This window comes from Citricoccus sp., assembly GCF_035445025.1.
Classification (GTDB): domain Bacteria; phylum Actinomycetota; class Actinomycetes; order Actinomycetales; family Micrococcaceae; genus Citricoccus.
The window spans coordinates 1-57,671 of record NZ_DAOMPX010000011.1 but is presented as its reverse complement, the minus strand read 5'-3'; the positions used below and the strand labels follow the sequence as shown (position 1 = coordinate 57,671).

Here is a 57,671-nt window from a genome sequence, read left to right as displayed (position 1 = left end):
CAGGAACAGCGAGCGCGCCGTCTCCTTGTTGGTGGCCCCGTGCGCCACGAGCTCCACCACGGCCTGTTCCTGCGCCGTGAGGTCGACGTCGGCCCGGCCCGCGGCCACGAGCACGGGGTCCGCGGGGGCGTCGACGGGGCCGACGTCCATCCCGGTGGCCTTGAGCTCGCGGTCACAGCGCTCGACGTAGGTCACGGCGCCCAGGGAGTCGTAGAGGTCCTTCGCCACCTGGAGCACCGAGGAGGCCAGCCGGCGCTTCCCCGCCCGGCGCATGCTCTGGCCGAAGGCGAAGCTGATCCTGGCCTGCAGGTAGGGCCGGTGCAGTCCCCGCAGCTGCCCCAGCGCGGACTCGAAGTGGTCGCGTGCGGCGTCCGGGTCGCCCTGCGCGGCGAGCAGCCGGCCCCGGGACCAGGACATCCGGGCCTGGTCGGAGGGGATCGCCCGTTCCCGGCACAGTCCCTCGAACGCGGTGAGGAACTCCTCGGCGCGCTCCAGCCGGTTCGTCATCACCAGGGCGTTGACATAGGTGTCCTGCCACGGCCAGAAGGAGACGCGACCGGCCGTCCAGGGGTCGATCTCCGTCAACGGCTCGAGCGCCTCCAGGGCGCTCTCGTAGTCGGACCGGGCCTCGTGGAACCGTGCCCTGGCCAGGTGTGCGGGCACTAGCATGGCCCGGTAGGTGCCCGGGTGGACGGCGGCCCTGGAGACGTAGTGACGCGCCCGTTCCCAGTCCCCCCGCATGGACCACAGCTCGGCGGCCGTCCAGTACAGCAGGGGCCCGATCAGGGGCATCCGGGCCGATTCCAGCCGGACCGAGGCCCGGGACACCGTGGCCGCGGCGGCGTCCCAGTCCCCCAGCACCAGTTGGGTCCGCGCCAGCCAGGCCTCCGCCCACAGGGAGATGCGCAGCGAACCGCCGCGATGTTCCGTGGGGGTGGCCGCCTCGAAGCCCACCAGCGCCGACTCGACCTGGTCGGCCCGCAGGGCCAGCCAGGCGGCACCCATCTGGATCCGCTGCTTCTGGGCGTTCTCCCCGGCGCGGGCGGTGGCCCGCTCGTAGGCGGCCTCGGCCTCCTGCAGGCGCCCGCGGGCATACAGGCCGAGCCCGTAGATGGCCTCCGACTCGATGTGTGCCGGGCTGCCCGCCTCGGTCAGGGACATCGCCGTCTCGCCCCACTCGGTCATCAGCGGCCCGTCCCACGACGCCAGGCCGTGCAGGACGAAACGCTGGGCCGCCTGGGCGGCCGCCGCCGGGTCCCGGTCGGCGTCACTGGTCCGCCACGCCTCCTCGAGATGGTGCCGGGCGCTGCGGCTCTGGCCCGAGACGGTCGAGAGGTAGCCCAGGACCGAGGAGCGCAGGGAGGAGGACGGCATGGCCTCCACGGCCGAGGTCCAGGTCTGGGCCCGGGCGATGTCCCCGGCGCCGACCGAGGCGTCCACCGCCCGCAGCAACCGGTCGTCGTGGCGTTGCGGGTCCGTGGTGAGACGGGCCGCGGAGAACAGGGCGGACGAGACGTCCTGCCACGCGCCCCGTTCGCCCTGCCGGGCGGCGAAGTCCTCGAGCTCGGCGGCCAGGGCCGCGTCCGGTCCGGCCGCGGCGGCCACCCGGTGGGCCAGCCGGTCGGCCTCCAGGGGCACGACGGCGGCCGCGCGCCGGTGCCGGGCCAGTCGCCTGCTCGGCAGGGCCTGTTCGTAGATCGCCTCGGCGGCCCCCGGCTCGACGAAGGAGACCGCCGAGCCGTCGTGGTCCACGGTCCACCGCAGCAGTCCGGTGCGATGGCCCTCGTCCAGGGCCTCGATCACGGCCTCCGGCCCGCTGAGACCGCTGACCTCCTGGATCTCGGCGAGCCCGGCCGGGGAGCCCAGCACGGCCAGGGCCTCGGCGACCTCGATCAGTCCCGGCGTGGCATCGGCCATCAGGCCCCGCACCCGGGACTGCATCCGGGCACTCGCCGGCAGCGACGGGAACCAGCTCTGCCAGGTCTCCGGCGGCATCTCCTGCAGCAGTTCCAGGACCGGTCGCGGCAGCCCCCGGGTGTGCCGGACGAGGCCCTGCGCCGCCGTGTCCCCCAGGTCCAGGCCGAAGCGGGACCGGGCGAGCCGGCGGACATCCTCGGCGTCCAGGGGATCCAGGCGCAGTTGGCGGACCCGGTACTGGCCGAGGAGGTCGCGCAGGCCGGGGGGCAGGGCGTGGGAGCGGGAGGGGTCGAGGGTGAACAGGAAGAGCACCTTCGAGGACTTCAGCCGCCGCATCACGAACACCAGGATGCGCACGCTGGCCTCGTCGAGATGGTGGACGTCGTCCACGGCGACCACCACGGGCCCCCGCAGCTGCAGTGTCTCCAGGTGGGTGGTCAGGGTGGCGGCGTAGTTCGCCGCCTGGGCGACGCTCAGTTCGGGCACCGGCATGGCCGGTGGCATGGGCGTGGCGTCGTAGCCCTTGGCCGACCGCAACGGTGCGGTGTCCATGAGCTGGGAGTACCCGGCCAGGGCCAGTTGGGACTCCCAGGCGTCCCCCACGGCGTTCAGGACCCTGACGCCGCGACCGGCAGAACGGCAGTGCTCGAGGAAGGACTCGAGCACCGCCGTCCGGCCCGATCCGGAGGGGCCGCTGAGCACCACGGTGCCCACCGTCCCGCGACGTGCCTGGCGCAGGGCCTCGTCCAGCTCGGCCAGGACCCCCGCGCGGCCGACCAGCACCCGGTCCGGTGCTGTCTCGCCGTCGGGCACCGTGTACTGCATGCGGACGAGACTAGCCGACGTGGGGGTGGCGCCCGTCACGGGGCGGACGCCACCGGCAGCCGCGCTCAGCCCAGGTCCCCCCCGGCGACCGGCAGCACGCTCCCGGTCAGGTACGAGGCCTCGGCGGAGGCGAGGAACACGATGGGCGCCGCCTGCTCGTCCAGCGTCCCGTAGCGCTTCATGAACGAGGACTCCACCGTCTGGTCGACGATGGCCTGGTACCACTGCCTCTCCTGCTCGGACTCCGCCTCGGGCCCCCGCTTCACCTTCCGCGGCGGCGCCTCCGTGCCGCCGGGAGCGGTGGCGACGACCCGGATCCCCCGTCCGGCGACCTCCATGGCCAGGGACTGGGTGAGCGCGTTGACACCACCCTTGGCCGCCGCGTAGGGCACCCGGTTCATGCCGCGCGTGGCGACCGAGGAGACGTTGACGATCACGCCCGAACCCTGCGACAGCATCGTGGGCAGCACGGCGCGGCAGCTCCACAGCGTGGGGAACAGGGACCGGCGGATCTCGCGCTCGATCCGCTCCTCGTCGTACTCCTCGTAGGGCCGGGCCCAGATGGTGCCGCCGACGTTGTTCACCAGCACGTCCACGCGGCCGTGGGCCGCCACCGCGGCCTCCACGGCCTCGGCGGCGCCCGCGAACGTCTCCAGGTCCGCCGTGACCGAGGTGGCCGAACCGCCGGAACCGGTGCGGCCGGCGTCGTCGTTGATCCCCCGGGCCACCTCGTGGACGAGGTCGGCACGGTCCACGAGCACGACAGCGCCGCCCTCGGCCGCGATGCGCTCGGCCACCTTCTGACCGATCCCCTGGGCGGAGCCGGTCACGACGGCGACCTGGTCCGCGAACCGCCCCGGGGTCAGGAACTGGCCGGCATGGCTCCGCCCCATCAGGCCCCGGCCACCTTCGCGTCGATCGCGGTGTCCATGGTGCCCTTGGCGTCGCGGGCGTGGTTCATGATGACCTCCCGTGCCCGCTCCCGGTCCTGCGCCTCGAAGGCCGAGACGACGTCGAGGTGGTCCTGGGCCACGCGCGAGAAGATCTCCGTGCCCTTCTCGAAGGTCGCGGCCATCTGGGCGTGGATGTCCAGGCGACGGTAGGACTCCAGCAGGGTGGGGTTGCCGGAGATGGTGAAGAGGTACTCGTGGAACTCCTCGTTGGTCCGGACGTACTCCTCCGGGTCGCCCACCCGGTCGCCGTCGACGAAGTCGACCGTGGCCTCGGCCAGGCGGCGGAACTGGGCCATCTGCTCCTCGCTGAGCCGGCCCATCATGAGCTCGGTGATCGCCAGCTCCAGGCCCATGCGGGCGTCGAGGTGGGCGAAGCTGTCCTCCTTGCGGAAGTCCAGCCGGCCGGTCTCCAGCGAGGAGATCGCCTCGGCGGCGGTGAGGGTGTCACCCTCGGCGGCCACCTGCTCGGGCGGGACGGGGGCACCGGTCTCGGCGTCGCCGCCCGTGGTCTCCTTCGGGGCGAAGCGCTCGAAGTAGAGGTTGGCCGGCTCGATGCCCTCGGAGTCCAGCCACTTCGAGACGGCGTTGACCATGGGCGGCGGGCCGCACAGGTAGATGTCCACGTCGCCCTCGTTGACATGGGTGGGTTCGATGACCTGGGTGACGTAACCGGTGTGCGGGGCGGAGGTGCCCGGCTCGGAGGCGATGTAGTCCCAGGTGAAGTTCGGCAGTCGCTCCTCGTAGGCGCGCAGCCAGTCCAGGCCCACGATGTCGGCCTCGCGGGTGACGCCGTAGACGAGGTGGACGGGGTACTGCGTGGGGCCCTCGCACAGCTTCTCCAGGATGGACAGCAGCGGGGCCAGGCCGGTGCCGCCGGCCAGCAGCAGCAGCGGCCGCTTGGGCTCGCGCAGGAAGAACGAGCCGTAGGGCCCGGTGAACTCCACGGTGTCCCCGACCTGGGCGCGGTCGCGCAGGTACTCGGACATGGCCCCCTGCGGGGAGATGCGCACCATGAAGGAGGTCTCGTCCACCTCGGGACCGGTGCTGAAGGAGTAGGACCGCTCGGCGTCGGTGCCCGGCACCTTGATGTTGACGTACTGGCCCGGCAGGAAGGCGAGGTCCCCGCGGTTCTCCGGGGTCAGCGTGAAGGAGATGGTGGACTCGGAGTGCTTGTCCAGCTGGGTCAGCGTGGAGGTGAACGCGGCCGCCGAGGTCTTGGCCGACTCGGCGGTGGCCGGCACCTGGATGCTCATGTCCGACTCGGGCACGGCCTGGCAGGTGAGCAGGTAGCCCTTCTCCAGCTCCTCCTCGGTCAGCGCGTCGTCGATGAAGTCGCCCGGGTCGAACGAGCCGGAGTCGCAGAACGACTTGCACGTGCCACAGGCACCGTCGCGGCAGTCGGCCGGGATGTTGATGCGCGCCTTGTAGGCGGCGTCCATGATGGTCTCGAAGTCGCCGACCTTGACGACCTTCGTCACGCCGTCCTCGAAGCTCAGGGCTACCTTGTGTCCCATGGGTCCTCCTTGGTCCGGGCCGCATCCCGCGGCCCGCTGAATCGTGGGTGGTGGCCGGCCGCGCGCGTCGGCGGCCGGAAGGTCCCGGGGGACCTCAGATCATGTAGATGTCCACCACGTGGTGGATGTAGTCGTTCTTCAGGACGACCTTCTTGCTGCGGATGACCGGCTCGGCCCCCGAGAGGTCGATCGTGTAGAAGCTGGTGCCGAAGTACGTGTCCGTGGACTGGTACCGGTAGTACAGGGTGAACCAGTTGAAACGGACCTTGACCTGGTCGCCGTCGCGCTCGAGCACCTCGACGTCGGTGATGTTGTGCCCGGTGCGCGGGTCCGGCAGGGAGGTCGCGGAGGACCGGTCGGTCTTGATGCGGAAGACGCGGTCCTCGATCCCGCCCCGGTTGTCGTAGTAGATCAGGGAGATCTCGGACTGCGGGTCCTCGGTCAGCTCGTCGTTGTCGTCCCACGCCGGCATCCAGAACTCGGAGTCCGGGTGGTAGCACTCGAGCCACTCGTCGAAGTCGCGGTCGTCGAGCAGTCGGGCCTCCTTGTACAGGAAGGCGCGGACGGTCTCGAGGGTCAGGATGTCCTCGGTGGTCTTGACGGTGGGCACCGCGGTGGCAGTGGTGGTCATGGGAGCAGCTCCTCGCAGTTCGTGTCGGTCTCGGTCAGGCCAGGGCCGGCTCGGCGGCGGATTCCTCGGCGGCGACCGCCTGTTCCATGACCTCGTGCCAGTACATGTGCTGGATCGGGTACAGGCCCTCGTCCTCGGTGCGCGCACCGGAGGCGATGACGCCGTTCATGCCCAGGGCGGCGGCCTGCTCGTCCGGGCCGTCGACCTGGTGGGCGGAACCGCGGGACATGTCGTTCCACTGGGCGGTCTTGGCCCAGTAGGTCTTGTTGCAGGAGCGGAACTCCTCCAGGTCGTCCGGGGTGGCCATGCCGGTGGCGTTGAAGAAGTCCTCGTACTGGCGGATGCGCTTGGCGCGGTTCTCGGCCGACTCGCCCTTGGGGGCGATGCAGTAGATGGTCACCTCGGTCTGGTCCGCGGAGATCGGCCGGAAGTGGCGGATCTGCGAGGAGAACTGGTCCATGATGTAGACGTTCGGGTAGAGACACAGGTTGCGCGAGATGTTGATCATGAAGTTGGCCATCTCCTCCCCGTACTTCAACACCAGTTCGTCGCGGCGGTCCCACAGCGGGCGGTCCTGGGGGTTGGTCCACTCCTGCCACAGCAGCAGGTGGCCGTGCGGGTACGAGTAGAACCCGCCCTTGACCTTGCCCCACTTGCCGGCGTCCATGGCCTTGGTGGTGTTGGCGGAGTCGCCGGCGGTCCGGCGGGCGGTGGTGGCCGCGTAGTTCCAGTGCACCGAGGTGACGTGGTAGCCGTCGGCGCCGTTCTCGGCCTGGACCTTCCAGTTGCCGTCGTACGTGTAGGTGGAGGCGCCGCGCAGGACCTCGAGGCCCTCCGGGGACTGGTCCACGATCGAGTCGATGACCTTGGTGGCGTCCCCCAGGTGCTCCTCGAGCGGCAGCACGTCCGCGTTGAGGGAGCCGAAGAGGAAACCGCGGTAGGAGTCGAAGCGGGCGACCTTGGTCAGGTCGTGGGAGCCGTTGGTGTTGAAGCCCTCGGGGTAGCCGCCGTTGCGGCCGTCCTTGACCTTGAGCAGCTCACCGGAGTTCTTGAACGTCCAGCCGTGGAACGGGCAGGTGAAGGTGGTGCGGTTGTCGGTCTTGCGACGGCACAGCATCGCGCCGCGGTGGGAGCACGCGTTGACGATGCAGTTGAGCTTCTCCTCCTTGTCCCGGGTGATGACCACCGGGGTGCGGCCGATGTGGGTGGTGAAGTAGTCCCCGACGTTGGGGATCTGGGACTCGTGCGCCAGGTAGACCCAGTTGCCCTCGAAGATGTGCTTCATCTCGAGCTCGAAGATCTCCTCGTCGGTGAAGATCTCCCGCTTGGCCCGGATGATGCCCTTCTCACGGTCGTCGACCACGGCGTCGGTGAGGACTTCCCGGACATGGGACAGGTTCTCGGTCATGGCGTTCTCCTTCTGGCAGTGACACCGCGCTTCCAGGCCGGCAGGCCCGTTTCCGGCGCGATGGCGGAAAGTACGCCTGCCAGTCTGCCGAACGGTGACTGCGCTCACATCAGGGGAACCCCTAGGGCTGACCAAGGGGGTGATCCATATGCTCCTGCTACCCAATCCGTGGCGACAGGCTCTTGGATATCCGCAGGCCACGGGGCCTATGCTGGCCCGCGGGACCGGGAGTCGTTGCCCTCGTCACACCCTGATGCGGCCGGGCCGGGGGCCCGCCCCCCGGGTTCTGCCGAGGGCCGCCCGGTCCGTCAGTCCGCACCAGCGCCTGGCGCGCACCCCCAGGACGGAGGCGCCGATGCCCGAGCAGCGCCGCACCGCGCCGACGTGCCCTGCCCGCCCCCGGCCCGGCTCATGCCCGGGCCGCCGGGACCGCGTCGGGGGCGTCGGGCCCGGCCTCCGCCCCTGCCCGCAGTGCGGCGTGGTCCCCGCGTTCGAGCAGCCGGGAGACCGCGAAGCCGATCACGATGCCCCAGAACGCCGAGTGGAGGGTGAACAGGTCCAGTCCGGAGATCGTCACCACGAAGGTCACGAGGGCACCCATCGTGAACGTGGTCGAGAAGGCGGTGACGAACGCCTGGAGCAGCGCCCGCAGCATGGCGATCCCGCCGAGGGCGAGCACGAACGCCTCCGGCGTGGCCAGCATGAACCGCACCAGTCCGGGGGCGAGCAGGGCACAGGCCAGGGAGAGCACCGCGTAGACGAGGGCGGCGGTGTACTGGCGGTGCCGCTGCCCGGAGGCGGTCAGCAGGGCGTTCGTGGGACCGGTGACGCAGGCGGACACCGCCCCGAAGACCGCGTTGACGAGCGAGAACACCCCCGAGGCGACCGCGAACGAGGTGATCGGCGGACGGTGCCCGGCGGCCCGCAGGACGGCGATGCCCTGGCCGTTCTGCACGAACAGCACCGTGATGGCCAGCGGCACCACGAGCTCGAGCTGGGCGGCCCACGTGAACTCCGGGACGGTGATCACCGGGGCGGCCAGCACGGGGCCGTCGCCCCGCAGGTCGAACTGGCCGCTGAGCACCACGGCCGCCACACCCACGAGGAGCGTGCCCAGGACCGGCGGCAGGACCCGCCCGAGCACCGGCACCGCGGCCAGGACGAGGTACGCGATGACCATGGGCGCGGCCACGGCCGCGTTGTCCCGCGTGGCGTCCACGATGTCCGTGCCGAAGCGCAGGAAGACCGCCGCGACCATGGCCATGATGATCGGCATGGGGATGGCCGTCATGACGCGGCGCACGAGCCCGGTCATGCCGAGCGCGAGCACGAGCACCCCGCAGCCGAAGAACGCCCCCACCACCTCCGCGAAGGACAGGTGCTGCAGCGAGGGCCCCAGCAGCACGGTGCCGGGGATCGACCAGGCGAAGCCCAGCGGCTGGCGGTACACGAGGGACATGACGATCGTGGCCAGCCCCGCGGAGAGGAAGATGCCGAAGACCCACGAGGCCAGTTCGGCCTGGGTCAGTCCCCCGGCCAGGCCCACCGCGAGCGTGACGGCGATCGGCCCGGAGGCGGAGAACACCACGCCGACGAGTCCGTTGGCCGCATACTCGGGGCCGAGGTCGCGCCACGCGCGGCGCGGTCCCACGGGTCTTCCGCCGGGGCGTTCGAACAACGGTTCGCGTCCCGGCGCCGCCGCCTGCGGCGGGTCCTCCGTGGTCGTCATCTCCGCTCCTCCTCGTCGTCGGCCGTGCCAGTCCATCATGACCGGGACCGCCGGGGACGCCACCAGGGGTGCCCAGCCCAACCTGGGTATGGCATGCCCAGGCTGGGCCGGAGTGACCTCGGCCCCGGCGGCGACGACCCTGGGCAACCCGTCCACGACGGGACGACACGACGACAGGACGACCACGGGATGACGACAGCGGGACCGCGAGGCGGCAGGGACGGGAGGCCGGGATGACGGCAGGATCGGACAGGCGAGCGGACGCGGAGGGCGTCGAACCGGGGGCCCGGCTCGGGGACTTCCTCCGGGCGCGCCGCGCGCTGGTGGACCCGCCCCGGCACGGCGGAGGCCGGCGTCGGGTCCCGGGGTTGCGCCGGGAGGAGGTCGCGGCGCTGGCCCGGGTCAGCACGGACTACTACACCCGGCTGGAGCAGGGCCGGCACCGCCGCCCCTCGGACTCCGTGCTGGCCGCGCTCGCCGGGGCGCTCGAGCTCGACGACCTGGCCACCCGGCACCTCTTCGACCTGGCCCGGGCCGTGCCCGCCCGGGGAACGGCACCGGAACCGGTCCAGCGGGTCCGGCCCTCGCTGCACCTGCTGCTCGAGTCGTTCACGGAGCATCCCGCCTTCATCCGCGGGCGCCGCACGGAGGTGCTCGCGATGAACCGGCTCGCCGCCGCACTGCTCGCGGACCTGCCGGCCCGGCCCGCGCGGGAGCGCGCCCTGGTCCGCTGGGCCTTCCTGGACCCGCAGGCCCGGCAACGGTACGTCGACTGGGAGGCGGTCGCCTCCTCCATGGTGGGCACCCTGAGGCTCGACGCCGGCCGGCACCCGGGCGATCCCCTCCTGGACCGCCTCGTGGCGGAGCTCACCGCCGGCAGCGACGAGTTCCGCGCCTGGTGGGCGGACCACCGCATCGCGGAGCGGCGCGACGGGATCAAGCGACTGGTCCACCCGGTGGTGGGCCGGGTGGACGTCCGCTACGAGGCGCTGGAGGTCACGGGCGTGGAGGACCAGACGATGTTCGTGTACACGACGGAGCCCGGCAGCGACTCCCGCGCCGCCCTGCACCGGCTGGCGGGGCTGGTCGCCGCGGACCGGGACCCCGTCGTGTCACCGCGCGCCGGTCAGGCGGAGACGTAGTCCGGGAAGGCGGCGGGCTCCGCCAGCGGCTTCTTCACCGGGGCCATGTCGATGCCCAGGTCCCGGGCGAACACGGTGTGACTGCCGGTGTAGACGTTCTCCGCGTTCTCGTCGAGGGTGAACACCCGGGCCCCGCGCAGGGTGTGCGTGTCCGCGGTCCCGTCGTTCAGGCCGTAGGTGCCGAATCCGGTGCCCGGGCCGTAGCCGAGCTCGATGCCGAAGTAGTCACCGATGAACGTGTTGATGTGGTCGTGGCCGCAGTACATGCCCAGCACGTCCCCGCGTTCCAGGGCGGCCGCGTACATGCCCGAGTTCACCAGGCCGGTGTAGATGCCCTCGTTCTTGACCCCCTCGATGCCGTGGCGTTCCACGGCCGCCGCGTGGCCGGCGTCGTCCGAGGTGAACTGCTGGCCGTGCCACATGTGGTGGAACTCCCAGACGGGGATGTGGAAGAACATCAGCGACGGGACCCTGCCGTACCGCTTCTCGGTGTCCCGGGAGAGCCGCTGGTACCAGTCGATCTGCTCCGGGCGGATCCAGTCGTAGGCCATCAGCCCGTCGTGCCCCTGACCGCCGACGGTCTCCGGCGCGTAGCGGCCGGAGTCCAGCAGCCACAGGCCGAAGGCCGCGCGGTTGCCCTTCGAGGAGCGGATGAGCAGGTGTGCGTTCGACTCACCGGGGACGCCCCTCCCGCCCTCGTCCACGGCCGGGTTGAGGTTGTGCTCGTACTGGCGCAGGAAGTCGACGATCTTCGCCTCGACCATGGAGGTGCCGTTCTCCTCGACCGAGTCCTCGTCGTGGTTGCCGAAGGTGATGGCCCACGGGATGCCCCGCGACTCCATCGGCATGACGACGTTGTTGTAGGCCTGCTTGACCTCGCGGTCCGTGCGCGGCGAGCCGTTGATGACATCCCCGTTGATCACCACGAAACCCGGCTTCTCCCGCTCGAGCACGCCCTCCATGAGCTCGATGGTGCGGCGGTCGGTGAGGGGGCCGTCCTGGGTGTCATTGAACTGCACCACCGTGAACGTCCCGTCCCGCCCGAAGGACAGCGGCATCCGCCCGGCCGCGGTGGAGCGGCGTCCGGGTGCGGCGTGGGCCGCGGAGGGCAACGCGGACAGCAGTCCGGCGGCGGCCAGGGCGCCACCGCCGGCGAGCAGGCCGCGGCGGTGGAAGGACGGGGTCTGTGCGGTCATGAATGGGCTCCTCGAGGTCGATGGTGCCCGCCCCGGCGGGCGGGCCCAGCGACCGTAGGAGACCCACGGGACGGGCCGGAGACCGTCAACCGGCCGTCAGGTGTCCTGCGGATGACGCCAGGGGAAACACCCCGTCCCCACGGGGGCGGGCCCCTCCATCGCCGGGCCCGGTCAGACCAGCGTGTCCTGCTGCCCGGCCCGGCCGATCGGCTCGATCAGCTCGGGACCGTTGTTGCGCACGTTGCCCACCGCCGGGCCGACCTCGTCGAGCGCCCAGGCCGCGGCGGTCCGGTAGGCCTGCTCGCGCACCCGGTCCACCAACCGGCCGGCGGCCTCGGCGCTGGGCAGCCTCTCCGGCTCGAGCCACGCGTCCATCGTCTCCGCGTCCATCGGCAGCGGGAGCCGGTCGTGCAGGTCGTGCAGCCGCTCGAGGGTCTCGTCCCCGGTCCCGGCCTCCGGCGAGGGGCCGGTGAGGATGGTGCAGCTGAGCAGCCATCGGTGCGGGTCGTCCTCCGGCAGCGCCTCGTCCTTCCACCACTCGTAGAGACCGGCGAAGTAGATCAGCGAACCGTCGGCGGGGTGCACGTAGAACGGTCTCTTGCCGGCCCCCTTCGCGGCCCCCGCGGCGGGCTTGAGCCACTCGTAGTACCCCTCCACCGGGACAGCGCAGCGCCGGGCGCGCACCGCGGCACGGAACGTGGGCTTCTCCGTCACGGTCTCGGACCGCGCGTTGAACGCCCGCGCGCCCACCGAGACGTCCTTCGCCCAGGGCGGGACGAGGCCCCAGCGGGCCACGTGGACCTCCCGGCGCGTCCCGCCCTCCTCCTCCTCGCCCGATGCCGGCACCGCGCGTTCCAGCACCACGGCCACGTCCGTGGTGGGCGCGACGTTCCAGTTCGGGCGCAGCGCGAGGTCCTCCTCGGGCTCGACCGCGCCGGATTCGGCCACCAGGTCACCGATGGCCCGGGCCATCACATACCGTCCGCACATGGGACAAGTCTGCCGCACGGGCAGGACGACGCAATGGGTCACCGGAGGGGATGCCAGGTGAACTGTCCCGGCGTTTGTGGTGGGATGGTGCCGAACCCTGTCGCCAGAGAAGGAGCACCATGCCGCAGAAGGTCAAGGCCGTCGTCGCGAAGGCCAAGGACGCCCCGGTCAGCATCGAGACGATCGTCATCCCGGATCCGGGCCCGGGCGAGGCCGTCGTGGACATCCTCACCTGCGGGGTCTGCCACACCGACCTGCACTACGTCCAGGGCGGGATCGGGGACAACTACCCCTACCTGCTCGGCCACGAGGCCACCGGGACCGTCTCGGCCATCGGCGCCGGCGTCACCGACGTGGCGGTCGGGGACAAGGTCATCCTGAACTGGCGCGCGGTCTGCGGTGAGTGCCGGGCCTGCAAGAAGGGCCAGGCCCAGTACTGCTTCAACACCCACAACGCCACCCAGAAGATGACCCTGGAGGACGGCACCGAACTGGACCCCGCCCTGGGCATCGGCGCGTTCGCCGAGAAGACCCTGGTGGCCGCCGGACAGTGCACCAAGGTCGAGGGCGTCACCGATCAGCAGAACGCCGCCGCCGGTCTGCTGGGCTGCGGCATCATGGCCGGCATCGGCGCGGCCATCAACACCGGCGCGGTCGCCCGCGGGGAGTCCGTCGCCGTCATCGGCTGCGGCGGCGTGGGCACCGCGGCGATCGCCGGGGCCGCCCTGGCCGGGGCCACCACGATCATCGCGGTAGACCTGGACGACCGCAAGCTGGAGAAGGCCCGTGAGCTCGGGGCCACCCACACCGTGAACTCCAAGGAGCGCGACGCGGTGGAGGCCATCCAGGAGCTCACCGGCGGCTTCGGCGCGGACGTGGTGATCGACGCCGTCGGCCGCCCGGAGACCTACAAGCAGGCCTTCTACGCCCGCGACCTGGCCGGCCGCGTGGTGCTGGTGGGCGTGCCCACCCCAGAGATGACCCTCGAGCTGCCGCTGCTGGACGTGTTCGGCCGGGGCGGGTCGCTGAAGTCCTCCTGGTACGGGGACACCCTGCCCAGCCGGGACTTCCAGATGCTCATCGACCAATACCACCTGGGCCGGCTGGACCTGGACGCCTTCGTCAGCGAGACCATCACGCTGGAGGACGTCGACACCGCCTTCGAGAAGATGCACCGCGGTGAGGTGCTGCGCTCGGTGGTGGTGCTCTGATGGCACGCATCGACAAGCGCGTCACCTCCGGGACGTTCTCCCTGGACGGCGGCACCTGGGACGTGGACAACAACGTGTGGATCGTCGGCGACGACGAGTCCTGCGTCGTGATCGACCCGGCCCATGACGCCGAGGCCGTCGCCCAGGCCGTGAACGGCCGCCGGGTGCTGGCCATCCTGCTCACCCACGGCCACGACGACCACATCCGCGCGGTGCAGATGTTCCGCTCCCTCGTGGACGCCCCGGTGCTGCTTCACCCCGAGGACCGGATGCTCTGGGACGCCGTCTACCCGGACCAGGCCCCGGACGGGATCATCGCCGACGGGGACACCTTCTCGGTGGGCGGCATCACCCTGACGGCACTGCACACCCCGGGCCACTCCCCCGGTTCGGTGTGCTTCCACGCCCCGGAGCTGACCGGCCCGGACGGCGCCCCCGGCGTGGTCTTCACCGGCGACACCCTGTTCCAGGGCGGCCCGGGCGCGACCGGGCGGTCCTACTCGGACTTCGACACCATCGTCGAGTCCATCCGGTCCCGCCTGCTCACCCTGCCGGAGCAGACCACCGTGCACACCGGCCACGGTGACTCCACCACGATCGGCGCGGAGGCTCCGCACCTGCAGGAGTGGATCGACCGCGGGCACTGATCCGTTGGACGCATCCGCAACGAACGGTACGGGTTCGATCGGCACCGGAGGCCTCGTCCTGCTGGGCGGGGCCTCCGGTGCCGGCAAGTCCTACCTGGCCCGCACCTACGGACGACCACACCTGCAACTGGACGCCTTCTACCGGGAGGCCGCCGAGGACGCCGCCGCCGGGGGCGCGGGACCGGTGTTCCCGCGCACCGAGTACGGCCAGGTCGACTGGGACGATCCGGTCACCTGGAACGGCCGGGCCGCCGTGGACGCCATGGTCGAGCTGCTGGAGACCGGCCGCACGCGCGTGCCCGAGTACTCGATCACGGCGTCGGCCGTGATCGGCCACGCCACGCTCGAACTGGCCGGCGGTCCCGTCGTCGCCGAGGGCATCTTCGCCGCGGAGCTTCCCCGCGTGCTGACCCGGCTCGGCCTCAGGCCGGGAACCGACTTCCACGCGTGGTACATCGACCAGCACCGGCTCCCGACGGCGGCGCGCCGGCTGGCCCGCGACCTCGCCGAGCGACGGAAGCCGGTGCCCTTCCTCGTCCAGCGGGGCTGGTCCCTGCTGCGCACCGAGGCCGCACTGCGCGCCCGCTACCTCGAGGCCGGATTCACCCCCGTGCCGAAGGCCGAGCTGCACCGCCGGCTGGCCGCCGGGGAGTAGGTCCGCTGCTGCCGGTCAGCCGGCCGGGACCCGTGCCAGCAGGTCGGCCCACGACCGGTCGGTGATCCTGGTTCGCGCGCCGGCCCGCGTCCCGGCATAGGCCTCACGCAGGGACGCGGCGACGGCCTCCACGGTGATCCCGGGGTCGGCGTCACTGGCGGCTCCGGCCGTCGCGGGATCCCAGTCCAGCCCCAGGGCCGCGTAGACGTCCGTCAGCACGGCCCGCACCGGCGCGGGGTCCTCGACGACGAGCGACGAGGAGAACAGCCACGCGCCCTTGACCACCCTCTGGGCGGTCCCGGCGAGCTTGACCGGACCGCGCGCGGCACCGTCCGGACCCGGGGGCAAGGGGGTGTGCACCGAGAACTCCCCGGCGCAGTACTCCCCCGGGACCTCCCCGACGGCGGCCGACACGCCTCGGGCGCGGAACACGTCGACGAACAGCTCGCCGAAACCGGCGAAGCGGTCCCGGAAGCCCTGCATCGCGTCGGTGTCCCGCTGGACGTGGTCCACCACCAGGCTTCCCCCGTGGTAGGCGGCCGCGCGCCCGCCCGCGCGGCGGACGACCGGGGCGAAACCGTGGTCCCGGCAGGCCTGCCGGGCCTGGTCGAAGCCGGGCAGCCGCGCGTCGCGCTGGCCGAAGGCCACGGTGGGCTCGGGCCGGTAGAGCCGCACCACCGGGTCCGTCAGCCGGCCGGCCTGGGCGGCCCGCAACAGCGTCACCGCGTAGTCGAGGTCCTCGGCGGCGCCCAGCGAGCCCTCCTGCCGGACCCAGTCCAGGACCTGGTGCAGGGGACCGTCCGTTGCGGGATCAGTCATCGGCGGCGGGGACCCGGCGCACCGTCTGGATCTGTTCGGAGTGCCCGAACGGCCCCAGCTCGTCATGCAGCACGGCCGTGGTCAGGCCGATCCCGTCCGTGCCGAGGTTGGACGTGGTCGCCAGTCCGAGCCACGGGCCGACGGGCTCGCGGTACAGGTGCACCTGCAGGTCGACGTTCGGATAGCCGTAACCGCCCGGACCGTTCGGGACCACCGGCGCGACCCCGTTGGCGGTGTCCACCATGCCCATGAGCCGCACGAGGTCGGAGGTCGGCTCACCCTCGATCATCTCCACGGAGGAGGTGAGCCAGCACCGGCCTCGACCGTCGGCGTGGTCGTCGGCGGCGAGGATCTGCAGGGACCGGATGTACCCGCCGGGCCAGCGCTCCGCCATGGTCCGGAACGGGCTGCAGTCCTGGCGCGGAGTCAGGCCGGCATCGTTCACGACGCCGACCGGGGACGTGTCCGAGGTGACCAGGCGCCAGGCGCGGGCCACGAGGGCGGCCCGCCCCTGGGCCTCGAGGGTCGACTCCACGAGCTCGATCGTCCGGCCCGGGCGGACCGTCCGCGTGGTGACGGTGAGCGGACCGTAGTGCAGCGTCCCCAGGATCTCGAAGGACAACCGCGCCAGCCGCAGCCCCTCCCGGGGCTCGTGCGCCAGGATCTCCGCGGTGAGCAGTCCGGAGACCGGGGCCATGTGCAGTTCGTCGTCGCGCCACGCACCCTGCGCGTGGATGACGGAGTCGAAGTCCGAGACGCGGACACCACCCTCGACGCGCGGGGGCGAGGTGCGCTGGAAGTTCGCGTCGACGTCGTGCTCCTCGGTGCCGGGCTGCCCGGCGGCAGTGGTGGAAGTCATGGGGTCCATCCTGCCATCGTCCGAGGCTGTGCACGGGGTGTGAATCCGGCCGCCGGGCACCGTCCACGCCTTGACGTCCCGGGCGCCGCGGTGCCTACTGTGGGCCACCATGGCTCACCGGCAACGGGAGGTCGACCCCATGAAGCAGGGCACGTCCCCTCGCCCCCCTGATCAGGGATCCTGAATCCGCGATGGGCGTCGGAAGGCCGGAGACGGTCGCCCCTGGTGAACCCGCCGAGCGTCCTGCGGCGGCGGCCGCCATGCCCTCGCGCCGCGCCATGGGCGTGGACGTCGCCCGGGCCGTGGCGCTGATCGGGATGATCGCCGTCCACGTCTTCCCGGCCGAGAACGAGGACGGCGACGGCCTGAGCTGGTCCTTCGGCATCTTCGGCGGCCGGGCCGCGGCCCTGTTCGCCGTGCTCGCCGGGGTGTCCATCGCGTTCGTGGAGAAACGGTCCCGGGGCCAGCTCTACGGCCGCACCCTGAGGGCCGACCGGGCCGCCCTGGCCGTCCGGGGCCTGCTGATCCTGCTCGTGGGCCTGCTCCTGGGCCACCTGGACACGCCGATCCTGACGATCATCCCCTACTTCGGCGTCCTGTTCCTGCTGGCCATCCCCTTCTACGGGCGGTCCTCGCGGGTCCTGCTCATCGCGGCGGCCCTCTTCGCCGTCCTCGGCCCCGCCTTCCGGCACCTGCTCAACGGCCGCGTGCCGGAACAGGCCGATCCCGATGCCGACTACACGCTGGTCACCGCGGCCGGGCAACCCGACCTGTTCGCCCTGGACATGCTCCTGACCGGTCACTACCCGGCCGTGCTGTGGATGGCCTACCTCTGTGTGGGCATGGTCATCGGGCGCCAGGTGCTGACCTCACGCCGGCTGGCCCTGTTCCTGCTGGGCTGGGGATCGGCACTGGCCGTGGCGGCGTGGGGTGCGTCCCGGATCCTGCTCGGCCCGGCCGGCGGCTTCGGGCGGCTGCTCGAGGCGACGCCGGCCCTCGACGCCGAGGAGATCCGCGAGGTGCTCGTCTTCGGTCCGGAACTGGTCCTGATGCCGAACACGACGTGGTGGTGGCTGACAGCGGTCTCGCCCTACTCGGACACGCCCCTGAACCTCCTGCACAACCTGGGCGCGGCCGTGGCGTTCCTGGGACTGGCCCTGCTGGTGACCCGCCGCGGGGGCAAGGTCTTCACGCCCTTCGCGGCGATGGGTGCGATGACGCTGACGCTGTACTCGGCGCACTGCATCGTGCTCATGCTCGAGGTCCTGCCCGAGGAGGACCGCCCGATGGTGACGCTCTGGATCCAGGTCATCGCGTTCATGCTGTTCGCACTGATGTGGCGCAGTTCCATGGGCCGGGGACCGCTGGAGGCGATCATCTCGGAGGCCAGCGACTGGACCCGGCGCCGGGTGCGGGGAACCCCCTCCGAGATCCGCCCTCCACCGGGGAGCGGCGACGACCGCCTCCGCACCGGCGGAGGGGGCACGCCGCACCGCGAGCCCGTCCGACCACGCCGCACGAGACCCAGGGGGAACCGGCGATGAGAACACTGATTGTGGGTGCCGGGGCGACCGGCGGCTTCTTCGGCACGCGACTGGTCCGTGCCGGCCGCGACGTGTCCTACCTGGTCCATCCGCCCCGCGCGGACCAACTGCGCCACGGGCTCCGCGTCTACGGGCCCGGGTACGACGAGACGGTGCCCGTCCGGGCGCTCACGGTCCGCGAGCTGGACGGCCCCTACGACCTGATCCTGCTCATGGTGAAGGCCTGGTCCCTGGAGGCGGCGCTGGAGGACATCACCCCGGCAGTCGGCCCGGGCACCACGGTGCTGCCACTGCTCAACGGGTTGACCCACCTGGATACGGTGAACGACCGGTTCGGCCGCGCCACCGTCCTGGGCGGGATCGTCCGGGTGGTCTGCACGGTGACACCCGAGGGCGCGGTCTACCAGCTCAAGCCCAAGGCGGGGCTCATCTTCGGCGAACAGGACGGGCGGACGACGGACCGTGCCTCGGCCGTCCTGCGGGAGTTGCAGGTCCCGGGGTACCGCGTGACGATGGCCGAGGACGTGCTGGCCGCCATGTGGCACAAGTGGGCGTTCATCGCCGCAGGCGCCGCCATGACCTGCCTGATGCGCGGCAGCATCGGCAGCATCCTGTCCACCCCCGGCGGGAAGGACTTCGTGCTCGACGTCATCGACGAGACCGAACGCGTGGCCCGGGCCGCCGGTTACCCCCCGTCGGCCGCAGCGCACGCCGCGAGCCTGGAGATGTTCACGGAGGAGGGGTCCGTGTTCACCTCGTCGCTCTACCGGGACGTCCTGGCCGGACACGCCCACGAGGGCGAGCACCTGCTGGGCCAGTACGTCGCGGTCGCCGACCGGCTCGCCGTGGACGTCCCCCTGACGCGGCTGGCCCTGATGCAGCTCCGGGTGCACGACCAGAACGGCTCACCCTCGGTGCACCGGCCGGCGATCGCCGTCGAGGGCTGACGCCGGGTGAGGACGGGTGAGGACGGGGGGACCGGCGCGGACGCCGGTCCCCCTCCTGCAGGGCGTCAGCCGTGGATCTTCCGCAGGACGCTCGACTGCAGCGGCCCGTCATAGAAGGACTCGAGGAAGGCCGCGGCCTCGGCCCGGCTGATGTTCTGGGTCTGGCGGAAGGTGCGGTCCGCGTACCCGGAGGTGACGCCCTGGCTCCGCAGCCACGTGATGGCCTCGTAGTTGGGCGAGCTCCTGGTCATGTCCCGGAACGGCGAGGTGGCCGGTGCCCGGTACCCGCTCGGTGCGGCCAGCCGGTACAGGAAGGCCGCGAACTCGCCGCGGGACACGGACTGGTTCGGCCGGAAGGTGCGGTCGGTGTACCCCACGGAGATCTCCCGGTCCGCGAACCAGTCGATGGCATCCGCGTAGGCGGTCTTCACGTCCTTGAAGGAGGTGCCGTTGGCCTTGCGGGTCACGCCGGCGAGCTTGTAGACGAACTGGGCGGTCTCGCCGCGCGTCACGTCCTGGTTCTTGCGGAAGGTCTGGTCCGAGGAGTACCCCACGGAGATCTTCTCGCAGGCCATCCACTGGATGGCGGTGAAGTGGCCGGAACCGGGCCGGTTGTCCCTGAACTGAGGCCCGCAGCTGGCCCGGTGCAGGGCCACCGTGTCCGAGCTCTGGCCCGGGCGGGTCACGGCCGCCGAGGCGAAGGTGATGGGCCTGGAGTCCATCACCTTCAGGCGGACCGTCCCGGCACCACCCGTGGGCAGGTCGATGGCGCGGTACTTGGTCGACCCGGAGGTGAACAGCAGGGTGCCCAGGGACGTGCCGTCCTTCTCCACCCGGACGCGCACGGTGCCCGACCCCACGGAGGCGGCCACGACCAGCCGGTCGGCCCGGGAGGCGCTGGGAATGTTGAGGATGGCCCCAGCGCGGGCCGCCCGGTACCCCTTGCCCCCGACGCCGCCGGAGAGGTTGACGCGGCTCATGCCGGAGGTCCGGACGGTGCCGTCGGTCCAGGACACCGGTCCGGTGTGCTGGCCCAGGTAGGTCTGGGAGCTGACGGTCCCGCCGCGGCGGGAGCGCACCGCGTACTGGGCGGTCTCACCCGGCTCGTTGCCCAGGGTGGTTGACGTCTCCGTGCCGGTCTTCCCGGCGGTCCAGGGCTGGCTGGTGATGTCCCCGCCGCCGTGGGGCACGGCCCGGTACATGATCTGGTAGTCCTCGGCCCCGGCCGCGGCGTTCCAGCGACCGGTGGCCACTGCACCGTTGCCGTCCAGGACATAGTGGTCGGCGGGCTTCGAGGGGACGCCCAGCGTGGGGACCGTGACGCCGTGGTTGCGTACGGCCTGCGTGACCCGGGCATCCACGTTCGTGCGGATGGAGGGGATCTTCGCGTCCAGGTACCGGCCCGGGCAGGCCGTGAAGTTCGTGACCTTGTGGCCCAGGATCGTCGGGACCGTCACCGTGGTGCCGGAGGACCAGCGGGCCGTCCCCTTGCCGCTCTGGGTGAGCCGGGTGGTTCCCTTCGGGTCGACGTCATAGCGGTATGCCTGCCAGGCGAGAACGCGCTCGATGGCCGTCACCATGGCGGCCGGGGCGGCCACCACGTCGTAGTTGCCCATGGCGGAGACGCCGATGGTGTCCGTGTTGAAACCGCCCGCCTGGGCACCCGGCACCGGGGCGTCGATGGAGCCTCGGCGGCCCTGGTAGATGGTGCCGAACTTGTCCACGAGGAACTGGTAGCCGATGTCGCCCCACTGGAGGCTGACGGCGTGGTAACTGAAGATGCCGCGGATCTGGGCGTAGGCGCCGGCCTTGGTGTAGTTGTTCGAGCCGGCGGTGTGGTGGATGTACATCGCCTTGAGCTGGGTGGACGGGCGGCCCCAGTCCTGGACGACGGACTCGTTGGCACCCCACTGGGCGCGGGTGACGATGGCGGGCTTCAGCACGTCGGCGGAGGTGGCCACGGTCTGGGCCGTGGCGGTGCCGGTGATCAGGCCGTCCTGCTGGTGCATCGCGGGGACGAACTCGGCGGTGGATGACGCGGCGGTGGAGGCCTGGTCCGCGGTGGGCTCCCCGGCCTCCGGCGCACCGGCCGGCGCCGGGTTGAGCTTGCCGTCGGTGTCGGCCACGCCCGGGTTGATGATGTCGACCTGCAACCCCTTCGGGACCTCGCCGCTGACCGTGGAGACGCGGGCCTGGACGGCGTCGGCACCGGTGGAGACCAGTGGCTCGGTGCCGGTGCGGTCCGCACCGGGGCGCTCGTCGCCGTCGTGGATCTCCAGGCTGGACCAGTCCGTCCAGGTGCCGTCCTCGCGCACGCGCACGGAGACCTCGGTGACCTGGTCGGCGTCCTGCACCTCCCAGGTCACGCCGGCCACGATGAAGTCGATGGTCTCGGCCGGGGCGGTCAGCGCGGCGACCTGCTCGGTGTCCTCGGCGGGCAGGGCGGTCCCGGCCAGCTCCCGGGCCTCGGGAGCGGTCTCGGCATCGGTCTCGGCCGTGGCCTTGGCCGCGATCCCCTCCGGGACCGGGACGACATCCCGTTCCTGCCCCGTCGGCCGTCCCGTCCCCGGTGCGGCCTTGGCCGCGGAGGCCGGGGAGACCACGGAGGCCAGCGAGACCGTCGCCGAACGCGTCCCCGCCGCCTGCGGGGTGGGCTGCCCGGACTCGGAGGCGGCGCTGGGCTCCGCGCTGGTCCCGACGGCCGGCTCCGCGCTGGTCCCGACGGCCGGCTCGGCGCTGGACTCGGGGGTCGGAGTGCCGCTCGGACTGGCGGAAGGATCGGCGCTGGGCGTCGCGTCCTGCTCGGCGGGCTGCAGCGCCTCGGGGTCGATGCCGTCGACGGCGAGGGTCTGCTGCTCCTCGCCCTTGACCTCGGAGGCGACCTGCTGGCCGACGGCGCTCCGGGCCGGGTCCGGCGCGGACGGCGGCACGATCGGGTTGGCGATCGCCGGGAAGGCAGTGGCGGCGGCCAGCGCCGCTGCCAGGGTGGTGACGGCGCAGGTGCGCAGGACAGGGCGAAGTGCCATGACGGATTCCCTCAGAAGTGATGCATGATGCGAGTGGGGCGCGTGTTAACGTCTGCGCCTCGCACAGGGTATCAAGCAACAGTTGCAATTACCCCCTGTCAGTCACAAATTCATCACTCTTCACCGAGAGTTCTTGTACCGGGCGGGCGTTTCTGAGGCGCTGGATCCGTGCAGATCAGCCGCATATGCCGACCGCGCGTCCGTCCGGTGCACGGGGCACCGCGGCCTGCTCGGACGGCCATGACCGCCACTGTGGGCCGCGGAAGGGGGCCAATTCGGCCTTCAAGACCGTTATCCGTGACCTTCCCGTGATCTTTGGGCCAGAGGTCCCAAGAGCCCAGGGCGATGGGCCCCGAAGGGGCTGTGCCGGGGCGCGTGCCGGCATGACAGAAGGGGGCCGGTCCGGGCATCGCCCGGACCGGCCCCCTTCTGTGCTCACCTCCGCCGTCGTGGCTCAGTGAGTGCGAGGTGCCCCCGTGATCAGAAGTCCCAGTCCTCGTCCTCGGTGTTCTCGGCCTTGCCGATCACGTAGGAGGACCCGGAACCGGAGAAGAAGTCGTGGTTCTCGTCCGCGTTCGGGGACAGCGCCGAGAGGATCGCCGGGTTCACGTCCGTGACGCTGGACGGGAACATGCCCTCGTAGCCCAGGTTCATCAGGGCCTTGTTGGCGTTGTAGTGCAGGAACTTCTTGGCGTCCTCGGCCAGGCCCACGGAGTCGTAGAGGTCGTGGGTGTACTGGACCTCGTTCTCGTACAGCTCGAACAGCAGCTCGAAGGTGTAGTCCTTGAGTTCCTGCTGGCGCTCTGCGGACTGGGTCTCGAGGCCGCGCTGGTACTTGTACCCGATGTAGTAACCGTGCACCGCCTCATCCCGGATGATCAACCGGATCAGGTCCGCGGTGTTGGTGAGCTTGGCCCGGGAGGACCAGTACATGGGCAGGTAGAAGCCGGAATAGAACAGGAACGACTCCAGGATCGTGGAGGCGACCTTCTTCTTCAACGGATCGTCACCGTGGTAGTAGTCCAGGATGATCCGGGCCTTCTTCTGCAGGTTCGCGTTCTCCTGCGACCAGCGGAAGGCGTCGTCGATCTCCTTGGTGTTGGCCAGCGTGGAGAAGATCGAGGAGTAGCTCTTGGCGTGGACGGACTCCATGAACGCGATGTTCGTGTAGACCGCCTCCTCGTGGGTGGTCAGCGAGTCCGGGATGAGCGAGACCGCGCCGACGGTGCCCTGGATGGTGTCCAGCAGGGTCAGGCCGGTGAACACCCGCATGGTGAGGACCTTCTCGTCCTCGGTCAGCGTGGCCCAGGACTGGATGTCGTTGGACAGCGGCACCTTCTCGGGCAGCCAGAAGTTGGAGGTCAGGCGGTTCCAGACCTCGACGTCCTTGTCGTCCTGGATGCGGTTCCAGTTGATCGCCTCGACGGTCTCGAGGGTCTTGACAGCATCAGCCATCATCGTGGTGTCGTCCTCACTCAAGCGTTGGTGGTGGTGGTGATCGGAGGTCGCCCGGCCCCTACAGCATGCAGGAGACGCAGCCCTCCACCTCGGTGCCCTCCAGCGCGAGCTGGCGCAGCCGGATGTAGTAGATGGTCTTGATGCCCTTGCGCCAGGCGTAGATCTGCGCCTTGTTCAGGTCACGGGTGGTGGCGGTGTCCTTGAAGAACAGCGTCAGGGACAGGCCCTGGTCCACGTGCTGGGTGGCCGCGGCGTAGGTGTCGATGACCTTCTCGTAGCCGATCTCGTAGGCGTCGTCGTAGTACTCGAGGTTCTCGTTCGTCAGGTACGGCGCCGGGTAGTACACACGGCCCAGCTTGCCCTCCTTGCGGATCTCGATCTTCGAGGCCACCGGGTGGATCGAGGAGGTCGAGTTGTTGATGTAGGAGATCGAACCGGTCGGCGGGACGGCCTGCAGGTTCTGGTTGAAGATGCCGTGCTCCATGACGGAGGCCTTCAGCGCGCGCCAGTCGTCCTGGGTGGGGATGGCCACCCCGGACTCCGCGAACAGCTGGGCCACCTTGCCGGTGGCCGGCACCCACTCCTGGTCGGTGTACTTGTCGAAGAACTCGCCCGAGGCGTACTTCGAGTCCTCGAACCCGCCGAAGCGCTGGCCGGTCTCGATGGAGATCCGGTTGGAGGCACGCAGGGCGTGGAAGAGCACCGTGTAGAAGTAGATGTTCGTGAAGTCGATGCCCTCCTCGGATCCGTAGTGGACCCGCTCGCGGGCCAGGTAGCCGTGCAGGTTCATCTGCCCCAGGCCGATGGCGTGCGAGGAGTCGTTGCCCTTGACGATGGAGGGCACGGACTCGATCTCGGACATGGTGGAGACCGCCGTCAGGGCCCGGATCGCGGTCTCGATCGACTTGCCGAAGTCCGGGGAATCCATGGTCTTGGCGATGTTCATGGAGCCGAGGTTGCAGGAGATGTCCTTGCCGACGTGGGCGTAGGACAGGTCCTCGTTGAACTCGGAGGCCTCGGAGACCTGCAGGATCTCGGAGCACAGGTTGGACATGGTGATCCGCCCCTTGATGGGGTTGGCGCGGTTCACTGTGTCCTCGAACACGACGTAGGGGTAGCCGGACTCGAACTGGATCTCGGCCAGGGTCTGGAAGAACTCCCGCGCGTTGATCTTGGTCTTCTTGATCCGCGCGTCGTCGACCATCTCGTAGTACTTCTCCGTCACCGAGATCTCGGAGAAGGGCTTGCCGTAGACGCGCTGCACGTCGTACGGGCTGAAGAGGTACATGTCCTCGTTCTTCTTGGCCAGTTCGAAGGTGATGTCCGGGATGACCACGCCCAGGGAGAGGGTCTTGATGCGGATCTTCTCGTCCGCGTTCTCCCGCTTGGTGTCGAGGAACCGGTAGATGTCCGGGTGGTGGGCGTGCAGGTAGACCGCACCGGCACCCTGGCGGGCACCGAGCTGGTTGGCGTAGGAGAAGGAGTCCTCGAGGAGCTTCATCACGGGGATGACGCCGGAGGACTGGTTCTCGATCTGCTTGATCGGCGCGCCGTGCTCACGGATGTTCGTCAGCGACAGGGCCACGCCACCGCCGCGCTTGGACAGCTGCAGGGAGGAGTTGATGCCGCGGGCGATCGACTCCATGTTGTCCTCGATGCGCAGCAGGAAGCAGGAGACGAGCTCACCGCGCTGGGCCTTGCCGGCGTTGAGGAAGGTGGGCGTGGCCGGCTGGAAGCGGCCGCCGATCATCTCCTCCACCAGGTCGGTGGCGAGCTGCTCCTCGCCCTGGGCCAGGTGCAGGGCGACCATGCACACGCGGTCCTCGTACCGTTCGAGGTAGCGGTTGCCGTCGAAGGTCTTCAGCGCGTACGAGGTGTAGAACTTGAAGGCGCCCAGGAAGGTGGGGAAGCGGAACTTCAGCTTGTAGGCGCGGTCCCACAGCGAGTGCTTGAACTCGGCGGAGTACTGGTCCAGCGTCGAGGCCTCGTAGTAGTCGTTGTCCACGAGGTAGGCCAGCTTCTCGTCCAGGTCGTGGAAGAAGACCGTGTTGGTGTTGACGTGCTGCAGGAAGTACTGCCGTGCGGCGGCGTGGTCGGCCTCGAACTGGATCTTCCCGTCCGGGCCGTACAGGTTCAGCATGGCGTTCAGCTCGTGGTAGCCGAGGTTCTGCCAGGCCGCCGGCAGCTGCTTGGCCGACCTGATCATGTCCTGTTCGGTGACTGTCATGCCCAAAAACCTTCCAATCCTTCACGCACGGCCGTGACGTCCTCCGGCGTGCCCATGAGTTCGAATCTGTACATCAGGGGGACTCCGCACTTGCGGGAGATGATGTCCCCGGCGAGGCAGTACGCCTCGTAGAAGTTCGTGTTCCCCCCGGCGATCACGCCCTGGAGGAGGTCCCTGTTCGCCTTGACGTTCAGGAACTTGATGACCTGCTTCGGCACGGCCCCCTTGCCGTCTCCCCCGCCGTAGGTGGGGACCACCAGCACGAAGGGCCGGGTGGCCAGCAGGGTGGGTTCCCGGGTCATCAGCGGGAGCCGCGCGGTCTCCCCCTCGCCGAAGCCCAGCTTGGTCACGAAGCGGTGCGTGTAGCCGGAGGCGGAGGAGAAGTAGACCAGCCGGGCATCCGTGGGACGCGGGTCCTGGGGATCCGCGGCGCCCACCGGCCTGCTCTCGCTGACCGCGCTCGTCATGGTGTCTCCTTCGGGCCTCAGGCCACCGAGGAGGCGAGGGCGGAGGCCAGCTCCTCGATCTTGTCCGGGCGGAAGCCGGACCAGTGGTCGTCACCGGTCATGACGACGGGTGCCTGCATGTACCCGAGGGCGCGCACGCGCTCCAGGGCGTCGGCATCCTGGGACATGTCCACGGTCTCGTAGGCGATGCCCTTCTTGTCCAGGGCGCGGTAGGTGGCGTTGCACTGGACGCATGCCGGCTTGGAGTAGACGGTGACGGTCATGATGTTCCCCTGTCTTCGGTGACCGCCTCCGGCAGGGCCGGAGCGACGGGCATACATGGATGGAATTCTGCGAATCTGCGTGATTCTGGATGTCTGTGGAGCCTGGTGCGGCCGCTTGGGCGCTGCACCGAAGTCATGACTTAGATACTACATCTAGTGGTCCTCGATCGCACCAACCACAACATCATGGCTTGGGGCCGTGCCCCCGGTTTCCCCAGCCGGTCCACAGCCCGTGTGGATGAGCCTGCGGTGGCGGCACGCGCCCGGATCGGCGGAATCACGCCGATCGACGGTGACCGAGGGCCGGTGCTCCACAGGATGTGGACAGCGCGCCCGCTCGTTGTGCACAGACGGAGGGCCCGGAAAAGGGGTCCGGATCACCCTCCGGCACGGCGTGTCGCCGTGGTGTCATCCACGAGGGGGTGCCGTCGCACCACCTCGGCCGCCCGCGTCCTAGTGCCCGGTGAACGCCTCGGCCAGCCACCAGGCGCCGCCGTCGGAGGCGATCCGGGCGTCGATCACCAGCGGGGCGGTCCGGGGCCCGGCCACCCACGCCCGCACCGCGTCCAGGTCCGCCACGGACCTGACCGTCACGCCCTCGGCCCCGTGACCGCGGGCGATCGCGGCGATGTCCGTGACCGGGAACGTCACCGGCTCGTAGTCGAAGGGCTCGCCGTCGAAGTGGTGCACCTCGGCGCCGTAGGCGGCGTCGTTGTAGACGATCACCACCAACGGCAGCCCCAGCCGCACTGCGGTCTCCAGTTCGGCGATCGCCATCAGGAACCCGCCGTCCCCGGTGCCCAGCACCGGCAACCGGTCCGGCCGGGCCACGGCGGCCCCGATCGCGGTGGCCAGTCCCAGGCCGATGGACTGGAAGGCCTGGGTGAAGCAGAAGCCGAACTCGTCCGGGACCCCCAGGTACGCACTCGGATAACCCATGAAGTTGCCGGAGTCGACGGACACCAGCCGCGCGGCGGGCAGGATCGCGTCCAGCTTGCGGGAGAGCACCCGCGGGTCGATCAGTTCGCCCGTGGACAGGTCCCCGGTCCCGACCTGGCCCCAGCGGGCCTCGGCGGCGATCCGGTCGGCCATCCCGGGGGTCCGGTAGCCCGCCGAGTGATGGCCCCCGCCGGACTGGCCGGCCCCGGCCATCGACGCGATCCCGCCGCCGGTCCCCCGCAGGGCCTCGAGCACCGAGGTCGCGGTCTCGGCGCAGTCACCCAGCACCCCGAGGTCGATCGGCCGGTGCGCACCCAGCGAGGCGTCCTCGACGTCCACCTGGGCCACCGTCGCATCGGGCCCGATCAGCCGCCCGTGGCGCATCGTCCACATGTTCAGCGCGCAGCCCCAGCCGATGAGCAGGTCGGCCCCGGCGATCATCTCCGCCGCGAACGGGGAGGAGAACCCCCCGGAGATCCCCAGGTTGTAGGGGTTGCCCTCGAACAGCCCGTGCGCGACGGCGGAGGTCGCCAGCAGCGCACCGGTCGCCTCGGCGAGGGCCGAGAGCTGCGGTCCGGCCCCGCGGCCGCCCCGGCCCGCGATGAAGACCGGACGCTGGGCGGCGCGGATGAGCCCTGCCAGGTCCTCGACGGCGGCGGCGCCGGGCCGGACGGGGACACGGGGAGGCAACGGGCCGACGTCGTGCCCGGCGTCCGGCGCGCCCTGGGCCGGCTGGGACTGGACGTCCGTGGGCAGGGACAGCACCACGGTGCGCCTCTCGTTCACGGCCGTGCGGTAGGCACGGACCGTGTCCGCCACGGCGCTGGCCGGGGAATGGACCCGCTCGGGGACCGCGCCGACGCTGCGGGCGAGATCGTCCTGGTCGATCCTGAAGTTGGAGCGCACGGCCGAACCGGCGGCGTCGGCGGTCAGCACGATCATCGGGGTGCGGGACTTGGCGGCCTCGCCGATCCCGGTCACCGCGTTCGTCAGGCCGCAGCCCTGGTGGGTGGAGACGATCCCGACCCGTCCGGACATCCGGCCGTAGGCGTCGGCCATGGTGGCCGCACCGCCCTCGTGCCGAGCGGCGGTGAAGGGCACCCCGGACCGGCGCAGGGCGTTCGTCACCGCGAAGTTGCCGGAGCCGACCACCCCGAAGACGTGTCCGGCCCCGAGGGCCGCCAGTGCCTGTCCGACGACGTCCGCCACGGTTCGGGTCATGTTTCCTCCATTGCTCTGGTCCGGTCCCCCGTCGTGATGTTATGTCCTCATGACCGCCGACACTCCCCGATCCCCCGCCCCTGCCGACGCCCTCAAGGGGCTGCTCGCGGCCCTGGCCACCGGGTCGGTGGAGATCGTGGACCTCACGAACCGGCTGAGCGGCACCACCCCCACCCTGGAGCTGCCCGAGCCGTTCGCGAACCTCATCGACTTCTCCCTGGAGACCGTCAGCGCCTACGACGAGCCCGGCCCCTTCTGGCGGCACGCCAACATCCACACCGGTGAGCACATCGGCACGCACATCGACGCCCCGATCCACTGGATCTCCGGCCGGGACAGCCACGACGTGGCGGACATCCCGCTGCCCCGGCTGATCGGACCTGCCGTGGTGCTGGACTTCTCCGCCGAGGCCGCCGCCGATCCCGACTTCCTCCTCGAGGTGGAGCACGTGCGCGCCTGGGAGGCCGAGCACGGCCCCCTGCCCGCGGGCGGATGGGTGCTGTACCGCACCGGCTGGGACCGGTACGCCCAGGACCGGGCCGCGTTCCTCAACGCCGATGAGACCGGGTCCCACACCCCCGGGCTCTCCGCGGCCTGCGCCGAGTGGCTGGCGTGCACGGACATCGCCGGCTTCGGCGTGGAGACGGTGGGGATCGACGCCGGCAACGCCGCCGCGCTCGAACCGCCCTTCCCCGTGCACTACCACCTCATGGGCTCGGACAAGTACGGGATCACCTCGTTGCAGAACCTCTCCCGGCTGCCGGCCCGCGGAGCCGTGGTGGTCGTGGCGCCCCTGCCGATCGTGGGCGGCAGCGGCAGCCCCTCCCGCGTGCTGGCCCTGGTCCCGCGTGAGGCGTAGGACGCCGGCTGCCCCGCGGAGCCTCGGGGTCGCCTACGTGCTCTGCGTCCTGCTCGGGCTGCTCGGTGCGCACCGCTTCTACCTGGGGCATCCCGGTCCCGGGGTCGCCTACGCGGTGCTCACCGTCGTGGGGCTGACCAGCGCGTCCTGGGGCATCGGATTCCTGTTCGGCGCCCTCGTGCTCCTGCTCGTGCTGATCGACCTGTTCCGGATCCCCGGATACGTGCGCGCGGCCAACGGGCAGTACTGGACGGACTAGCCGCACCTAGCCCGCGACGGTGAAATCGGCGAGGTCCGCCTCGATCGCCTCCCGCGCGCGCCGCACCTCGTCGACCAGGCCGGTCTCGAGGGCGTGGCGGTACCGCTGGTGCGGCACCGCCACGCTCAGCCCGGCGACGGCGGCACCCGAGCCGTCGCGGATCGCCATGCCCACGGCGCAGATGCCCTCCTCCGTGCCCTCGTCGTTCGAGGCGAAGCCGCGGTGGCGCACGGCCTCCAGCTCGGTGGCGAGCCTGGCGTGGGCGCGCGCGTCGAAGGCGGTCCCGTCCTGTTCGGCCCGGCGCCGGTACGCCCGTTCGACGTCGGCCGGGTCCATCGCGGCCAGCATCGCCTTGCCGGCGGAGACCCCGGCCGCGGGCAGCACGACGCCCTGCCGGTCCCCCACCCGCACCGGGCGGTGACCCTCGACGGAGGCCATGAACCTCACGTCGGTTCCCGCCAGCACCAGCAGGTTGGTGGTCTCACCGGTGGCGTGGGCCAGGTCCTCGAGGTGGGGGTGGGCCCGCCGCCGGACCTCGACCGTCCAGGACACCCCGGCCGGCGGCAGTCCCATGGCCGGGCCCGGCACGTAGCGGCGGGAGGCGTCCTGCACCGCGTACCCCCGGTAGACCAGCATCGCCATGAGCCGGTGGGCGGTGGACACCGAGACGCCGAGCAGGCGGGCGGCCACGCTCAGGCGCACCCTGCCGTAGTCGCGCACCATCTCCATCAGGGCCAGCGCGTGGTCGACGGACTCGACGGGATAGTTCGGTTTCTGCCGAAGCGGCGTATTCTTCTGCACAGCAGATCATTCTGGCATTTGAAGCGTCATCTACCTCACAGTGGAACCTATGATCCAGCCCACTCCCGACACTTCACGCCCCGCGCGGGGCGGAAGGACGTCTCACACCGCTCCTCGCACCCCCGGCGCGCTGACGCGCCGCCAGGCGACCATCGCCGTGCTCGTCTGCTGGTTGCTGGTGGTGTTCGACGGTTACGACCTGATCGTCTTCGGCACGGTCCAGAGCTCGCTGGTGAACGACACGGACTGGGGCCTGACGGACGCCGGGCTGGGCGTCGTGGGCTCGATGGCCTTCGTGGGCATGATGATCGGCGCCCTGTTCGCCGGCCGCCTGGCCGACGCCCTGGGCCGGCGTCGCACCATCCTGGCCTGCGCCATCACCTTCTCCGTGTTCACCATCCTCTGCGCGTTCGCGCCCAGCGCATGGGTCTTCGGCGCCTTCCGCCTCGTGGCGGGCATCGGGCTGGGCGGTCTCGTGCCCTCCGCCAACGCCATGGTGGCCGAGCTGGTCCCGGACCGCTGGCGCTCCTCCATCGCCACGCTGATGATGTCCGGTGTGCCGATCGGCGGATCGCTGGCAGCCCTGATCGGCATCCCGATGATCCCCGCCCTGGGCTGGCCGTCCATGTTCCTGGTCGCCGCCATCGCCCTCGTGGTCGTGGTCCCGCTGGGCTTCGCGTACCTGCCCGAGACCCTCGCCTCGGAGGACCGTGCCCGGAAGGGCGCCGCCGCGGGCACCGCCTCGGCGTCCCCGGAACGGGTCGGCGGATACGCCGGGCTGCTGCGCCAGCCCTACCTGCTGGTCTCGATCATGTTCGCGCTGGCCACGCTGGCGACCCTGTTCGCCTGGTACGGCCTGGGCACCTGGCTGCCGCGGGCCATGGAGTCCCTCGGATACAACCTCGGCTCGGCGCTGACGTTCTCGCTGTCCCTGAACATCGGCGCGGTCATGGGATCCATCGTCACCGCCTGGGCCGGCGACCGGTACGGCGCCGTGAAGTCCGGCGTGGTCGCCGCGGCCCTGGCCGGCGTGGCCCTGCTGGCGCTGCTGTTCTCCCCGCCGGTGTGGCTGGTGTACGTCATCCTGATGGTCGCCGGCGTGGGCACCCACGGCACCCAGTGCCTGATCATCGCCGCCGTCAGCAACCACTACCCCGGGTACCTGCGCGGCACCGCCCTGGGCTGGGCCCTCGGCGTCGGCCGCCTCGGCGCCGTGACGGCCCCGCTCGTGGCCGGCTTCCTGCTCAACAACGGCTACGGTGCCGGCTCGCTCTTCGTCGCCTTCGGCATCGCCGCGGGCCTGGCCGCCATCCTGCAGGTGATCATCATCGCGCAGGGCCACGGCGGGCGCAGCACCGACCGCGGGGTACAGGCGCCCGCCGCCTCCTGACGCCGGTCCCGGCCGGTGAGCGGAGGCCGGGGTGGACCGGCCGTGGACGGAGGCCCCGTCCTCGCCAGGCGCCCCCGTCCCCGGGGATACTGGCCCCATGCCGGCCATCATCGCCCTCCAGGGTGACATCACCCGGACGACCGTGGACGCGATCGTCAATGCGGCCAACACCTCCCTGGGCGGTGGGGCCGGCGTGAACGGTGCGGTCCACGCCGCCGGGGGGCCGGGCCTGCTGGCCGAGACCCGCCTCTGGTACCCCCACGGGCTCGGCACGGGGGACGCCGCGTGGACCACGGCCGGGGACCTGCCGGCCCGGTGGGTCATCCACACGGTCGGGCCGGACCACCGGTCCGGACAGCGGGACCGGGCCCTGCTCGTCTCGGGATACCGCCGCAGCCTGGAGGTGGCGGACGCCCTCGGCGCCCGGACGGTGGCCTTCCCCCTGCTCAGCTCCGGCATCTTCGGCTGGCCCCTCCACGACGCGGTCCGCACCGCCGTCGACACCATCGCCCTGGCGCGTACCGACGTCCGGGAGGCCTACCTCGTGGCGCACGGGGACCAGGCCTTCCGGGCCGTGCGGACAGCCCTCGGGGTCAGCACGCCGCTACGGGTCCTGCAGGGGTTGCGCGAGCTGTACCGCCGCGGTTACCAGCAGTTGCGGTTCGCGCCCGGCATGGACCCCTCGGGCGCGCACTGGCGGATCGCGATCACCACGGCGGGGAACCTGCGGCCGGGCGACCCGGTCCCCTTCGACACCCCTCGGGACGAGTCGCGCGTGCTGCGCTACTCCACGGCGGACCGGACCCTGGTCGGCCGTGGCGAGGTCACTGCCGGCACCACTCCCGCCGAGGCGGCGGCCCTCATCCTGGACCGTGTCGGGACCCCGGACCCGGAACCGGTCCACCCTCGGTACACCGCGTGGTTCGCCTCTCTGATCGCGGAGGTCGAGACCACGACGTCGGCCACCGGCCAGGCCCTGCCCGTCACCGGGGGTGACGGTGGCCATGGCGGGGGCAACTGGGAACTCGGCCGGGGCAGCGGGCACCGGCACCCCGCTCCCCCACGGTGAGGATGCGATGGGACCCCGGCACGTGGACCACCGCCCCCAGCTGCCGTGGGCGCGGGTCGTGCGGAGCGTGGAGGAGAGGGTGCTGCCGGTGCCCGGGGCCCCTGACCGCGCGCCCGAAACCTACCGGCGGCGGCGGCGCAGCGGGGATCATCGGACCGGGGATCATCCCTCGCACGCCGCATCGACCAGGAGGACCCAGATGGCCGTGAAGCTCGTCTACGTTGCCCGCCGGCGCCCCGAACTGACTCCGGAGGAGTTCCACGAGTACTGGTCCGGGGGGCACGCGGACCTGATGAGGGAACTCCAGCCGGTGCTCGGTTTCACCAGGTACGTCCAGAGCCGCCCACTGGACACGCCCGTCAACACCGCGTTCGCCAGGGCCCGGGGCATGTCCCTGGAGACGCCCCCGGACGGCACGTCCGAGGTCTGGTGGGAGTCCCTCGAGGACCTCGTGGCCGCGCTCTCGAGCCCGGACGGGGAGAAGGCCGCCGGACGGCTCCTCGAGGACGAGGCCAAGTTCGTGGACTTCGCCACCTCCCATGCGTTCGTCACCCAGGAGCGGCAGGTCGTCTGACCCCGTGACGAGTCACCGGAGGATCTCCCGCTGCGCCCTCGGACTGGCCGCCGCCGTGCTGCTGGCCGGTTGTGGCGCGCCCGGTGGCGGCACCGGTGGGACCCCGGCACCGGCCGGCAGTCCCGGCCCGCCGTCCGCCGGTGGTGCCGCCCCGACGACCGGTGGCGCAGCAGACGCCGCTGCGGACGCCGCCCCCCGGATGGGTTCCGAACCGCGGACGGTGGTGGGCGGGCTCGACGCGCCGTGGTCGATCGTCTTCACGGACCGGGGCGCCGCCCTGGTCAGCCAGCGCGACGACGGCACGGTCCTCGAACTGACGGGGGTGGGCACCGAGCGGGCCGGCACGCGTGAGGTCGGCACGGTCGAGGGGGTCGTCCACCGGGGCGAGGGCGGGTTGCTGGGACTGGCCGTCCTGTCCGACGGCGGCGGAGCCGGGTGGCTCTACGCCTATTCGACCGCCGCCGGGGGCAACCGCATCCAGCGCTTCGCCCTCACCGGCCAGGCGGGAGGCCTGGGCCTGGGCCCGGCGCAGACGATCATCGAGGGCCTGCCCGCCGCCGGCAACCACAACGGCGGGCGGATCGCCTTCGGACCCGATGGGATGCTCTACGCCGGTACCGGTGACGCCGGTGATCGCGCGAGCGCCCAGGACCCGGCATCCCTCGCGGGGAAGATCCTGCGCCTGGCCCCGGACGGCACGGTCCCCGAGGACAACCCGGACCCCGGTTCCCCGGTCTACAGTTCGGGCCACCGCAACGTGCAGGGGCTGGCGTGGGCCGAGGACGGCACGATGTTCGCCACCGAGTTCGGGCAGAACACCTGGGACGAACTGAACGTGATCGAGCCCGGCGGCAATTACGGCTGGCCGGAGGTCGAGGGGATCGCGGGCGGCGGCTCCGGCGCGCAGGGGGAGTTCATCGACCCGGTCCAGCAGTGGTCCCCGGCCGAGGCCAGTCCGAGCGGGATGGCCGCGCTGGAGGGGATGCTGTACATCGCGAACCTGCGCGGTGAGGTCCTGCGGACCGTTCCGGTGGCGGACCCGGGCACGTCCGCCACCCGCTGGTCCGGCGAGTACGGCCGGCTGCGCGATGCCGTCGTGGCGCCGGACGGTGCGCTCTGGGTCCTGACGAACAACACCGACGGGCGCGGTGACCCCGCCGAGGGCGATGACCTGGTCCTCGGGGTCACCCCCGGGCCCTGACGCCGTCGGGGGCCGTCGTCTCCCGCCGGTGGGCCCCAGCGTTCAGGACGCGGCGTTCTTCATCTCCTCGTAGGCGTCCAGGGCGTGCCGGCGGGACTCCTTCAGGTCCACGATGGGCTCGGGGTAGCCGCTGAGGGGTTCCACCGCCTCGGGGACCCACCGGCGCACGTAGACACCATCCGGGTCGAACCGCTCGCGCTGGGTCTCGGGGTTGAACACCCGGAAGTAGGGGGCGGCGTCCGCCCCGCAGCCGGCCACCCACTGCCAGGACACCGGGTTGTTCGCCTCGTCCGCGTCCACCAGGGTGTCCCAGAACCACTGCTCCCCGTCCCACCAGGGGTGCAGGAGGTTCTTGGCCAGGAAGCTGCCGACCACGAGCCGCACCCGGTTGTGCACCCAGCCGGACTGCCAGAGCTGGCGCATGCCGGCGTCGATGAGGGGCACCCCCGTGCGCCCCCGCTGCCAGGCCCGCAGCGCGTCGTCGTCGGGCTCCCAGGGAAAGGCACGGAACTCCGGCCGCAGCGGCTCGGACTCCAGCGGCGGGCAGTGGTAGGTGAGGTGCCAGGAGAACTCGCGCCAGTACAGTTGGCGCACCCAGGCGCGGCGGTCCTCGTTCTCCGGGGCCCCCAGCTCGGGATGCGCGGTGACCGCGTGCACCAGCTGACGGGGGGAGAGCTCCCCGAAGCGCAGGCGCGGGGAGAGCCGGGAGGTGCCGTGGTCATCGCCCGGGACGTCCCGCGTGGTGCTGTACCCGGTCACCGACTCCTCCAGGCCGGCCAGCGCCTCCCCGGCGGCGACGCAGCCGGGCTCCCAGTACCGGGCGACGGTCTCCTCCCACCACCGGGGGTCCTCGTCCAGCAGGTCCAGCTGGCCCAGCGGCACCACGGTGCCGTCCCGGTGCAGCCGATCCAGGCGTGCGGACAGCCCGGCGGGCGGGTCCTGGGGCTCGGGCGCCGGCAGCGGCGCCCCGACCGGCAGGTCCGCGGCGGCCTTCCAGAACGGGGTGAACACCTTGTAGTGGCCGCCGGATCCGGGGCTGACCTCCCACGGCTCCACCAGCAGGGAACCCGGGTGGCTGTGGACCTCAAGCCCGGCGGCCCGGAGCCCGTCCTTCAGGTGGGTGTCCAGGGCACGGGACGCCGGGGCATAGCGCCGGCTCCACGTCACGGCCGTGGCCTGGAGCCCGGTGGCCACCGCGGGCAGCACCTCGGCCGCGGGCCCGGCGGCGAACACCAGCGGGATGCCCAGCTCGTCGAGCTCGGTGGCCAGTGCCTCGAGGGACCGGTGGGCCCACCAGCGCGTGGCCCCGCCCAGCGGCCGGGGTCCGCGCCCCTCGCCGTCCCGCACCTCCCGGATCCAGAGCCCGACGACGGCTCCCGCCTCCCGCGCGGCCGTCAGGGCCGGGTGGTCCGCCACGCGCAGGTCGTCGCGGAACCAGAGGAGCGTCAACGGACGTGCGGAGGCCTGGTCGGGGGACGGTGTGGACGGTGTCTCCGGCATGAGCCCAGCGTACTGGCGCGATCCGGCCGGGTGTCTCCCTCAGGGGGTGCCGAGGCGCGCGGAGTCGTCCTCGAAGACCCCGCCCAGTCGGCGTTCCAGGCCCCTGCGCCAGGCCTGCGGCAGTTCCGGGGAGGCCAGCAGGCGCGCGATGCCCTCGCGGTCACTCCGGTCCACGTTCATGACGCGGTTGATCTCGGCCACGCAGACGGATCCGTCCACCCGGCGGACCAGGGTCATCGGGTCGCCCGCGCGGACCTGACCGGGTTCGAGGACGCGCAGGTAGTACCCCGACCGGCCGGTCCGCTGGACGAGCTGGGGCAGCTCGCGCATCGCCCACCGGGCCGAGAGCGTGGTGCACGGGCGCCGGGGCTGGCTGACCTGGACGAGGACCTCGCCGATGCGGAACACGTCCCCGGCGTGCACCGCGGCCTCCGGCCAGCCGGCCACGGTCAGGTTCTCGAAGAACCCGCCCTCCGCGATGTCGAGGCCCTCGGCCCGCCAGGCGCCATAGTTCTCCTGCGCGTAGGCGAGGATCGCCTTCTCGGGCCCCCCGTGATGCCGGGTGTCTCCCTGCTCATCACCGGCCAGGCCCGCGGCCGAGACCCGCACCGGCCCCTCGACGACGTCCTTCGCGGCCGCCGTGGACAGCTCGCGGCCGTTCCACTGCTGCCGCTGGACCCGGCCCACGCGCACGGCGACGACGGCGCCCGGGCCGCGGCCGGCGTCGGGTCCGGTCCCGGTCTCGTTCCCGGCCCCATGCCCGGATCCGGACTCCCACGGCGGCTGTGACTGGTGCGGCGCGTCTCTCACCTGACCATTGTGTCCCGCGGCGCCGGTGGGCGCGACCACCGCACCGCGCGCACCAGCTATCGAATGACGATAGATTGTTCTCGACAGTCGATCTGAGGAGTTGTCATGCGGACCATCACCGTCCTCGCCCTGCGCGGCGTGCTCGCCCTCGCCCTGGCGGGCTCGCTCGTCGTCCAGGTGGTCATGGTGCCCCTGTTCTGGGCGGACCTGGCCGGTGCCCCGGACTGGTTTCGGGTCAGCCTCGTGGTGCTCGTGGTGCTGGGCATCGTGACCCTGCAGGTCGTGGCGGTCTGCGTCTGGCGGCTGCTGGCCATGGTCCGGAGGGGCACGGTCTTCTCCCCCGCCGCGTTCCGGTACGTGGACGCGATCATCGCCGCGATCGCCGCGGCGGCGGTCCTGGTCCTCGGGGTCGCCGTGGTGCTGGCCCCGACCGCGGCGGCGCCGGGGGTGGTCGGCCTGGTCTGCGGCGCGGCTCTCGTGGTGGCCGGGGTGGCGCTGGTGGTCTACGTCCAGCGGACGCTCCTGGCCCAGGCCGTGGACCGCGACGCCGAGGCCCGCGCCCTGCGGTCCGAGCTCGACGAGGTGATCTGATGCCCATCGTGGTGGACATCGACGTCATGCTCGCCCGGCGCAAGATGGCCGTGGGCACGCTGGCGGAGCGGGTGGGCATCACCCCGGCGAACCTGGCCGTCCTGAAGAACGGCCGCGCCAAGGCCGTGCGGTTCACGACCCTGGAGGCGCTGTGCGAGGCCCTGGAGTGCCAGCCCGGGGACCTGCTGCGGTGGGAACCGGAATGAACCGGGCCGCCACCCTCCGGGGTGGTCAGGGGCGGGCTGGCCGACGCCTCGGAAGCCGGCACCGCTCGAGGTCCCGGGCCACCCTGACCTCGGCACCCCCCCGCCCGAGCCCGGGCCTGCAGGCGCAGGGGCTCCAGGTCCTGGTACCGCGAGGAGAAATGGGTCAGCAGCAGGGTGCGCACACCGCCGTCGGCCGCCAGGGAACCGGCCTGCCCGGCTGTCAGGTGCCGGTAGTCCCGGGCCAGGCCGGCCTCGGCATCGGCGAAGGTGCACTCGGCGACCAGCAGGTCGGCCCGGTCCGCCAGGTCCTCGGCACCGGCACACGGGGCGGTGTCCATGACCAGGGCGAACCGCTGGCCGGGACGGAACTCGCTGACGTCCTCCAGGCAGACGCCGCGCAGCACGCCGTCCCGCTGCAACCGGCCGACGTCGGGACCGCCGATGCCGGCGGCCGCGAGCCGTTGCCGGGACAGGGTTCGCCCGTCCGGCTCCTCGAGGCGGTAGCCGTAGGCCTCGATGCGATGGCGCAGGGGCCGGACCGCCAGGCCGGGAGCCACCTCCCCGGCCGCCCCGTGGGGGTGCAGCCGGAGGTCGAGCCGGCCGGAGGCCAGGGAGACCAGCGCCCGGACCACGGGCTCCCCGGAGACCGGATAGTGCAGGTGCACCGGGTGCTCCACGCCGTCCAGCGCCATGCGGGAGAGGACACCGGGCACCCCATAGCAGTGGTCACCGTGGACGTGGGTCAGGCAGATCCGCCTGATCCTGCTGGCTGCCACGCCCGCGAGGGTCATCTGCCGCTGGGTTCCCTCGCCGGGATCGAACAGGAACCCCTCGCCGTCCCACAACAGCAGGTAGCCGTTCTGGTTGCGCTCACGGGTGGGGACCTGCGAGGCGGTGCCGAGGACCACGAGTTCTCGCATGCCCCGAGACTCGCACGGATCCTCCGCCCCGTCATCCCGCGGTGCTCCTGCCGGCCGGGGTCCCTTAACGAGTCAGGAGGCGGTCGCGATGACCGCCTCCTGAAGGACTGAGGATTGGTGGGCCCGTATCCCCCCGGGCTTGTTCCACCGTTCCGGTCCATGTGCACCGTCTCATAGGGCTCCTTCAGGTTATCGCCGGGCTCGTGCGGTCGACCAGTAGACCATCGTCCAGACTTCTGGCTCCGAACCGGCACTTTCGGCCAGGTCCGCCCATGTCACGTGCTGGTAACGTCCCATCACGGTTCGGTCGCGGGTCCAGGTCTGTCCCGGCCGAGACGAGTGACCAGGTCCTCCAGCGCGTGCGCGTAGACCACGGACTCCAGGTATCCCTGATGGGTGGCCACCGTGAACTGGTAGGCGCCGCGGACGAACTCCTCCGCCTGCACGTCCATGCCGTCCGCGGATCCGGAGGAACCGTAGCGCACGGTGAAGCCCAGGGGGTCATTGGGCCGGTGCAGGTTGGTCCACCGGTCCTGCACGATCCCCCACAGCGACCCCGGTGCCCGCAGGGACGCTGCCGCACCCGGCAGCCACTGCGTGGCCCGCTCCTGGTCGACCTCCTCGGCCAGCTCGGGTGGCCAGGGGTCGCGGCCGTCGGCCCAGGGCGGCGGGGCGGGAACGATCGAGAGCACCTGCGCACCCAGCACCTGGGGGAAGAAGCGGGCGAAGTACCGGCGCAACTGCGAACCGTAGCTCAGCAGCCCGATGCGCTGCAGCCGCTCCTCCGTCATGCCGCGGGCGGACAGGTGGAACAGCACGCAGACGGCCAGGACCCCACCCATCGAGTGGGCGGAGAGGATCACGCGCCGTACCCCGTCGGCCGGTTCCTCGAGCCACTCCTCGATCCGGTCGGTGACCTCCGGCACCACGCGCTCGGAGTAGCACGGCGGTCCGAAGGGATGGGCCTGGGTGGGCAGGAAGCACATGAGGTCCCACAGCAGTCCGGCCGGCCGGCTCTGGCCCCGGCCGGACAGGATCGCGATGGCGGCCACCAGCACCACGCCGATCCACAGTCCGACCGTGCCCGTCGCCCGGACCAGGGGCCACCACCCGTCCAGTCCGGGCCAGCCGACGAGCCACGCCGCGTTCAGCACCACGGAGACCGCCAGGCCCACCAGGACCGCGGCGGCCAGCCAGGCGGTGGCCACCTCCGCGCGGCGCAACAGCGAGGCGACCCGCCGCGACACGAACACGGCCCGCGTCGCGGTGCCGATGACCGGGGCGTCCGCCCAGGGGCCGGCATCGGCGATCAGGCGGTCTCGGACCTTCGTCAGCTCGTCGATCGCACCCTTCTCCCCCGCCCGCCAGGACAGGAGCAGTTGCACGGCAAGTCCCGCCAGGGCGGCTCCCGTGAGCGCGGTGAACCCCGAGGCGAACAGCAGGTGGACCACCGGCGGCTCGTGGCTGCCGAGCGTCCAGGCCGCCAGGATGACCGTGGAGAAGGACAGCAGCACGGCGAAGCCGACGGCCAGGGACGAGAACACGAACGGGCCGTGGCCGCCCCAGGCGACGGCGTCGTGGTCCTGTTCGGCCACGCCCCGGCGCGACCGCACCAGAAGGACCACCAGCAGGACGGCCAGGCACAGGGTCACCAGCACGGTGGCCAGCCCCCCACCACGGTCACCGGCCATCGCGGGGGCGTCGGCGGCCAGGCCCCCCGGTGCGGGACGACCGGACGGACGGACGTCCGCCACCGAGCACACGATCGCCGCCGTCAGCACCAGGGCCCCGGCGACGAGCAGGAACCGGTGGCCGGGCGGGGTGCGGGTGCGCGGATCGTGGGCCTGGGAGTTCAGGATGCGGACCCCGACGACGGCGGTCACCGCCAGTCCCCCGGCCAGCAGCACGATCCAGGCCACCTCCATCGGGCCGGGGACCATCGCACCGGGGTCCGCCGGGGCGCCGGGCCACCGGGCACCGGCCACCATCGCGTCGACCCTGGCCAGTGCCGCGATCGATCCGGTCCAGGCGAGCGCGCCCGCGATGTGCAGCAGGCCCAGGAACCGCATGCCCGACCCGACCCGCCACAGGCCGCTGCGGGCCAGGACGTGGCTGGGGGCGTTCCGGTCACCGGGGATCTCGTCGGTGGGCTCGAGGCCGTCGATGTGTTCAGGGTCGTCCGGCGCCGCTGCCATCACCGAGTGCGGCGGCGCCACCGGTGCGACGCCCGGCGGCCCGGGCAGGTACCGGGTGCGCGCCAGGGTGGACATCAGCGCGACGACGCCCAGTGCCAGCACGGGAAGGGTCGTCAGCACGGCCGTCCGGGTACCGGAGGGCCAGCCCGCCAGGGCGTCGCGGATGAACCCGCCCCGCCCGCCGGCCGCCATGTCCAGGGCGACGGTGGCCGCGGTACTGACGAAGAGCAGGGTCAGGGCCAGGCCGAGCAGCCGAACGGTGCCGGCCAGTCGCCCCTCGCCGATGACCTCGGGAAGCGGGCACCCTGCCGTGACGGGCGGGCTGGTGCCGGTGGGGGCCGACGTCGGGCCCCTGCCGAACTGGTGCCGGGACCAGTAGGCGGTGTTGGCCAGTCCGAACGGAGCCAGGGTGAACCAGACGGCGCGCACCAGGCTGTCCCCCAGCCGCCCGAGGGCCGGGAACCCGGTGAACCGGGCCAGCCGTCCCCAGGAGTAGGCCTCCACGCGGTGACCGGACTCGGAGGCGCGGTCGATGGAGAACCCGGCCAGCTGGTCACCGCGGGTGCGCTCGACGTTGGCCGGGATGGCCCGGAGCATGAGGTGGGACGGTGTGTTCCGGATTCCGTGGATCCGCAGCTCCAGCAGTCCCGGGTCCAGGTGCGGCATGGTCCCATCGTCCCCTGTGGGCGGGTGGATGGGAACGGCCGCCAGACGACGACCTGCGCGCTGGAGGAGCCGTGCCGGTGCTGAGAGGGTGGCGGGATCCTCACGGCCTCGTCACGGAGGCCGGTACGCCGGCGAGGCGGACGGCCGCGTGCACGAGGGCATCGGTCATGAGGGCCAGGGCGTCCAGGTTGACGTTGCGGAGGTCGTCACCGGGCTTGTGGTAGTGGGGATCGCACTTCTCCTTCGCCTGTCCGCCGAACAGGAGCGCCTCCTTCCTGCTCTTCTTCTCATCGTCCCCCGAGTACAGTCCGCCGACCGCGACGCCCTTCTTCGCGAAGGCCACCTGGTCGGAGTCGTAGTCCCAGTCCGTGGTCGTCCAGGCCTGGTGGAGGGAGTCGAAGTACCCGGTGAGGAGGTCCATGAGCCGCGTCGAGCCCGCCGGGATCTTGAGGTCGTGGTCGGTGTCCCGCGCGTCGTAGACCGCGATGATGGGGTTCGGTGAGGCGATCATGTCCACGTTCAGGTAGGAGGCGATGTTCCTGAGCCTGGCGGGATCGTTCTTGGCCAGGTCCTTGACGTAGTGCCGTGACCCGTAGGACTTGTCGAACTCCTCGGCCCCCCACCAGGCGAAGCGGACCTTGTGGTCGATCCGGTCCAGCCGGCTGATGGCCTTCGCGGCCTCCAGCACGGCCGCCACTCCCGAGCCGTTGTCGTTGATCGCCGCGGTGCCCGGCACGCCGTCGAGATGGGCCCCGAGCATGACCACGTGGTCGTCCCGGCCGGACACGGTCTCGGCGAGGATGTTGAAGGTACCGATCTCCCGGCCGTCCTCCCGGAAGGAGAAGTACTGGCGAGTGCTGCGATAGCCCGCGTCCGCCAGTTGCCGTTCAACGTACCGGGCCGCCGCCTCGTAGCCCGAGGTACCCGCGGCCCGATCGCCGTGCCGGTCGGCCAGGGCCTGGAGCTGCCGCAGGTGCTCGTAGGCGGCGGGCACGCCGTCGCGCGACACCGCGGGGGTGAAGCCCTGCAGGGGGGCGGGACGTGATCCCAGAAGCCAGCTCAGTTTCATGATGTCCTTGTCGTCCTAGTCGTCCTGGAGGTCGGTGGGTTGCGCTGGGCCCTGCCCGGAGGTCATTCCAGCGAACTGCTGTCCCGGGCCCAGGTGGTCGCGGCGTGCGTGATGGCACCGGTCATGATGTCCAGCGTCTCCAGGTCGACGTTGTCGAGGTCGTCCTGGGGGGTGTGGTAGTTCGGGTCACGGGGTGCCTTGGCCGTTCCCCCGAAGACGTCCGCCTCCCTCCGGGACTTCCGCTCGCCGCTGCCGGTGAACAGTCCGCCCGTCGGCACGTCCGCCCGGACGAAGGGCCTCTGGTCGGAAGCCATGTCCCAGTCCGTGGCCACCCAGGGCTGGTCCCGGGCATCGAAGTAGTCCGCGAAGAACCTCATGATCTTCACCGAGCCCTCGGGGATGTCCATGGATGCGTCGGCCGCCTGCGCGTCGTAGACCCCGATGACCGGGTTGGTCGAGGCCACCATGTCGACGTTCACGTAGGCCAGGACACTCTCGAGCTCGTCCTCCTCCTCGAGGTCGCGCACGTGGTGGCGGGAACCGTGGGGGCGCCGGAACTCCTCCGCGCCCCACCACGCGAAGCGGATCCTGTTGGTCACGGTGTCCTGCGCGCCCAGGACCGTGGCGGCCTCCAGCAGCGCCGCCGCGCCCGAGGCGTTGTCGTTGATCCCGGGGCCGCCGGGAACCCCGTCGAGGTGCGCACCCAGCATGATGACCTCCTCGTCACTGCCCTGTTCCGTCTCGGCGATGATGTTGAAGGTCTCGAACTCCTCACCGTCGTCGTCGACGGTGAAGTACTGGCGGGTGCTGTCGAGACCAGCGCTCTCCAGCTGTTGCTCGACGTACTGGGCGGCCGCCTCGTACCCCGGGGTGCCCGCCGCACGGTCCCCGTGCTCGTCGGCCATGGCCTGGAATTGCTGCAGGTGTCCGTGGACGCGGCTCACGGGCGCCCCCTTCCGGGGATCACCCGCCCACTGCCCGGCGAGGACGACGGCGACCACCAGCGCCACCGCGCCGATCGCGAGGAGCGCGATGTTCCTCGTCCGCCTCCTGCCGGGCCGCCCGTGGACCGGGCTCCGGCCCCGGTCACGGAACACGGGGCCCGTCTACGGCGGGGACTGCGGGTGCGGTCTCGATCTCCTGTGCGGGGTTGCCACCGAACCGGGCGCCTGCCGGTACCCTGGCGCCCTTCATCAGGAAGGAGTCCGGTTCCACGACCGAGCCCTCGCCCATCACGACGTCGTAGTGCACGTAGACGTACACGCCGACGGTCGCGTTGTCCCCGATCTCGATCGCGTCCAGCTTGAACAGGCCGTCCTCCATCGAGTGGCACTGCACGATGCTGTGGGCGTTGAGGGTCACGTCGTCGCCGATGGTCACCAGGGTCTTCTCCGGGATGACGCAGCCGTCGTCGAAGACCCGCTTGCCCATCCGGACGCCCAGCAGGCGCCAGAAGAAGGGCTTGAAGGGGGTCCCGTTGAACGCCGGCAGGGGATAGGTGATGAACCTCCAGAACCGCTCGTGCCGCCAGAAGGGCACGTCGTAGATCGAGCTCTTCGTGGGGACCATCCTCCGGAAGCCGTAGGTGGCGCGCTCGCACAGGATGACGAAGATGGCGAAGAAGGCGTAGAAACCGACGATGCCGACCAGGAGCCCCAGCCCGGTGATCGCCGGGTAGAAGGCCACGACGACCACGGCGGCCAGCAGCCCGACGTAGGCCAGGACGCAGCGGCTGAGCAGGTACAGCGTGATCGAGGCCGCGTTGTGGCGGTTCTTGGCGCGCAGCCCGCGCTGGATCCCCTCCGGTGTGTCGATCCGGAGGGCGTCGTCACCCCAGTCGACCGTGCGGGGGATCTCGAACGGGGGCGAGCCCAGCAGTCCGACGTCCTCGCGGACCTCGCCGTGGGTGGGCACGTGGGTCTTGCTGCCGAAGAGGACGTTGTCGCCGGTGCGGGCGGCGGCCGGGAACGGGACGTCGTTGCCGAAGAAGTTCTTGGCGCCGATCGTCACCGGCATGACCCGGAAGGACGTCCCGGAGTACTCCGCGTTCATCACCGACAGGCCGTCGGAGACCATCGTCCCGGATCCCACGATGGTCAGGTAGGGGTTCTCGTGGGTCGCCTCCGGGCCGAAGTTCGATCCGGTCTGCTGCAGGTTCGGCTGCTTGTAGCCCAGCAGGCGGAGGTAGTGCACCACCAGGGAGCTGTCGGCGGTGATGTGCATCAGCGGGAAGACGTCGGTCAGGAAGAAGATGGCCCGGTGGGCCGCATAGTGCAGGCCGTAGAGCGGGTAGGCCTTCCCCGGCGTGATGAGCAGGTACAGGAGCCGGGGAATCGTGGTGGCCACGAGCAGGGCCAGGAGCAGTCCGCCGATGACCACGATGACGGAGACCAGGACCAGGTCGAGGTAGAACCCCGGGTTCGCCAGGTTCAGGTGTCCGGTGTCCAGGTAGGGCGGCAGGAGCAGCGCGATGAGCAGCAGGGGCAGCGGGCTGAACACCGCCGCGTTGGTGATCAGGGTGGACAGGCCGTAGACGAACCGCCGCCGCTTGCTGGTGGGCATCGGCCCGACCCGCTGGAACCTCACGTCGGCCGGGATCGCAGGGGACCCGTACCAGCTCTCACCCGCGGGGACGGTCTGCAGGCGCTGCAGGGAGGACGCGTGGCCCAGCTGGGCCCCGTCCTCCATCGTGGTGTGGATGTCCAGGACCGTCTTCTCGCTGACGTGGACGTTCTCGCCCAGCGTGACCCGGCCGGTCTGGATCCATCCCTGGTGGGCGCGGTATCCGAGGTAGTGGGACTCCTTGTGGATCACCGTGTTGTCACCGATGGTCAGCAGGTCGGTGCACACGGGCAGGCTCCAGCTCATGATCGTGACGTTGGAGCCGATCTTCGCACCCATCAGGCGCAGGTAGAACGGGAGGACCGGGGTCCCGACGAACACTGCCATCGGATTCATCTGCACGAGCGCCTTGACGAACCAGAACCTGAGATACGCCAGGCTCCAGATCCGGATGTGCTGTTCCTTCCACCGGCCGATCACCATCCACTTGAGCGCGATCGGCGCGAGGCAGACCAGGAGGAAGAAGCCCACGGTGAAACCCACCGAGCGGAGCCAGAGCTCGAGGATCCCGTTGCCCTCGATCACCCACTCGTAGCCGGCCACCAGGACGAACATGAGGGCACCGGAGTAGGCCAGGGAGACCACGGCCTGCAGGACGCCGCAGAGCACGAAGTCGAAGGTGGTGGCCCGCCGGGCCGCGGGCGCGTCGTACGGTTCCGCCCACTCCACCGCGCTCGTGCCGGTCGCCAGCGCTGCCGCGAGCTGCCGGATGGTGGGGTGCTGGTAGATGTCCTGCACACCGAGGGGCGGCAGTTCGGTCTCCCGGCGCAGCGCGGCGGAGAACTGGGCGATCGTCAGGGAGTTGGCGCCCAGCTCCTCGAAGACGTGCGCCTCGACGGAGACGAGCTCCAGGCCCAGCACCGACCCGAGCTGTTCGGCCAGTGCCTCCTCGGTACCATTGGCAGGCGCCACGTATTCGACGTCGGTCGCGACGCCCAGCCGGTTCTTCGGCGTGGGCAGGCTCTTGCGGTCGGCCTTGTCGCTGGGGAGCATCGGCATGGTCTCGAGCTGCTCGTAGTAGGCCGGGACCATGTACCCCGGCAACCGGTCGCGGAGCTCGTCCTGGATCAGGTGGGGATCGAGGGAGGAGACGTCGCTGCGCAGCGTGTAGAACGCGGCCAGCTCGACCATTCCCGGAGCCGGCTCGTGGGTGTCGACCACGGCCTGGGCGATCCCGGGCACCTGCAGGAGGACGGATTCGATCTCGGACAGCTCGATCCGGTAGCCGCGGATCTTCACCTGGGTGTCGATGCGGCCGAAGTACTCGATCTCCCCGAACTCGTTGACACGGCACAGGTCCCCGCTGCGGTAGATGCGCCCGGAGGGGTTGTTCGGGATGTCCAGGAAGTCGTCGATGAAGACCTGGCTGGTCTTCTCCGGGTTGTTCAGGTACCCGGCGGCGACCCCGATGCCGGCGATGCCGAGTTCGCCCATCTCACCGGGGGCCAGGGCCCGTGGCTCGTCCGGGTCCAGGATCATGGTCGTGTAGGTCGGCAGGGGCTGGCCGAGGGTGATCGGCTTCCCGGGTTCGAGGACCTCCATGGTCGCGGTCACGGTCGCCTCGGTGGGGCCGTAGACGTTGAGGAACCGCCGGCCGGGCAGGTGCCAGCGCTCGGCCAGGTCGCGGGGGCAGGCCTCACCGGAGACCAGCAGGAACCGGAGGTCCGGCAGCTCCCCCTCGATGGTCGCCAGCAGCGTGGGCACGCAGCACATCGCCGTGATGCGGTTCTCGAGCAGGTACTCCTCGAGGTCCGCGCCGAGCATGCTCGCCGAGCTGGGCTTGGGCACGAGCGTGGCGCCGACCATCCACGGCACCCACATCTCCTCGACGGAGAAGTCGAAGGCGATGGTCAGGCCCTGGTAGACACGGTCATCGCTCCGGTACCCGTAGACCTCCGCGGCGACACGGAGGAAGTTGCAGATGCTGGGGTGTTCGATGGCCACGCCCTTGGGGCGCCCGGTCGAGCCCGAGGTGTAGATGATGTAGGCCAGGTCCTCGACCGGCTCGGGCTTCTCGTCCTCGCCGAGCCGGGAGGAGGGCAGCTGCTTGATCAGCGGCACCTCGGTGTCCAGTGCCAGGGCGATCACGCTGGTCTCCGGCAGCACGTTGACCAGGTGGTTCAGGGTCAGGACCCTGCTGCACCCGGAGTCCTCCATGATGTAACCGATGCGGTCGGCGGGGAAGCCGGCGTCGAGGGGCACGTACGCGGCCCGGATCTTCAGCACCGCCAGCATCGCGGCGTAGGACCAGATGCCCTGGTCGAAGAGCAGCGCGATCCTGTCACCGGCCTTCGCACCGTCGGCCAGCAGGAACCGGGCCAGCTGGTTCGCCATGGCGTCCAGCTGCGCGTAGGTCAGCGTCCTGTTGCCGGTGTCCACGGCCAGCTGGCCTGCCCGTCCCTCGCGGGCCAGGGCGTCGCACTGTTCCTCGAACAGTGTCTCCATCCGCTCCCCCGGACGCCACCGGACCTCCTGGTCGTGCGGGGACTGGAGCAACAGGAACGACTCGGCCGGAGCCGCGTCGGTCGCGCGGACCTCGGTCAGCATGCCGGGGGTGTCCACGCTGGATTCGGATATTTCTTCCGGAGCCATCGAAAGCCTCATGATTCTGCGCATAGGGGGTCTGAGAGACGGTGCCCGCGACCACAGGGCGGTCGCGGCATCGCCTCCCACGGTATGGACGCAGCGCACGGCGCAGATCCGTGACGCATACTCGATTCCCCACCGCCATACGCGTGGTCCACCCGCTCGATACCCGGACTCCACTGATGACCCACGTGCTCACCCTCGACGGTGCGACGCGCCGGCGTGCACCAGCGGTGGCCCACCGCCCTCAGGGCCCGCGTCCGGTGCGGTCTGGGCACGTAGGTACGGGACAAGTGGCTTCCACCCATGTCCGGGGCGGCGCCCGTTCGTACGGTGGTTATGACCGCGAGGTCTGCCCGGGCCGGTGACCCCATCCCCGTCACGGCCATCCCAGCTGGAAGGAAAGTGCAGTGTCCGATCACCACGACGTCTTCACCGAACGAGAGTCCCAGGTCCGGAGCTACTGCCGGTCATTCCCCCACGTGCTGAGCACGGCCGTGGGCAGCCTCCTGTACGACGGTGAGGGCAACGAGTACATCGACTTCCTCGCCGGGGCCGGTTCCCTGAACTACGGGCACAATGACCCGGACATGAAGGCCGCCCTGATGGAATACATCGCCGGGGACGGCATCACCCACGGCCTGGACCTGCACACCGAGGCCAAGGCCCGCTTCCTGACCACGTTGCAGGAGGTCATCCTCGCTCCGCGGGGCATGGACTACCGGGTGATGTTCACCGGCCCCACCGGCACCAACGCCGTCGAGGCCGCGCTGAAGCTGGCCCGCAAGGTGACCGGCCGCAGCAACGTCATCGCCTTCACCAACGCGTTCCACGGCGGCAGCGCCGGGGCCCTCGCGGCGACCGGCAATCAGCATCACCGTATGTCCGGGCTGGGGCTGCACGGGGTCACCCGCATGCCGTACGACGGCTACAACGGTGACGGGGTGGACACCAGCGAGACGCTGGCGAAGATGCTGGCCGATCCCTCCAGCGGGGTCGACGCCCCGGCGGCCATCCTCCTCGAGGTCGTCCAGGGCGAGGGCGGGCTCAACCAGGCCTCCCCGGAATGGCTCCGGCGCATCGCCTCCCTGGCCGCCGAATACGGCGCCAAGCTGATCATCGACGACATCCAGGCCGGCTGCGGACGCACCGGGACGTTCTTCAGCTTCGAGGAGATGGGCGTGGACCCGGACATGGTCGTCCTGTCCAAGTCACTGTCCGGGTTCGGGCTGCCGATGTCCATCCTGCTGATCCGTCCGAAGCTGGACGAGTGGCTGCCCGGGGAGCACAACGGCACGTTCCGGGGCAATGCGCACGCCTTCGTCACCGCAGAGGTGGCGTTGCGGAAGTTCTGGACCACGGCCGACTTCGCCGAGACCGTCAGCCGCCGTTCGGCCAGGGTCCGCGAGTGCCTGCTGGACCTCTCGAAGCTGATCCCCGGGTCCCGGGTCAAGGGACGGGGGATGATGCAGGGCCTGGACGTCCTCGACGAGCAGACCTCGGCGACCATTCGGCGCACCTGCGTGCAGAACGGCCTGCTGATCGAGGCCGCCGGTCCGCACGACGAGGTCATCAAGGTCATGGCGCCCCTGACCACGGACGACGAGGTCCTCGAGCGCGGCCTGGCGATCCTGCGCTCTGCCGTGGAGGAGCACGTCGCCCAGGTGAGGACCCTGGCACTCGCCAGCTGACGCCGGGCGAGGCGTGATCACGGCACCAGCATCACCTTGAGTGCCTCGCGGGCGTCCATGGCCGCGTAGGCCTCGGGGGTCTGGTCCAGGGGCAGGGAGCGGTCGAAGACCCTGCCCGGGGTGATCTCTCCCGAGAGCACCCCGGGCAGTGCCCGCTCGATGTAGGCCCGCACCGGCGCCGTCCCACCGGTGACCGTGATGCTGTTCCGGAACAACCGCCCGCCCAGGGGTGCCTCCGCGAATTGCGGCACGCCCACGCGCGAGATGGTCCCGCCCGGGCGGACCGCGCCCACGGCCTGTTCGTGCGCCGGCAGGTGCCCCACGGCCTCGATCACCACGTGGGTGCCCTCCCCGGACGTCAGGTCCCGGACCCGGTCGATGCCCTCCGGTCCGCGTTCGCTGACGACGTCGGTCGCGCCGAACTCCCGCCCCAGGTCGGTCCGCGCGGCGTGACGGCCCATCAGGATGATCCGCTCGGCGCCGAGTTGCCGGGAGGCCAGGACCGCGGAGAGCCCGACGGCGCCGTCCCCGACGACGGTGACGGTCGTGCCGCGGCCGACCCGCCCCATGTGGGCGGCGTGGTATCCGGTGAGGTACACGTCGGAGAGGCTCAGCAGGCTCGCGAGCAGGTCCTCGGAGCCGTTGCCGGTCTCGTCGACGCCGGGCACCACCACCAGGGTCCCGTCGGCCTGCGGGACCCGCACGTACTCGGCCTGCAGCCCGATACCCTGGCCGCCGAAGAAGCCGCCGTGCAGGCAGGAGACGTGGAAGCCCTCGCGGCAGTGCACGCAGGTGTTGTCCTGGTAGGTGAAGGAGGAGATCACCAGGTCACCGGGCGTGAGGGTGGTGACCTCCGCGCCGGTCTCCTCCACGATGCCGATGGCCTCGTGGCCCATCGGGCTCCCGGTCTGCGCCGCGGGCATGGTGCGGAAGGGGTGCAGGTCCGAACCGCACACGCAGGAGCGCACGGTCCGGATGATCGCGTCGGTCGGTTCCCGGAGGGTGGGGTCGTCAACGGTCTCGACGCGGACGTCTCCCGCGCCGTACATGAATGCGGCCTTCATGGCGTGTGATGCCTCTGCTCCTGATCGTCGGAGGGCGCTCTGGCCCGTCTGGTCCGTACCCACCGTACTGCCGGGCGCCACGGGCCGGCCGGGGCGGAGGTGTCCTCCTCACTCCCCCGTCCCCGGCCGCACCGCCGCCGGCCGCTCGCCCCCCGCCGAGGGCCCGTCCGGCCCTACACGTCGCGGGCGATCGCGACCCGTCCCCCGCGTGCGGCCTGCTCCAGGGCGGCATGGTCCTGCTCGTTGCGGTCGGCATACCGGGCGGCGAAGTCGGCGAGCGCCTCGTCGAAGCCCCGGCCCTTGCGCAGGTAGGCGTCGATCGCGAACCGGTCCCCGGACCGGGCGTGGGATCGGGCCAGGATCCAGGCACAGTACCGGCCGTAGACCTCCAGGCTGTCGGGGGCGAAATCCTCGATCTCGAACTGGCCCTTCCAGTCCCGCAGCTGGCGGACGTAGTAGTCGCGCACGGTGTCGTTCACCCGGGCCCGTTTCCAGCCGAGCAGCAGGTCGCCGGTGGCCTGCATGATGCGCTGGCCGGTCACGACCCGCTGCCCCTGGGAGGCGTGGCCGGGCACCATGTCGATGCCGGCCTCGTCCGCGGCTCCGACCGTGACCCCCCGGTCGGCGGCGAGCGCCAGGCCGTGCTCCAGCACAGATGCCCGGGCCTCCTTGGACTGCAGGACCAGGGGGTCCATCCCGCCGGCCCCCTCCAGGAGGTACACCCAGGCCCGCCTGCCCACGCTGCCGACGCCCACCACCTTCCGGGCGACGTCGGTGAGCGTGTACTGCTGGAGCATGTGGCGCACGGCGGGCCCGAGGGTCTGGGCGTAGTCCGCCATCATCTCCAGCAGCGTGGCGCGGCGCAGGGCGGCGTCCCCTCCGGGGTAGACCTGGTCGAGGGGCACGAGCAGCGGGGGATCGAGACGGAACCGCAGGTGGCCGTCCACCACCTCGGTGGTCTTCCGGGCGGCCTGCCACCGGTCCCGGGACAGGGACTTGCACACGGCCCGGTCCACGCGCCGCATGGCGGCCTCGTCCAGGACGCGGCGCAACTCGTCCAGTGAGGCGACCACGTCCAGTCGCGCGTACCAGAGGTCGATCTCCCCCATACCGGTGAAGCCGCGCATGGCCTTGCGGTAGGACTTGGACATCGCCGCCACCGCGCGTCGGCACACCGAGGGGTCGAAGCCGTTGTCCCGGCCCGCGGCCTCGATGCTGGCGGCCAGGCGCTTGAGGTCCCACTCGAAGGGCCCGGGGTAGGTCTCGTCGAAGTCGTTGACGTCGAAGACCAGCCGCCGCTCGAACGAGGCGAACAGCCCGAAGTTGCCCACGTGCGCGTCCCCGCACAGCTGGGCGTGCAGCCCGGTGTTCGGCACGGACCCCAGGTCATCGCTCATGATCACGGCGGCGCCGCGGTAGAAGGTGAACGGCGAGACCAGCATCCGCCCGTAGCGCACGGGCACCAGCCCGGGAATGTCACCGGCAGCCTGCCGTTCCAGCAGCGCCACGGGGTCGACGCCGGCCGGCCGGACGGGCAGCTCGGCGTGCGCCTCGTGCGGAACGGCCCGCCGGGCACGTTCACCGCGCGCACGCCGTGACTCGATGCTCGGGGCGTCCTCCCGCATCCGCGGGACGGTCTCAGCCATCGGAGGACCTCGCGCAGCACCGTGACATGACAGGCTCCTCCGTTCGCCGGCGACGGGCGTGTGCCGGCCGTCCCTCCATGCTCGGATCACCGGTCCGGGCACTCAAGGACTCACCGGCCGCAGGAGGGCCCGGGATACTCCGGAGCCCGGTGGCCCGGGCAGTCCTGACGCGTCATCGGGGGCCGGGCCCAGCCGGCCCGGCCCCCTGGGGGTCGGCGTGCTCAGTCCTTCGACGCGACGTAGTAGGTGTTGAACGGGTCGGTCGCGATGTCCTTGGCCTCGACGGTGGTGAAGCCCGCCTCGGACACCATCCGCTCCGCCACCTGCCGGCCCCACACCGTGCCCAGCCCGTCCCCACCGAGGCCGAGGGAGACGCTCATGCAGTGGAACATCGAGATCGCGTAGAGGTAGCTGGCCCAGGGCAGGCTGAGGTTGTCCTCCACCTGGCTCTCGGCCCTGATGTCCACCATCAGGAACACGCCACCCGGCCGGAGGGCCCGGTGGATGTTGCCCAGCACCCGGGCGGGATGGGCCTGGTCGTGGATGGCGTCGAAGGCCGTGATGGCGTCGAATCCCTCCGCCACGTCCAGCGCGGCGACGTCGAGGACCTCGAACCGGGCATTGTCCAGGCCCCACTCGGCCGCCTCCCGGCGGGCCGTGGCGATGGCGTCCGCGGAGAAGTCGTATCCGGTGAACCGGCTGCCCGGATAGGCGGCCGCCATGAGGTTGATGGCGTGGCCGGAACCGCATCCGATGTCGGCCACGTCGATCCCGGCCTCCAGTCGCTCCGGCAGGCCCTCGACGAGTGGCAGGATCCCGTCGATGAGGGAGGCGTCGTTCACCGCGGCGCTCTCCTGGGCCATGATGCGGTGGAAGTCCGGGTAGTCCGCATAGGACAGCCCGCCGCCGTGGTGGAACCGCTCCACGATCGGCTGCTCCACCCGTCCCATCACCCCGATGTACTGCATGAGATGGGCCATGTTGTCCGGGCCGGCGGACTCGGTGAGGACGGCGGCGTGCTCCGGTGGCAGCACGTGGGTGCGGGTGTCCGGGTGGTAGCGGACGATGCCGGCCGTCACCATGCCCGCCAGCCATTCCCGGACGTAGCGTTCGTCGAGGTGTCCCGTGTCCGCCAGCTGCTGGCTGGTGGATCCCGGGTGGCGCACCATCAGCTCGAAGAGCCCGGCCTGGTGCCCGACGCTGATGAGCAGGGCGATGGCCCCCTGGTTCATGAAGCCGACGCAGCGTTCCGCGAAGGCGGCCACGGCGGCGGGGTCGGCCTCCGGCACCGGGGGTGCTGACGCGGTCCCGGCGTCGGTCTGGTGGGACGAGAGTTGCGTGGTCACTGGTCTCTCCTTCGTGGGTGGTGCCAGTGTTCCCTGGCACCGTCAACGCTAGGAGCGGCGCCCCGTCGTGACATCGGGCGGAGTACCCATGGTCCCGCCGCCGGCATGGGGCATTCGATGCAGCCCGTGTTCGTGCGCCCACGCGGCGGCCGCGGTGCGGGAGCCCACCCCGATCTTGGTGAAGATGTTGGCCAGGTGCCGGCCGACCGTCTTCTGGCTGATGAACAGGGCCTCGGCCACCGCGCGGTTGCTGGCTCCGTCGGCCACGAGCGCCAGGACGTCGGCCTCGCGCCCGGTGAGCCCGCCGGGCAGCTGACCACCCCCCAGCCTCCGGACGTCCGGACGCGCGCCGAGGCCGCTGTAGAGGGCCAGCGCCTGGGCCAGGTCGGCGGCCGCCGCCCCGCTCGCGCCGAGCCCGCGGTGGGCCCGGGCCAGGAGCTCGTGCATACGGGCGGTCTCGTGCCGGGCCCCCAGGGCACGGTATTCGGCGGCCGCCCGGCGCACCACGGGCAGGGCCTCGGCATACCGTTGACCCGTCACCAGCACCAGCGCCCGCGCGTGGGCCGCCCAGGCCCGGAACCCGGGGGTGCCGAAGTCCGTGGCCGTGGACTCCAGTTCCGAGCACAGGTGCTCGGCCTCCTGCACCCGTCCCAGGGACAGGGCCACCTCCACGCCGGCGCCCAGCAGCCCTGCCCCGGCCAGCCGGTCCCGTCCGGCCAGTGCCGCGCACAGAGCGGCCCAGGCGTCCTCGGACCTGCCCTCGGCGTGCAGGAGCAGTGCCTCCCCCGGTTGAGGATCGGTGCCGAGGCGCCGGGACTGGTCGTAGGCCGCCCGCGCGGCGGCAGTGTCACCGCGGAGCCGGCGGATCTCGCCGAGCTGGTAGAAGGCCTCCGCGGCGACCCAGTTGTTGCGGCCGATGAGTTCGGTGCCGCTGCGTTCGATGGCCTCCTCCGCCTGGTCCCAGTGGCCCTCGACGCACTGCAGCTGGAGCCGGTGGATGCGGCAGATGCCGGAGTAGACGACCTCGCCCCGGAACTGGTGGCACCACTGTTCGGTGGCCTGGGTCCAGGCGCGCATGCGCGGCAGGTCGGCCAGGGCGTGGCAGGCGTGGATCACCGTGCAGTAGATGTCCCCGGCCCACTCCGGCGGCAGCTGCCCCGCCAGCACCGGCAGCATGGCCTCGTCCAGTTGCGCGAAGCCCCGGGCGGTCGCACCGTCGCGGATGTCGGCCAGGCCGGACAGGACCAGGCTGAACGAGGTCAGTTGCGGAGCCCGCAACCGCCGGCCCAGGTCGTCCAGCCTGGCCGCTGTCTCCCGGGTGGGCCGCAGGTCCCCGTAGTCCAGGTCCACGGACGCGTCCAGGTACAGCAGGTACCCGTGCTCCACGCAGTCCGGGAGGTCCTTGAGGAGGCGCCGGACGCGGCTGGCCCAGCCGGAGGAGATCACGAGGTCGCCGCGGATGAACCACAGCAGTCCCAGGTTCAGCGCCTTCATGGCGGCCGCGAGGGGGGCGCCGTCGTCCTCGTAGCGGTGGTAGACCTCCTCGGAGAGGGAGACCGACTCCCTGACCTCCCCGACCCACCACAACGTGCTGCTGTACCGGTCCAGGTCCTCCGTGGGCAGCTCCCCCAGCGAACGGGCCCGGGCGAAGTCGCGGTGGGCGCTGTCCCACTCGCCGCGGGCGAATGACGCCCGGGCCGCCGTCAGCAGGGTGGTGCCGTTATCAGCCATCGGGACTCCTGGTCCACTGTATCCCCGGCCGGGCCGGGAGTCACGGAGTGGCCGGTCAGGACCCCACGGGCTAGGGGGCCTGGCGCCGGACCGTCCGTGTCAGCGTCCTGACGACCATGAGCACCAGCAGCAGGATGCCCACGTAGCCGTTGATCACGTAGACGATGTTGACCATCTGGTCGAACGGCAGGATCAGGCCGATGATCGTGCCGAGGGCGGCCAGGCCGAGGGTGAGGAACTTGTAGGGGCGGGTCTTGTCCGTGAAGAACCGGGAGGAGACCGTCCACAGCAGGGGCACCGCCGTGGTGTAGATGCCGGCCAGGATGATCACGGCGAAGCCCGCGGCCAGCCAGGGGGCGGCGTCGGAGGCCAGGACGAGCATCGGGATCTGGGTGCCGGCGACCATCTCGATGTTCGCCAGCAGGCCGAGGCCGACGACGATGCAGGCCACGGAGAAGACCACGCCGCCGAGGACTCCCCCGCTGGCGGCCTCCCGCCGGGTGCGGGCGGTCTTGCCCAGCGCGGTCAGGAAGGCCGCGAGCCACAGCATGCAGAAGCCCACGTAGGACAGACCGGCCATGAACCAGTTGGTGGAGGCCTGGGTCAGGTCCAGTTCCGGGAGGATGGCCGCTCCGCTGACGATCCCCTCCGGGTTGCGGAGGACGCCGAGGATGCCGAGGGCGACGGCGATCACCACGATCAACGGCCCGACCTTGCCGATGACGTCCACCAGGCTCTTCAGTCCGAACCAGACCGTGATGCCCACGGCGGCGGCCAGGCCGATCCCCCCGACGAACTTGGACATCCCGTAGTGCTCCTCGAACACCGCGCCGGCACCGGCGACCATCACGGTGAAGGACAGGAACACGAACAGGATGGAGAAGTAGTCGAAGAAGGTGCCCAGGTAGCGCCCGCAGTAGTAGTGGAAGATCCGTGAGGGCCGGTCGAACGCCCTCGCCTGGCCGACCACGAAGAACTCGACGCACACGTAGGTGATCAGCACCAGGACGAGCAGCCCCGTGCCGAAGATGCCCCAGTACCCGTAGGACGTGAAGTACTGCAGGATCTCCTGGCCGGTGGCGAAGCCCGAACCGATGAGGAAGGCGATGATCGCCCCGGCGTAGGTGATGACCCGCAGCGCGCTGGTCCTCTCCACGCTGGCCAGATGGGTGCTTGAGGCGGGTGGTGCGGTCATGGGAGGACCGGGCCTTTCGTCGAGGGGACTGATATATCAGTATCGCCAGAACCGTATTTCAGATGTGTGACCTAGTCAACAGTTTTCTGTTACAAACATTGCCCTCCACACCCGCGGCGGGCACGATGCCCCGGGTGCGTGTCGATCGGGCGCCGGCCCGAGGGCGGGCGCGGTGCCGCCTGCCACCCCGAGGTGGGCCTCTACGCTGGGTACATGGAACCCTCTGCCCCCGACCACTCCGCCCGTCCGTGAACCGACTCTCCCGCGCAGTGCTGGGCCTGTTCGCAGCACCGCGGCTCAACATGCGTGAGGACTACGGGAAGGTCCGACGCGTCCAGCGCCGCCTCGCGACGCTGACGGCCCCACGGCACCGGACCCCGTACCGGCAGGAGTCGTTCACCGACGGCGGCGCGCCGATCCCGGTCCGGATCTTCCAGCCCAGGGAACGGCGGCGCGACGACGTCCTGCTCTTCTTCCACGGCGGTGGCTGGGTCACCGGTGACATCGTCAGCTACACCTCGGCCTGCACCACGATGGCCGATCTCACCGGGTGCGTGGTGGCCTCCGTGGACTACAGGCTGGCACCGGAGCACCCCTTCCCGGCGGGGCTGGAGGACTGCTACCGCGTGGCCAACGCCCTGCTGCGGGACCCGCACAGGGCGGGCATCGAGAATGCCGGCAAGATCGTCCTGGTGGGTGACTCGGCCGGGGGCAACCTGGTGGCAGCCGTCTCCCTGCTGCTGAAGGAGCGTGGTCAGCGGGGCGCGGACCGCCAGATCCTCCTCTACCCGGTGACCCACTGGGACCACGATCCCCAGACCTCGCCGTTCGCCTCGGTGCACCACCACGGGGAGGGTTACCGGCTCACCAACACCGAGGTCGAGGACTACTTCGAGCTCTACGTCCCCGATCCGGGACAACGTCGCGACCCGCGGGTCGCCCCGCTGATGGCGACCGACCTGTCCGGACAGCCCAGGACGCTGGTGATCACGGCCGAACGGGACCTGCTGTGCGACGAGGGCGAGGCCTACGGCCGCGCGCTCGAGGAGGCCGGGAATGCGGTGCGCGTCCACCGGGTGGACGGGGCGCTGC

44 protein-coding genes and 1 pseudogene (1 of these 45 running past the window's edge) are annotated in these 57,671 nt (G+C 71.2%); 16 read left to right on the top strand and 29 right to left on the bottom strand.

From position 1 onward, the window contains the following. The 6 genes from PLJ28_RS05775 to PLJ28_RS05750 form a co-directional block, all read right to left on the bottom strand. Positions 1-2,742, bottom strand: partial view of an AAA family ATPase gene (locus PLJ28_RS05775; protein ID WP_298043628.1) — the 5' portion only. The gene continues 99 nt to the left of window position 1, outside the view; the window shows 2,742 of its 2,841 coding nt (coding positions 1-2,742); its start codon is at positions 2,740-2,742; its stop codon lies beyond the left edge, outside the window. 65 nt (positions 2,743-2,807) lie between these two features. Beyond that, entirely contained in the window at positions 2,808-3,635 is an 828-nt protein-coding gene (locus PLJ28_RS05770; RefSeq protein WP_298043626.1) for a 1,6-dihydroxycyclohexa-2,4-diene-1-carboxylate dehydrogenase, read from the bottom strand. Next, positions 3,635-5,209 carry a benzoate 1,2-dioxygenase electron transfer component BenC gene (benC, locus tag PLJ28_RS05765; protein ID WP_298043624.1) on the bottom strand — a complete coding sequence of 525 codons (1,575 nt, stop codon included), beginning with the start codon at positions 5,207-5,209 and terminating at the stop codon, positions 3,635-3,637. Before benC ends, PLJ28_RS05770 begins: the two co-directional genes overlap by 1 nt. Positions 5,210-5,303: 94 nt before the next feature. Next, the gene (gene benB, locus PLJ28_RS05760; protein ID WP_183525583.1) at positions 5,304-5,840 is read right to left on the bottom strand and encodes a benzoate 1,2-dioxygenase small subunit; all 537 of its coding nucleotides are present in this window, start codon (positions 5,838-5,840) and stop codon (positions 5,304-5,306) included. Between the two features lie 34 nt (positions 5,841-5,874). Further along, positions 5,875-7,248, bottom strand: a complete 1,374-nt coding sequence (gene benA, locus PLJ28_RS05755) for a benzoate 1,2-dioxygenase large subunit (protein ID WP_183525580.1) — start codon at positions 7,246-7,248, stop codon at positions 5,875-5,877. 409 nt (positions 7,249-7,657) lie between these two features. After that, positions 7,658-8,977 (bottom strand): benzoate/H(+) symporter BenE family transporter, encoded by a 1,320-nt coding sequence (locus PLJ28_RS05750; protein WP_183525577.1) that lies wholly within the window; start codon positions 8,975-8,977, stop codon positions 7,658-7,660. A gap of 233 nt (positions 8,978-9,210) precedes the next feature. Here PLJ28_RS05750 and PLJ28_RS05745 point away from each other — a divergent pair, with 233 nt between their 5' ends. Next, a complete protein-coding gene (locus tag PLJ28_RS05745; protein WP_183525574.1) occupies positions 9,211-10,119 on the top strand; it encodes a helix-turn-helix transcriptional regulator in 909 nt (302 codons plus the stop codon). Here PLJ28_RS05745 and PLJ28_RS05740 read toward each other — a convergent pair. After that, positions 10,104-11,315 (bottom strand): metallophosphoesterase family protein, encoded by a 1,212-nt coding sequence (locus PLJ28_RS05740; protein WP_183525571.1) that lies wholly within the window; start codon positions 11,313-11,315, stop codon positions 10,104-10,106. The genes PLJ28_RS05745 and PLJ28_RS05740 overlap by 16 nt on opposite strands. Before the next feature lie 171 nt (positions 11,316-11,486). After that, positions 11,487-12,305 carry an SOS response-associated peptidase gene (locus tag PLJ28_RS05735; RefSeq protein ID WP_183525568.1) on the bottom strand — a complete coding sequence of 273 codons (819 nt, stop codon included), beginning with the start codon at positions 12,303-12,305 and terminating at the stop codon, positions 11,487-11,489. A 119-nt stretch (positions 12,306-12,424) separates the two neighbouring features. Between PLJ28_RS05735 and PLJ28_RS05730 the strand changes: the two genes are divergently transcribed. The 3 genes from PLJ28_RS05730 to PLJ28_RS05720 are packed head-to-tail and all read left to right on the top strand — an operon-like array spanning position 12,425 to position 14,818. After that, positions 12,425-13,516, top strand: coding sequence for an S-(hydroxymethyl)mycothiol dehydrogenase (locus PLJ28_RS05730; protein ID WP_298043619.1), 1,092 nt, complete (start codon positions 12,425-12,427; stop codon positions 13,514-13,516). After that, positions 13,516-14,163 carry an MBL fold metallo-hydrolase gene (locus tag PLJ28_RS05725; RefSeq protein WP_183525562.1) on the top strand — a complete coding sequence of 216 codons (648 nt, stop codon included), beginning with the start codon at positions 13,516-13,518 and terminating at the stop codon, positions 14,161-14,163. Before PLJ28_RS05730 ends, PLJ28_RS05725 begins: the two co-directional genes overlap by 1 nt. A gap of 4 nt (positions 14,164-14,167) precedes the next feature. After that, a complete protein-coding gene (locus tag PLJ28_RS05720) occupies positions 14,168-14,818 on the top strand; it encodes a uridine kinase (RefSeq protein WP_183525559.1) in 651 nt (216 codons plus the stop codon). A gap of 15 nt (positions 14,819-14,833) precedes the next feature. On the opposite strand, the gene PLJ28_RS05715 is transcribed toward PLJ28_RS05720, so the two are convergent. Together PLJ28_RS05715 and PLJ28_RS05710 are read right to left on the bottom strand one after the other, a co-directional pair. Continuing rightward, positions 14,834-15,637: a lipoate--protein ligase family protein gene (locus PLJ28_RS05715; RefSeq protein ID WP_183525556.1), complete on the bottom strand. Its 804-nt coding sequence runs from the start codon at positions 15,635-15,637 to the stop codon at positions 14,834-14,836. Continuing rightward, complete coding sequence (locus tag PLJ28_RS05710; protein ID WP_183525553.1) at positions 15,630-16,496, bottom strand: thioesterase family protein; 867 nt, start codon at positions 16,494-16,496, stop codon at positions 15,630-15,632. The genes PLJ28_RS05715 and PLJ28_RS05710 overlap by 8 nt, the downstream gene beginning before the upstream one ends. Before the next feature lie 260 nt (positions 16,497-16,756). Here PLJ28_RS05710 and PLJ28_RS05705 point away from each other — a divergent pair, with 260 nt between their 5' ends. Together PLJ28_RS05705 and PLJ28_RS05700 are read left to right on the top strand one after the other, a co-directional pair. After that, the gene (locus tag PLJ28_RS05705; protein ID WP_298043615.1) at positions 16,757-18,040 is read left to right on the top strand and encodes a heparan-alpha-glucosaminide N-acetyltransferase domain-containing protein; all 1,284 of its coding nucleotides are present in this window, start codon (positions 16,757-16,759) and stop codon (positions 18,038-18,040) included. After that, on the top strand, positions 18,037-18,987 hold the full coding sequence (locus tag PLJ28_RS05700; protein ID WP_221243352.1) for a ketopantoate reductase family protein: 951 nt from the start codon (positions 18,037-18,039) through the stop codon (positions 18,985-18,987). Before PLJ28_RS05705 ends, PLJ28_RS05700 begins: the two co-directional genes overlap by 4 nt. 65 nt (positions 18,988-19,052) lie before the next feature. Here the strand turns inward: PLJ28_RS05700 and PLJ28_RS05695 are convergent, their stop codons facing one another. The 6 genes from PLJ28_RS05695 to PLJ28_RS05670 all read right to left on the bottom strand — a co-directional run bounded on the left by PLJ28_RS05695 (position 19,053) and on the right by PLJ28_RS05670 (position 28,588). Continuing rightward, entirely contained in the window at positions 19,053-22,013 is a 2,961-nt protein-coding gene (locus PLJ28_RS05695) for an S-layer homology domain-containing protein (RefSeq protein ID WP_183525547.1), read from the bottom strand. Between the two features lie 480 nt (positions 22,014-22,493). Next, positions 22,494-23,468 (bottom strand): class 1b ribonucleoside-diphosphate reductase subunit beta, encoded by a 975-nt coding sequence (nrdF, locus tag PLJ28_RS05690; RefSeq protein WP_029139402.1) that lies wholly within the window; start codon positions 23,466-23,468, stop codon positions 22,494-22,496. 61 nt (positions 23,469-23,529) lie between these two features. Beyond that, complete coding sequence (nrdE, locus tag PLJ28_RS05685; RefSeq protein ID WP_183525544.1) at positions 23,530-25,698, bottom strand: class 1b ribonucleoside-diphosphate reductase subunit alpha; 2,169 nt, start codon at positions 25,696-25,698, stop codon at positions 23,530-23,532. After that, positions 25,695-26,165: a class Ib ribonucleoside-diphosphate reductase assembly flavoprotein NrdI gene (gene nrdI, locus PLJ28_RS05680; RefSeq protein WP_183525540.1), complete on the bottom strand. Its 471-nt coding sequence runs from the start codon at positions 26,163-26,165 to the stop codon at positions 25,695-25,697. The genes nrdE and nrdI overlap by 4 nt, the downstream gene beginning before the upstream one ends. Positions 26,166-26,182: 17 nt before the next feature. Beyond that, complete coding sequence (nrdH, locus tag PLJ28_RS05675; RefSeq protein ID WP_010145812.1) at positions 26,183-26,428, bottom strand: glutaredoxin-like protein NrdH; 246 nt, start codon at positions 26,426-26,428, stop codon at positions 26,183-26,185. 453 nt (positions 26,429-26,881) lie between these two features. Next, the gene (locus tag PLJ28_RS05670) at positions 26,882-28,588 is read right to left on the bottom strand and encodes a thiamine pyrophosphate-binding protein (protein WP_183525537.1); all 1,707 of its coding nucleotides are present in this window, start codon (positions 28,586-28,588) and stop codon (positions 26,882-26,884) included. Between the two features lie 49 nt (positions 28,589-28,637). Here PLJ28_RS05670 and PLJ28_RS05665 point away from each other — a divergent pair, with 49 nt between their 5' ends. Then, positions 28,638-29,447 carry a cyclase family protein gene (locus PLJ28_RS05665; RefSeq protein ID WP_183525535.1) on the top strand — a complete coding sequence of 270 codons (810 nt, stop codon included), beginning with the start codon at positions 28,638-28,640 and terminating at the stop codon, positions 29,445-29,447. Continuing rightward, a complete protein-coding gene (locus tag PLJ28_RS05660) occupies positions 29,437-29,706 on the top strand; it encodes an NINE protein (protein WP_183525532.1) in 270 nt (89 codons plus the stop codon). The genes PLJ28_RS05665 and PLJ28_RS05660 overlap by 11 nt, the downstream gene beginning before the upstream one ends. A 6-nt stretch (positions 29,707-29,712) precedes the next feature. Here the strand turns inward: PLJ28_RS05660 and PLJ28_RS05655 are convergent, their stop codons facing one another. Next, positions 29,713-30,507, bottom strand: a complete 795-nt coding sequence (locus PLJ28_RS05655) for an IclR family transcriptional regulator (protein WP_298043609.1) — start codon at positions 30,505-30,507, stop codon at positions 29,713-29,715. Positions 30,508-30,556: 49 nt separating this feature from the next. Between PLJ28_RS05655 and PLJ28_RS05650 the strand changes: the two genes are divergently transcribed. The 4 genes from PLJ28_RS05650 (at position 30,557) to PLJ28_RS05635 (ending at position 34,741) form a co-directional block, all read left to right on the top strand. Continuing rightward, positions 30,557-31,897: an MFS transporter gene (locus PLJ28_RS05650; protein WP_183525526.1), complete on the top strand. Its 1,341-nt coding sequence runs from the start codon at positions 30,557-30,559 to the stop codon at positions 31,895-31,897. 97 nt (positions 31,898-31,994) lie between these two features. Then, positions 31,995-32,966: a macro domain-containing protein gene (locus tag PLJ28_RS05645; RefSeq protein WP_183525523.1), complete on the top strand. Its 972-nt coding sequence runs from the start codon at positions 31,995-31,997 to the stop codon at positions 32,964-32,966. Between the two features lie 199 nt (positions 32,967-33,165). Beyond that, on the top strand, positions 33,166-33,540 hold the full coding sequence (locus tag PLJ28_RS05640; protein WP_183525520.1) for an EthD domain-containing protein: 375 nt from the start codon (positions 33,166-33,168) through the stop codon (positions 33,538-33,540). 4 nt (positions 33,541-33,544) lie between these two features. Next, complete coding sequence (locus PLJ28_RS05635) at positions 33,545-34,741, top strand: PQQ-dependent sugar dehydrogenase (RefSeq protein ID WP_183525517.1); 1,197 nt, start codon at positions 33,545-33,547, stop codon at positions 34,739-34,741. A gap of 42 nt (positions 34,742-34,783) precedes the next feature. Here the strand turns inward: PLJ28_RS05635 and PLJ28_RS05630 are convergent, their stop codons facing one another. After that, positions 34,784-36,241: a cryptochrome/photolyase family protein gene (locus tag PLJ28_RS05630; RefSeq protein WP_298043606.1), complete on the bottom strand. Its 1,458-nt coding sequence runs from the start codon at positions 36,239-36,241 to the stop codon at positions 34,784-34,786. A gap of 39 nt (positions 36,242-36,280) precedes the next feature. Then, positions 36,281-37,051, bottom strand: a complete 771-nt coding sequence (locus tag PLJ28_RS05625) for an MOSC domain-containing protein (RefSeq protein ID WP_298043604.1) — start codon at positions 37,049-37,051, stop codon at positions 36,281-36,283. Positions 37,052-37,156: 105 nt separating this feature from the next. Between PLJ28_RS05625 and PLJ28_RS05620 the strand changes: the two genes are divergently transcribed. After that, positions 37,157-37,642, top strand: coding sequence for a DUF2975 domain-containing protein (locus PLJ28_RS05620; protein ID WP_183525510.1), 486 nt, complete (start codon positions 37,157-37,159; stop codon positions 37,640-37,642). Further along, positions 37,642-37,848: a helix-turn-helix domain-containing protein gene (locus PLJ28_RS05615; protein WP_183525507.1), complete on the top strand. Its 207-nt coding sequence runs from the start codon at positions 37,642-37,644 to the stop codon at positions 37,846-37,848. Before PLJ28_RS05620 ends, PLJ28_RS05615 begins: the two co-directional genes overlap by 1 nt. Before the next feature lie 25 nt (positions 37,849-37,873). On the opposite strand, the pseudogene PLJ28_RS05610 reads toward PLJ28_RS05615, so the two are convergent. The 5 genes and pseudogenes from PLJ28_RS05610 to PLJ28_RS05590 all read right to left on the bottom strand — a co-directional run bounded on the left by PLJ28_RS05610 (position 37,874) and on the right by PLJ28_RS05590 (position 47,867). Beyond that, positions 37,874-38,768 (bottom strand): annotated as a pseudogene (locus tag PLJ28_RS05610) (ribonuclease Z). Positions 38,769-39,064: 296 nt separating this feature from the next. Next, positions 39,065-41,629 (bottom strand): hypothetical protein, encoded by a 2,565-nt coding sequence (locus PLJ28_RS05605; RefSeq protein WP_298043601.1) that lies wholly within the window; start codon positions 41,627-41,629, stop codon positions 39,065-39,067. Positions 41,630-41,729: 100 nt separating this feature from the next. Further along, complete coding sequence (locus PLJ28_RS05600) at positions 41,730-42,698, bottom strand: M28 family peptidase (protein WP_183525501.1); 969 nt, start codon at positions 42,696-42,698, stop codon at positions 41,730-41,732. Between the two features lie 62 nt (positions 42,699-42,760). Continuing rightward, entirely contained in the window at positions 42,761-43,642 is an 882-nt protein-coding gene (locus tag PLJ28_RS05595) for a M20/M25/M40 family metallo-hydrolase (RefSeq protein WP_298043599.1), read from the bottom strand. A 142-nt stretch (positions 43,643-43,784) separates the two neighbouring features. Beyond that, positions 43,785-47,867 carry a Pls/PosA family non-ribosomal peptide synthetase gene (locus PLJ28_RS05590; protein ID WP_324589964.1) on the bottom strand — a complete coding sequence of 1,361 codons (4,083 nt, stop codon included), beginning with the start codon at positions 47,865-47,867 and terminating at the stop codon, positions 43,785-43,787. Between the two features lie 449 nt (positions 47,868-48,316). Here PLJ28_RS05590 and ectB point away from each other — a divergent pair, with 449 nt between their 5' ends. Continuing rightward, entirely contained in the window at positions 48,317-49,597 is a 1,281-nt protein-coding gene (ectB, locus tag PLJ28_RS05585; RefSeq protein WP_324589963.1) for a diaminobutyrate--2-oxoglutarate transaminase, read from the top strand. 17 nt (positions 49,598-49,614) lie between these two features. Here ectB and PLJ28_RS05580 read toward each other — a convergent pair whose 3' ends face one another. The 5 genes from PLJ28_RS05580 to PLJ28_RS05560 form a co-directional block, all read right to left on the bottom strand. After that, the gene (locus PLJ28_RS05580) at positions 49,615-50,661 is read right to left on the bottom strand and encodes a zinc-binding dehydrogenase (RefSeq protein ID WP_221243350.1); all 1,047 of its coding nucleotides are present in this window, start codon (positions 50,659-50,661) and stop codon (positions 49,615-49,617) included. 173 nt (positions 50,662-50,834) lie between these two features. Then, a complete protein-coding gene (locus PLJ28_RS05575) occupies positions 50,835-52,307 on the bottom strand; it encodes a DUF2252 domain-containing protein (RefSeq protein WP_324589962.1) in 1,473 nt (490 codons plus the stop codon). Between the two features lie 221 nt (positions 52,308-52,528). Then, positions 52,529-53,653 (bottom strand): class I SAM-dependent methyltransferase, encoded by a 1,125-nt coding sequence (locus tag PLJ28_RS05570; RefSeq protein ID WP_298043591.1) that lies wholly within the window; start codon positions 53,651-53,653, stop codon positions 52,529-52,531. Between the two features lie 48 nt (positions 53,654-53,701). Then, a complete protein-coding gene (locus tag PLJ28_RS05565) occupies positions 53,702-55,384 on the bottom strand; it encodes a LuxR C-terminal-related transcriptional regulator (RefSeq protein ID WP_324589961.1) in 1,683 nt (560 codons plus the stop codon). Between the two features lie 70 nt (positions 55,385-55,454). Further along, positions 55,455-56,579 carry a YkvI family membrane protein gene (locus PLJ28_RS05560; RefSeq protein WP_324589960.1) on the bottom strand — a complete coding sequence of 375 codons (1,125 nt, stop codon included), beginning with the start codon at positions 56,577-56,579 and terminating at the stop codon, positions 55,455-55,457. A gap of 248 nt (positions 56,580-56,827) precedes the next feature. On the opposite strand from PLJ28_RS05560, the gene PLJ28_RS05555 reads away from it, so the two are divergent. Further along, the coding region (locus tag PLJ28_RS05555; RefSeq protein ID WP_502877077.1) for an alpha/beta hydrolase at positions 56,828-57,671 on the top strand (844 nt) is incomplete at its 3' end.

Bases quoted from the DNA above. Each gene is read 5' to 3' on its own strand.
- PLJ28_RS05620 (WP_183525510.1), top strand. From the start codon at position 37,157: ATGCGGACCATCACCGTCCTCGCCCTGCGCGGCGTGCTCGCCCTCGCC.
- PLJ28_RS05705 (WP_298043615.1), top strand. From the start codon at position 16,757: ATGCCCTCGCGCCGCGCCATGGGCGTGGACGTCGCCCGGGCCGTGGCG.
- PLJ28_RS05695 (WP_183525547.1), bottom strand. From the start codon at position 22,013: ATGGCACTTCGCCCTGTCCTGCGCACCTGCGCCGTCACCACCCTGGCA.
- PLJ28_RS05700 (WP_221243352.1), top strand. From the start codon at position 18,037: ATGAGAACACTGATTGTGGGTGCCGGGGCGACCGGCGGCTTCTTCGGC.
- PLJ28_RS05730 (WP_298043619.1), top strand. From the start codon at position 12,425: ATGCCGCAGAAGGTCAAGGCCGTCGTCGCGAAGGCCAAGGACGCCCCG.
- benB (WP_183525583.1), bottom strand. From the start codon at position 5,840: ATGACCACCACTGCCACCGCGGTGCCCACCGTCAAGACCACCGAGGAC.
- PLJ28_RS05650 (WP_183525526.1), top strand. From the start codon at position 30,557: ATGATCCAGCCCACTCCCGACACTTCACGCCCCGCGCGGGGCGGAAGG.
- PLJ28_RS05725 (WP_183525562.1), top strand. From the start codon at position 13,516: ATGGCACGCATCGACAAGCGCGTCACCTCCGGGACGTTCTCCCTGGAC.
- PLJ28_RS05670 (WP_183525537.1), bottom strand. From the start codon at position 28,588: ATGACCCGAACCGTGGCGGACGTCGTCGGACAGGCACTGGCGGCCCTC.
- PLJ28_RS05665 (WP_183525535.1), top strand. From the start codon at position 28,638: ATGACCGCCGACACTCCCCGATCCCCCGCCCCTGCCGACGCCCTCAAG.
- PLJ28_RS05740 (WP_183525571.1), bottom strand. From the start codon at position 11,315: ATGACCGCACAGACCCCGTCCTTCCACCGCCGCGGCCTGCTCGCCGGC.
- PLJ28_RS05580 (WP_221243350.1), bottom strand. From the start codon at position 50,661: ATGAAGGCCGCATTCATGTACGGCGCGGGAGACGTCCGCGTCGAGACC.
- PLJ28_RS05645 (WP_183525523.1), top strand. From the start codon at position 31,995: ATGCCGGCCATCATCGCCCTCCAGGGTGACATCACCCGGACGACCGTG.
- PLJ28_RS05565 (WP_324589961.1), bottom strand. From the start codon at position 55,384: ATGGCTGATAACGGCACCACCCTGCTGACGGCGGCCCGGGCGTCATTC.
- benA (WP_183525580.1), bottom strand. From the start codon at position 7,248: ATGACCGAGAACCTGTCCCATGTCCGGGAAGTCCTCACCGACGCCGTG.
- PLJ28_RS05640 (WP_183525520.1), top strand. From the start codon at position 33,166: ATGGCCGTGAAGCTCGTCTACGTTGCCCGCCGGCGCCCCGAACTGACT.
- PLJ28_RS05560 (WP_324589960.1), bottom strand. From the start codon at position 56,579: ATGACCGCACCACCCGCCTCAAGCACCCATCTGGCCAGCGTGGAGAGG.
- PLJ28_RS05615 (WP_183525507.1), top strand. From the start codon at position 37,642: ATGCCCATCGTGGTGGACATCGACGTCATGCTCGCCCGGCGCAAGATG.
- benC (WP_298043624.1), bottom strand. From the start codon at position 5,209: ATGGGACACAAGGTAGCCCTGAGCTTCGAGGACGGCGTGACGAAGGTC.
- PLJ28_RS05715 (WP_183525556.1), bottom strand. From the start codon at position 15,637: ATGACTGATCCCGCAACGGACGGTCCCCTGCACCAGGTCCTGGACTGG.
- PLJ28_RS05750 (WP_183525577.1), bottom strand. From the start codon at position 8,977: ATGACGACCACGGAGGACCCGCCGCAGGCGGCGGCGCCGGGACGCGAA.
- PLJ28_RS05590 (WP_324589964.1), bottom strand. From the start codon at position 47,867: ATGCTGACCGAGGTCCGCGCGACCGACGCGGCTCCGGCCGAGTCGTTC.
- PLJ28_RS05605 (WP_298043601.1), bottom strand. From the start codon at position 41,629: ATGCCGCACCTGGACCCGGGACTGCTGGAGCTGCGGATCCACGGAATC.
- PLJ28_RS05770 (WP_298043626.1), bottom strand. From the start codon at position 3,635: ATGGGGCGGAGCCATGCCGGCCAGTTCCTGACCCCGGGGCGGTTCGCG.
- nrdI (WP_183525540.1), bottom strand. From the start codon at position 26,165: ATGACGAGCGCGGTCAGCGAGAGCAGGCCGGTGGGCGCCGCGGATCCC.
- PLJ28_RS05575 (WP_324589962.1), bottom strand. From the start codon at position 52,307: ATGGCTGAGACCGTCCCGCGGATGCGGGAGGACGCCCCGAGCATCGAG.
- nrdF (WP_029139402.1), bottom strand. From the start codon at position 23,468: ATGGCTGATGCTGTCAAGACCCTCGAGACCGTCGAGGCGATCAACTGG.
- PLJ28_RS05630 (WP_298043606.1), bottom strand. From the start codon at position 36,241: ATGCCGGAGACACCGTCCACACCGTCCCCCGACCAGGCCTCCGCACGT.
- PLJ28_RS05735 (WP_183525568.1), bottom strand. From the start codon at position 12,305: ATGTGCGGACGGTATGTGATGGCCCGGGCCATCGGTGACCTGGTGGCC.
- nrdH (WP_010145812.1), bottom strand. From the start codon at position 26,428: ATGACCGTCACCGTCTACTCCAAGCCGGCATGCGTCCAGTGCAACGCC.
- PLJ28_RS05600 (WP_183525501.1), bottom strand. From the start codon at position 42,698: ATGAAACTGAGCTGGCTTCTGGGATCACGTCCCGCCCCCCTGCAGGGC.
- nrdE (WP_183525544.1), bottom strand. From the start codon at position 25,698: ATGACAGTCACCGAACAGGACATGATCAGGTCGGCCAAGCAGCTGCCG.
- PLJ28_RS05745 (WP_183525574.1), top strand. From the start codon at position 9,211: ATGACGGCAGGATCGGACAGGCGAGCGGACGCGGAGGGCGTCGAACCG.
- PLJ28_RS05710 (WP_183525553.1), bottom strand. From the start codon at position 16,496: ATGACTTCCACCACTGCCGCCGGGCAGCCCGGCACCGAGGAGCACGAC.